Source organism: Thalassospira sp. ABL2_045 (genome assembly GCF_056161285.1).
Map to the genome: position 1 here is coordinate 115,344 of NZ_JBSWYV010000011.1, position 55,968 is coordinate 171,311.

General features: G+C 55.4%; 54 protein-coding genes and 1 tRNA gene (1 of these 55 cut by a window edge). 25 read left to right on the forward strand and 30 right to left on the reverse strand.

The window, feature by feature from the left end; genetic code table 11:
* Window positions 1-643 carry the 3' portion of an SDR family NAD(P)-dependent oxidoreductase gene (locus ACXAIA_RS15665; RefSeq protein ID WP_475350148.1) on the forward strand. It extends 71 nt beyond the left edge of the window, so 643 of the gene's 714 nt are visible here — the last part of the coding sequence; its start codon lies off the left edge, out of view; the stop codon is at window positions 641-643.
* A gap of 172 nt (window positions 644-815) precedes the next feature.
* A complete protein-coding gene (locus tag ACXAIA_RS15670) occupies window positions 816-1,295 on the forward strand; it encodes a c-type cytochrome (protein ID WP_475350149.1) in 480 nt (159 codons plus the stop codon).
* An 84-nt stretch (window positions 1,296-1,379) separates the two neighbouring features.
* On the opposite strand, the gene der is transcribed toward ACXAIA_RS15670, so the two are convergent.
* From der to ACXAIA_RS15685, 3 genes are all read right to left on the reverse strand, one after another.
* On the reverse strand, window positions 1,380-2,891 hold the full coding sequence (gene der / locus ACXAIA_RS15675) for a ribosome biogenesis GTPase Der (protein ID WP_475345516.1): 1,512 nt from the start codon (window positions 2,889-2,891) through the stop codon (window positions 1,380-1,382).
* Window positions 2,892-3,006: 115 nt separating this feature from the next.
* Window positions 3,007-4,341: a PQQ-like beta-propeller repeat protein gene (locus tag ACXAIA_RS15680; protein ID WP_475350150.1), complete on the reverse strand. Its 1,335-nt coding sequence runs from the start codon at window positions 4,339-4,341 to the stop codon at window positions 3,007-3,009.
* A gap of 69 nt (window positions 4,342-4,410) precedes the next feature.
* On the reverse strand, window positions 4,411-5,061 hold the full coding sequence (locus ACXAIA_RS15685; RefSeq protein ID WP_475350151.1) for a tetratricopeptide repeat protein: 651 nt from the start codon (window positions 5,059-5,061) through the stop codon (window positions 4,411-4,413).
* 497 nt (window positions 5,062-5,558) lie between these two features.
* Between ACXAIA_RS15685 and ACXAIA_RS15690 the strand changes: the two genes are divergently transcribed.
* The 3 genes from ACXAIA_RS15690 to ACXAIA_RS15700 all read left to right on the forward strand — a co-directional run bounded on the left by ACXAIA_RS15690 (window position 5,559) and on the right by ACXAIA_RS15700 (window position 7,256).
* Window positions 5,559-5,984: a hypothetical protein gene (locus tag ACXAIA_RS15690; protein WP_475345513.1), complete on the forward strand. Its 426-nt coding sequence runs from the start codon at window positions 5,559-5,561 to the stop codon at window positions 5,982-5,984.
* Between the two features lie 135 nt (window positions 5,985-6,119).
* Window positions 6,120-6,476: a DUF2794 domain-containing protein gene (locus ACXAIA_RS15695; RefSeq protein WP_475350152.1), complete on the forward strand. Its 357-nt coding sequence runs from the start codon at window positions 6,120-6,122 to the stop codon at window positions 6,474-6,476.
* A 12-nt stretch (window positions 6,477-6,488) separates the two neighbouring features.
* Complete coding sequence (locus ACXAIA_RS15700; protein WP_475350153.1) at window positions 6,489-7,256, forward strand: tetratricopeptide repeat protein; 768 nt, start codon at window positions 6,489-6,491, stop codon at window positions 7,254-7,256.
* Window positions 7,257-7,293: 37 nt separating this feature from the next.
* Here ACXAIA_RS15700 and fliN read toward each other — a convergent pair whose 3' ends face one another.
* Window positions 7,294-7,596: a flagellar motor switch protein FliN gene (gene fliN, locus ACXAIA_RS15705; RefSeq protein ID WP_040823589.1), complete on the reverse strand. Its 303-nt coding sequence runs from the start codon at window positions 7,594-7,596 to the stop codon at window positions 7,294-7,296.
* A 261-nt stretch (window positions 7,597-7,857) separates the two neighbouring features.
* Here fliN and ACXAIA_RS15710 point away from each other — a divergent pair, with 261 nt between their 5' ends.
* On the forward strand, window positions 7,858-8,970 hold the full coding sequence (locus ACXAIA_RS15710; RefSeq protein ID WP_475350154.1) for a PLP-dependent cysteine synthase family protein: 1,113 nt from the start codon (window positions 7,858-7,860) through the stop codon (window positions 8,968-8,970).
* Window positions 8,971-9,072: 102 nt separating this feature from the next.
* Here ACXAIA_RS15710 and ACXAIA_RS15715 read toward each other — a convergent pair whose 3' ends face one another.
* Entirely contained in the window at window positions 9,073-9,576 is a 504-nt protein-coding gene (locus ACXAIA_RS15715; RefSeq protein WP_475350155.1) for an Hsp20/alpha crystallin family protein, read from the reverse strand.
* Window positions 9,577-9,874: 298 nt separating this feature from the next.
* Between ACXAIA_RS15715 and ACXAIA_RS15720 the strand changes: the two genes are divergently transcribed.
* The 3 genes from ACXAIA_RS15720 (at window position 9,875) to ACXAIA_RS15730 (ending at window position 13,999) form a co-directional block, all read left to right on the forward strand.
* Window positions 9,875-10,969 (forward strand): NADH:flavin oxidoreductase/NADH oxidase, encoded by a 1,095-nt coding sequence (locus ACXAIA_RS15720; protein WP_475350156.1) that lies wholly within the window; start codon window positions 9,875-9,877, stop codon window positions 10,967-10,969.
* A gap of 172 nt (window positions 10,970-11,141) precedes the next feature.
* A complete protein-coding gene (gene dctP / locus ACXAIA_RS15725) occupies window positions 11,142-12,125 on the forward strand; it encodes a TRAP transporter substrate-binding protein DctP (protein ID WP_475350157.1) in 984 nt (327 codons plus the stop codon).
* Between the two features lie 2 nt (window positions 12,126-12,127).
* A complete protein-coding gene (locus ACXAIA_RS15730; RefSeq protein ID WP_475350158.1) occupies window positions 12,128-13,999 on the forward strand; it encodes a sensor domain-containing diguanylate cyclase in 1,872 nt (623 codons plus the stop codon).
* A gap of 100 nt (window positions 14,000-14,099) precedes the next feature.
* Here ACXAIA_RS15730 and groL read toward each other — a convergent pair whose 3' ends face one another.
* On the reverse strand, window positions 14,100-15,758 hold the full coding sequence (gene groL, locus ACXAIA_RS15735; RefSeq protein ID WP_475350159.1) for a chaperonin GroEL: 1,659 nt from the start codon (window positions 15,756-15,758) through the stop codon (window positions 14,100-14,102).
* A gap of 60 nt (window positions 15,759-15,818) precedes the next feature.
* Window positions 15,819-16,106, reverse strand: coding sequence for a co-chaperone GroES (gene groES, locus ACXAIA_RS15740; protein ID WP_044827408.1), 288 nt, complete (start codon window positions 16,104-16,106; stop codon window positions 15,819-15,821).
* 431 nt (window positions 16,107-16,537) lie between these two features.
* Between groES and ACXAIA_RS15745 the strand changes: the two genes are divergently transcribed.
* Window positions 16,538-17,266, forward strand: a complete 729-nt coding sequence (locus ACXAIA_RS15745; RefSeq protein ID WP_475350160.1) for a hypothetical protein — start codon at window positions 16,538-16,540, stop codon at window positions 17,264-17,266.
* 9 nt (window positions 17,267-17,275) lie between these two features.
* Here the strand turns inward: ACXAIA_RS15745 and ACXAIA_RS15750 are convergent, their stop codons facing one another.
* The 5 genes from ACXAIA_RS15750 to ACXAIA_RS15770 form a co-directional block, all read right to left on the reverse strand.
* Window positions 17,276-17,854, reverse strand: coding sequence for a nucleotidyltransferase family protein (locus ACXAIA_RS15750; protein WP_475350161.1), 579 nt, complete (start codon window positions 17,852-17,854; stop codon window positions 17,276-17,278).
* Window positions 17,851-18,849 (reverse strand): XdhC family protein, encoded by a 999-nt coding sequence (locus tag ACXAIA_RS15755; RefSeq protein ID WP_475350162.1) that lies wholly within the window; start codon window positions 18,847-18,849, stop codon window positions 17,851-17,853. The genes ACXAIA_RS15750 and ACXAIA_RS15755 overlap by 4 nt, the downstream gene beginning before the upstream one ends.
* 54 nt (window positions 18,850-18,903) lie before the next feature.
* Window positions 18,904-20,250 carry a c-type cytochrome gene (locus tag ACXAIA_RS15760; protein WP_475350163.1) on the reverse strand — a complete coding sequence of 449 codons (1,347 nt, stop codon included), beginning with the start codon at window positions 20,248-20,250 and terminating at the stop codon, window positions 18,904-18,906.
* A gap of 120 nt (window positions 20,251-20,370) precedes the next feature.
* Window positions 20,371-22,629 (reverse strand): xanthine dehydrogenase family protein molybdopterin-binding subunit, encoded by a 2,259-nt coding sequence (locus ACXAIA_RS15765; RefSeq protein ID WP_475350164.1) that lies wholly within the window; start codon window positions 22,627-22,629, stop codon window positions 20,371-20,373.
* Window positions 22,626-23,081, reverse strand: a complete 456-nt coding sequence (locus ACXAIA_RS15770) for a (2Fe-2S)-binding protein (RefSeq protein ID WP_475345499.1) — start codon at window positions 23,079-23,081, stop codon at window positions 22,626-22,628. The genes ACXAIA_RS15765 and ACXAIA_RS15770 overlap by 4 nt, the downstream gene beginning before the upstream one ends.
* Window positions 23,082-23,486: 405 nt before the next feature.
* On the opposite strand from ACXAIA_RS15770, the gene ACXAIA_RS15775 reads away from it, so the two are divergent.
* Together ACXAIA_RS15775 and rfbC are read left to right on the forward strand one after the other, a co-directional pair.
* The gene (locus ACXAIA_RS15775; RefSeq protein ID WP_475350165.1) at window positions 23,487-24,290 is read left to right on the forward strand and encodes a hypothetical protein; all 804 of its coding nucleotides are present in this window, start codon (window positions 23,487-23,489) and stop codon (window positions 24,288-24,290) included.
* A gap of 91 nt (window positions 24,291-24,381) precedes the next feature.
* Entirely contained in the window at window positions 24,382-24,939 is a 558-nt protein-coding gene (gene rfbC, locus ACXAIA_RS15780) for a dTDP-4-dehydrorhamnose 3,5-epimerase (protein ID WP_475350166.1), read from the forward strand.
* Window positions 24,940-24,945: 6 nt separating this feature from the next.
* On the opposite strand, the gene rfbA is transcribed toward rfbC, so the two are convergent.
* The 7 genes from rfbA to glmU form a co-directional block, all read right to left on the reverse strand.
* Entirely contained in the window at window positions 24,946-25,827 is an 882-nt protein-coding gene (gene rfbA, locus ACXAIA_RS15785) for a glucose-1-phosphate thymidylyltransferase RfbA (protein WP_475350167.1), read from the reverse strand.
* Window positions 25,820-26,731, reverse strand: coding sequence for a dTDP-4-dehydrorhamnose reductase (rfbD, locus tag ACXAIA_RS15790; RefSeq protein ID WP_475350168.1), 912 nt, complete (start codon window positions 26,729-26,731; stop codon window positions 25,820-25,822). The genes rfbA and rfbD overlap by 8 nt, the downstream gene beginning before the upstream one ends.
* A complete protein-coding gene (gene rfbB / locus ACXAIA_RS15795) occupies window positions 26,724-27,794 on the reverse strand; it encodes a dTDP-glucose 4,6-dehydratase (RefSeq protein ID WP_475350169.1) in 1,071 nt (356 codons plus the stop codon). Before rfbB ends, rfbD begins: the two co-directional genes overlap by 8 nt.
* A gap of 56 nt (window positions 27,795-27,850) precedes the next feature.
* Window positions 27,851-28,249: a hypothetical protein gene (locus ACXAIA_RS15800; protein ID WP_475350170.1), complete on the reverse strand. Its 399-nt coding sequence runs from the start codon at window positions 28,247-28,249 to the stop codon at window positions 27,851-27,853.
* Between the two features lie 2 nt (window positions 28,250-28,251).
* Window positions 28,252-29,187: a ParA family protein gene (locus ACXAIA_RS15805; RefSeq protein WP_044827401.1), complete on the reverse strand. Its 936-nt coding sequence runs from the start codon at window positions 29,185-29,187 to the stop codon at window positions 28,252-28,254.
* Window positions 29,188-29,329: 142 nt separating this feature from the next.
* Window positions 29,330-31,153 (reverse strand): glutamine--fructose-6-phosphate transaminase (isomerizing), encoded by a 1,824-nt coding sequence (glmS, locus tag ACXAIA_RS15810; protein WP_475350171.1) that lies wholly within the window; start codon window positions 31,151-31,153, stop codon window positions 29,330-29,332.
* Between the two features lie 80 nt (window positions 31,154-31,233).
* Window positions 31,234-32,580: a bifunctional UDP-N-acetylglucosamine diphosphorylase/glucosamine-1-phosphate N-acetyltransferase GlmU gene (glmU, locus tag ACXAIA_RS15815; protein ID WP_475350172.1), complete on the reverse strand. Its 1,347-nt coding sequence runs from the start codon at window positions 32,578-32,580 to the stop codon at window positions 31,234-31,236.
* A 257-nt stretch (window positions 32,581-32,837) separates the two neighbouring features.
* On the opposite strand from glmU, the gene ACXAIA_RS15820 reads away from it, so the two are divergent.
* Window positions 32,838-33,509, forward strand: coding sequence for an HAD family hydrolase (locus ACXAIA_RS15820; RefSeq protein ID WP_475350173.1), 672 nt, complete (start codon window positions 32,838-32,840; stop codon window positions 33,507-33,509).
* Window positions 33,510-33,594: 85 nt separating this feature from the next.
* Here ACXAIA_RS15820 and araD read toward each other — a convergent pair whose 3' ends face one another.
* The 4 genes from araD to chvE form a co-directional block, all read right to left on the reverse strand.
* Window positions 33,595-35,343: an L-arabinonate dehydratase gene (gene araD, locus ACXAIA_RS15825; protein WP_475345488.1), complete on the reverse strand. Its 1,749-nt coding sequence runs from the start codon at window positions 35,341-35,343 to the stop codon at window positions 33,595-33,597.
* Window positions 35,344-35,496: 153 nt separating this feature from the next.
* Complete coding sequence (gene mmsB, locus ACXAIA_RS15830; RefSeq protein ID WP_475350174.1) at window positions 35,497-36,681, reverse strand: multiple monosaccharide ABC transporter permease; 1,185 nt, start codon at window positions 36,679-36,681, stop codon at window positions 35,497-35,499.
* 10 nt (window positions 36,682-36,691) lie between these two features.
* A complete protein-coding gene (mmsA, locus tag ACXAIA_RS15835; RefSeq protein ID WP_475350175.1) occupies window positions 36,692-38,215 on the reverse strand; it encodes a multiple monosaccharide ABC transporter ATP-binding protein in 1,524 nt (507 codons plus the stop codon).
* A gap of 122 nt (window positions 38,216-38,337) precedes the next feature.
* A complete protein-coding gene (gene chvE, locus ACXAIA_RS15840; RefSeq protein ID WP_475345485.1) occupies window positions 38,338-39,417 on the reverse strand; it encodes a multiple monosaccharide ABC transporter substrate-binding protein in 1,080 nt (359 codons plus the stop codon).
* A gap of 233 nt (window positions 39,418-39,650) precedes the next feature.
* On the opposite strand from chvE, the gene ACXAIA_RS15845 reads away from it, so the two are divergent.
* The 4 genes from ACXAIA_RS15845 to msrB all read left to right on the forward strand — a co-directional run bounded on the left by ACXAIA_RS15845 (window position 39,651) and on the right by msrB (window position 42,412).
* Window positions 39,651-40,637, forward strand: a complete 987-nt coding sequence (locus ACXAIA_RS15845) for a LysR family transcriptional regulator (protein WP_475350176.1) — start codon at window positions 39,651-39,653, stop codon at window positions 40,635-40,637.
* Window positions 40,638-40,801: 164 nt separating this feature from the next.
* The gene (locus ACXAIA_RS15850) at window positions 40,802-41,356 is read left to right on the forward strand and encodes an AAA family ATPase (protein ID WP_475350177.1); all 555 of its coding nucleotides are present in this window, start codon (window positions 40,802-40,804) and stop codon (window positions 41,354-41,356) included.
* 11 nt (window positions 41,357-41,367) lie between these two features.
* Complete coding sequence (locus ACXAIA_RS15855) at window positions 41,368-41,844, forward strand: thermonuclease family protein (RefSeq protein ID WP_475350178.1); 477 nt, start codon at window positions 41,368-41,370, stop codon at window positions 41,842-41,844.
* 127 nt (window positions 41,845-41,971) lie between these two features.
* A complete protein-coding gene (gene msrB, locus ACXAIA_RS15860; RefSeq protein ID WP_475350179.1) occupies window positions 41,972-42,412 on the forward strand; it encodes a peptide-methionine (R)-S-oxide reductase MsrB in 441 nt (146 codons plus the stop codon).
* Window positions 42,413-42,487: 75 nt separating this feature from the next.
* On the opposite strand, the gene ACXAIA_RS15865 is transcribed toward msrB, so the two are convergent.
* From ACXAIA_RS15865 to ACXAIA_RS15890, 6 genes are read right to left on the reverse strand one after another with little or no spacing between them, the layout of a single operon-like run.
* A complete protein-coding gene (locus tag ACXAIA_RS15865; protein ID WP_475350180.1) occupies window positions 42,488-42,973 on the reverse strand; it encodes a phosphatase domain-containing protein in 486 nt (161 codons plus the stop codon).
* Window positions 42,970-43,560: a histidine phosphatase family protein gene (locus ACXAIA_RS15870; protein WP_475345477.1), complete on the reverse strand. Its 591-nt coding sequence runs from the start codon at window positions 43,558-43,560 to the stop codon at window positions 42,970-42,972. The genes ACXAIA_RS15865 and ACXAIA_RS15870 overlap by 4 nt, the downstream gene beginning before the upstream one ends.
* A gap of 34 nt (window positions 43,561-43,594) precedes the next feature.
* Window positions 43,595-44,683, reverse strand: a complete 1,089-nt coding sequence (locus ACXAIA_RS15875) for an MBL fold metallo-hydrolase (protein ID WP_475350181.1) — start codon at window positions 44,681-44,683, stop codon at window positions 43,595-43,597.
* Window positions 44,683-45,765: an ABC transporter ATP-binding protein gene (locus ACXAIA_RS15880; RefSeq protein WP_475350182.1), complete on the reverse strand. Its 1,083-nt coding sequence runs from the start codon at window positions 45,763-45,765 to the stop codon at window positions 44,683-44,685. Before ACXAIA_RS15880 ends, ACXAIA_RS15875 begins: the two co-directional genes overlap by 1 nt.
* Entirely contained in the window at window positions 45,753-47,489 is a 1,737-nt protein-coding gene (locus tag ACXAIA_RS15885) for an ABC transporter permease (protein WP_475350183.1), read from the reverse strand. Before ACXAIA_RS15885 ends, ACXAIA_RS15880 begins: the two co-directional genes overlap by 13 nt.
* Window positions 47,489-48,466, reverse strand: a complete 978-nt coding sequence (locus ACXAIA_RS15890) for an ABC transporter substrate-binding protein (protein ID WP_475350184.1) — start codon at window positions 48,464-48,466, stop codon at window positions 47,489-47,491. The genes ACXAIA_RS15885 and ACXAIA_RS15890 overlap by 1 nt, the downstream gene beginning before the upstream one ends.
* Before the next feature lie 200 nt (window positions 48,467-48,666).
* Between ACXAIA_RS15890 and ACXAIA_RS15895 the strand changes: the two genes are divergently transcribed.
* Window positions 48,667-49,449 carry a DeoR/GlpR family DNA-binding transcription regulator gene (locus ACXAIA_RS15895; RefSeq protein ID WP_475350185.1) on the forward strand — a complete coding sequence of 261 codons (783 nt, stop codon included), beginning with the start codon at window positions 48,667-48,669 and terminating at the stop codon, window positions 49,447-49,449.
* Here the strand turns inward: ACXAIA_RS15895 and ACXAIA_RS15900 are convergent, their stop codons facing one another.
* Entirely contained in the window at window positions 49,450-50,223 is a 774-nt protein-coding gene (locus tag ACXAIA_RS15900; RefSeq protein WP_475350186.1) for a class II glutamine amidotransferase, read from the reverse strand.
* Window positions 50,224-50,418: 195 nt separating this feature from the next.
* Between ACXAIA_RS15900 and ACXAIA_RS15905 the strand changes: the two genes are divergently transcribed.
* The 7 genes from ACXAIA_RS15905 (at window position 50,419) to ACXAIA_RS15935 (ending at window position 55,828) form a co-directional block, all read left to right on the forward strand.
* Window positions 50,419-50,494 (forward strand) — tRNA-Thr (locus tag ACXAIA_RS15905).
* Between the two features lie 217 nt (window positions 50,495-50,711).
* On the forward strand, window positions 50,712-52,226 hold the full coding sequence (locus tag ACXAIA_RS15910) for a hypothetical protein (protein WP_475350187.1): 1,515 nt from the start codon (window positions 50,712-50,714) through the stop codon (window positions 52,224-52,226).
* Window positions 52,226-52,750 carry a hypothetical protein gene (locus ACXAIA_RS15915; protein WP_475350188.1) on the forward strand — a complete coding sequence of 175 codons (525 nt, stop codon included), beginning with the start codon at window positions 52,226-52,228 and terminating at the stop codon, window positions 52,748-52,750. Before ACXAIA_RS15910 ends, ACXAIA_RS15915 begins: the two co-directional genes overlap by 1 nt.
* A gap of 241 nt (window positions 52,751-52,991) precedes the next feature.
* On the forward strand, window positions 52,992-54,239 hold the full coding sequence (locus tag ACXAIA_RS15920) for an RNA polymerase sigma factor (RefSeq protein ID WP_475350189.1): 1,248 nt from the start codon (window positions 52,992-52,994) through the stop codon (window positions 54,237-54,239).
* Window positions 54,240-54,404: 165 nt separating this feature from the next.
* Window positions 54,405-54,728 carry a RebB family R body protein gene (locus tag ACXAIA_RS15925; protein WP_008890488.1) on the forward strand — a complete coding sequence of 108 codons (324 nt, stop codon included), beginning with the start codon at window positions 54,405-54,407 and terminating at the stop codon, window positions 54,726-54,728.
* Between the two features lie 237 nt (window positions 54,729-54,965).
* Entirely contained in the window at window positions 54,966-55,289 is a 324-nt protein-coding gene (locus tag ACXAIA_RS15930; protein ID WP_475350190.1) for a RebB family R body protein, read from the forward strand.
* 203 nt (window positions 55,290-55,492) lie between these two features.
* A complete protein-coding gene (locus tag ACXAIA_RS15935; protein WP_044827380.1) occupies window positions 55,493-55,828 on the forward strand; it encodes a RebB family R body protein in 336 nt (111 codons plus the stop codon).
* Window positions 55,829-55,968: the final 140 nt, after the last annotated feature.

Sequence of the window (55,968 nt, forward strand, 5' to 3'; positions counted from 1 at the left end):
AGTTGCCAAACGCTTTGCTGCCGAGGGCGCGCATGTGATTGCCGTTGGCCGCAATGTCGGCGCGCTCGAAGAACTGAGCGACGACGTCACCGATGCTGGCGGCAAGATCACCCTGCTGCCGCTGGATCTGACCATGTTTGACAAGATCGACATCCTCGGCCCGACGATCTATGAGCGGTTCGGCAAGCTTGACATCGTGGTGGGCAATGCCGGTCTCCTGGGCGAAATCGCCCCGGTGGGTCACATTGATACGCAGGTATTCCAGAACACCTATGCCACCAACGTCACGGCAAACTTCCACCTGATCCGCACGACCGACAAGCTTTTGCAGCTTTCTGATGCCGGTCGGGCAATCTTCGTGACCTCGAACGCTTCCTCCAAGGGACGTGCCTTCTGGGGGCTTTATGCCTCGACCAAGGCGGCACTTGAAAGCCTTGTTCTGTCCTATGCGCAGGAACTCGAAGAAACCAAGGTCAAGGTCAACCTGGTCAATCCAGGCCGCATCCGTACCAAAATGCGCGCCGAAGCCTATCCGGGCGAAGACCCCGAAACGCTTCCGACACCCGAAAGCATCACCGATGTCTTCGTCGATCTGGCAGAAGCGTCCTGCACCAAACATGGTGAAGTGGTCAACGCATCCTGATCACGAACAAGTACCTCAAAATCAAGGGCCCCGAGCGGGCCCTTTTTCATACCTAACCACAGCCCATCGAAATTGGACATAAAAAGCGGATCAAGGCATTGCCATAACTGGTGTTTGCCCGATAGCATGGGCTAAATACCATCCCGCCACCGGCATCGGAGCACGGCACTTTATGAATTCGGCCTGTCTTTCCAGATTTACCCGCCCAATGGGCGTCGTTGCCATGCTTGTCACCCTTGGCGGCGCCACAACCATCACAAGCGCCACAGCGGCAGAAAACGATACCTCACCCGTTGCCCTTCCCAAGATGGATGCCGAACGCGGCAAAACCCTATTTGCCGAGCGCGGTTGTGTGATTTGTCATTCGGTCAACAATGTCGGCAGCAACACCGCGACCAGCCTTGATGCCTCAAACATGAATATCGCGCGTGAGCCATTTGAGTTCTTTGCGCGCATGTGGCGCGGCGCACATCAGATGCTGGCACTCCAGCAGGCTGATCTGGGCTATCAGATCGATTTTTCCGGTCAGGACATCGCCGATATTTTTGCCTTTGTGCAGAACGGCGAAATTCAGGAAGGCTTCACCGAAGACGACCTGCCTGACCATATCAAGGAAATCATCGATAACGGCCCGTCTGCCGCGATCAAGTAAATCCCGCAAAACGTATTCACCGCACGAAAAAGCCGCCCATCGTCTCCGAGGGCGGCTTTGTTCTGTTTGGCAAGAAGTTCGAAACTAGCGTTTCTTTTTCTTGTTGGCGAACGGGTTGTCGCTGCTGCGCAGATAGATGCGGATCGGAACACCCGGCATGTCGAAATCTTCGCGCAGGCCATTGATCAGATAGCGCGTATAGCTTTCGGGCAGTTCAGCTGCCTTGGAGCAGTTGATAAAGAAGCTTGGCGGACGCGATTTCGCCTGGGTCATATAGCGCAGGCGAATACGACGCCCGGAAATGACCGGCGGCAGATGGCGTTCGGTGGTCGCTTCAAGCCAGCGGTTAAGCTGCGATGTCGAGATACGCCGGCTCCAGATATCGTGGATATCAAGGACCGTGGGCATTAGGCGATCGGTGCCGCGCCCGGTCAGCGCGGAGAAGGTCAGGACCGGAATGCCCTTGGCCTGCGCAAAGGACACATCAAGCTTGTCACGCAGTTCCTGCATGACGCCCGCCTTGTCCTTGATCGCATCCCACTTGTTGACCGCAATGATCAGCGCGCGGCCCTCTTCAAGCACCATGCGTGCAATCGTCAGATCCTGCTTATCAAGCGTATTGGTCGCATCGATCATCAGAACCACGACCTGCGCATAGCGGATCACGCGCAGCGTATCGGCAACCGACAGCTTTTCAACGCGGTCATCGATCTTCTTCTTACGCCGCATACCCGCCGTATCGACCAAACGGATCGGCCGTCCGTCATAAGACCAGTCAACCGCAATGGAATCACGGGTCAGCCCGGCCTGCGGGCCGGTCATCACACGGTTTTCACCGAGAAGCTGGTTGAGAAGCGTTGATTTACCGGCATTCGGACGCCCGACGATGGCGAGCTGGATTTTCGAATTGTCACGCGGACCTTCGTCGATCAGTTCACCGTCTTCATCTTCGTCATCTTCGCTGAATTCGATCTCATAGGACGGGAAGACTTCGCCTTCGTCCTCGGCAAAACCATCTTCATCGTCGAAATCATCTTCGATGGCGGCTTCTTCCTCGGCCTCACGGGCATGCTGTTTGGCAACCCGTTCGCGGTCTTTCCATTCTTTCCAGTGCGGCTCCAGCATGTCATAGAGCAGCTCGATGCCCAGGCCATGCTCGGCCGAGATCGGTGCAACATCACCAAGGCCAAGACCATATGCCTCATACAGGCCGGGATCCTGGTCCTTGCCTTCGTGTTTGTTGGCAATGACATAAACCGGCTTGTGGCGTTTGCGCAGCCAATCGGCAAAGTGGTTATCAAGCGGCGTCAGACCGGCACGGGCATCAATCAGGAACAGCGCAACGTCGCATTCCTCAAACGCCATTTCACTTTGCTGGCGCATCATGCCTTCGACGGAATTATCAAACGCTTCTTCCAGACCGGCGGTGTCGATAATGTCAAACGACATATCGCCAAGGCGCGCCTTGCCGTAACGGCGGTCACGGGTCACGCCGGGCTGATCGTCCACAAGTGCCAGCTTTTTGCCGACCAGACGGTTAAACAAGGTCGACTTCCCGACATTGGGGCGACCGATAATGGCAACTTTCAGCGACATCTGATTTTCAGACTCTCGTTATAAAAGGCGTTATGCGCCGCGGGCATTCGGGCCCACGGCGCATCGCAAAAACCTGCAAGGAAACCTTGCGAAAACTGTGTTCGTTCCTGACCGATCAGCGATATGCGATTAGATCGGCATCCGCAGTCAGGAAGTAAAGGCTGTCACCGGCAACAGATGGCGGCAATGTGATCGGGCCGGATACTTCATCCTGACCGAGGATATCACCGCTATAAGGGGAAACAGTCATTACTTCGCCCTGCTCGTTACCAACGATCAACCTGTCACCGGCCAGAACCGGCCCTGTCCAGACAATCGGGCCTTCCTGATCCTCGGGATCGGTATAACGGGGCAGAACGGTGACCCATTTAACCTGTCCGGTCTTCCGACGCAAGGCAATCAAGTCATTTGTATTGGTTAGCAGGTATACATATTCGCCGGCCACCCATGGCGACTGAATGCCACCGGCCTCCAATTCCCAAACGCGATAACCGGTACGCAGGTCAATCGCAGTGGTCAGGCCAGAGTTACTTGTCGCGATCACCAGATCATTATCAATCACCGGCAGGCCGCGAATATCGGCAATCGCCGACACCGCATCGGTACGACCAGCAGCCGCGAGCGCATCCGACCAGATCACCTGACCGTTTTCCACGCGAAGGGCATAAAGCTCACCCGTCGAATAGGCCGAAATGACCACACCCTGATCAACCGCCGGGCTGGCACCACCAATGAAGGATGCGCCTTCGGCTGCACCACGGTGGTTCCAGAGGTTTTCACCCGTGCGCGCATTCAGCGCAACAGTCTGGTTATCAATGGTAATGGCAAAGACACGGCCACCGCGCACCGTCGGTGCGGAACGCATCGGTGCGCTGACCTGCTGACGCCACAGAACCGTGGCACTCGGCGCATCAATGGCAATGATTTCAGCAAAGCCCGTCGTGGCATAGATGACACCGGCTTCATAGGCCAGGCCACCGCCCAGAAGGGTGCTGTCTTCTTCGTCCTCAGGGGCCAGTTCAAGCGACCAGATTTCCTTGCCCGAGGTTGCGGCATAGGCGCGGACTTCGGCCGCCGCATCAATGGTAAAGATCACACCGCGTGCGACAATCGCCTGATTGAGCAGAAGGTTGTCATCCATCGACCCTTCGCCGATATCAATCGACCAGTCCTGTTCGAGAACTTCGTTATCAAGACCGACGTGATGAAGGGCGTGGCTCGGATAGCCGCCATTCTGCGGCCAGTCGATCATCGGTTCGGGTTCGGGCAGGATCACGCGCTGATCGCTGAGCGCCACATCGGGCTGAACCGTGCTTTGCAGGGCAAGGACGGAAATACGCTCGCCCGGAAGCGGCGGGTCTTCTGCCTCGCCAAGCCAGCTTGAACACCCTGCCAAAAGGCCTGTCATGCCGATTACGCACAGAAGTGACTTAATACCGCGTGTGGTCAAAACCGTTTCCCCTGAAAGAACTCACGTCATATGGAGCGATCATCACGCCCCATTGCTGCCCGGGTGATGTCAGGCACCAACAGCCTTGAGAATTTCACTTGCCCGTGCGCGCATGCCCTGCGGCGCACTGTTATCGTCTGCGATCTCGGTCAGAAGCGGCTTGGCGGCCTCTACCTCGCCACCGGCGATGTGCAGGAGCGCAATCATTTCACGTGCCGAGTAGTACCAGGCATTTTCCGGCACCGCGATCGGCTCCAGACGCGCAATCAGGTCCTGCGCATTGCTGGCACTCGCGCTGTTCATCGCAATCTGAACCACGGCAAGATCACGGTAAACCTGATCAATGTCGGAATTACCGGCAACGGCTTCGAGTTCTTTCACCGCCGACGGAACCGCATCGGCGCGCAGATAAACCGCCGCCTTCTGGAAATGGCCAAGCGCGACAAAGTCGGCATTGCCATCGGCAATGATCGCATCAAGGGCAGCCAGTGCGGCGTCCTGATCGGTTGCGCTGTCCTGTGCCAGCTCGACAGCATTGGCAAGACGGGTACCGTTTTCGATGCTGGTGCTGGTTTCATAGGTTTTCCAGCCTTCACGACCGGCAACACCCAGAACGATGGCCGCGGCAACGCCGATCACGTATTTCCCGTATTTGCGCCACAGCTCTTCGCTGCGTTCACGCTTCAGGTCTTCTTCGACTTCCTGGAAAATATCAACCACGAAAACGGCTCCAATCCGGTCACAATAAAGCGGGCAACCTGCCCGCTTATCTGAAAAAATTCTGGCAAGGATTTAACGCGCCAGCGGGTACAGGGTCAAGTCTGCTCGACACCAATCGGGTCTTTCCTATGATTATTTTCACCCGTCACTGACATAAGCGGGGTGACAACATCACAAATGTCGTTGCTATCAGGCCGATATGGCCCAATTCGGGCAGAGATATCAGGGCGGGAAAGAATTGCCTGCCCGTTACAAAAATGCCCTCTGAGATTAATGCTTTTAAACCGCTTTGAAAGCTTTGCCGGGCAGCATCACAAACACCCTGGCGGGCGTTGATATTGCCAAAACCGGCTGAAAACGCGGCGATGGAATGCCATATGGCCTTTTATGCACGGCTTACATTCGGTTCGGCACAGGGCTTGCTTATACATCTGGCAAGGGAACAGATTTGAACTTGTCATCGGTCATAATTGCCCGGTGCGCGGACGGAGACCACAATGAAACGTCGCGAGATTGCACATACAAAGGCCTCAAAACGGCGCATTATCCGACAGCGTATTCTTGCCGGGCTGTTTGCCGCCGTCATGGGATCGACCGTTTCGGGTTGCAGCACGACGATGTCTGACATTGTCGGCACCAGCATTTTTACCGGCGGTGAGTGGTATCTGGCCTTTGATGTGATCAGCATTGTGAATTCCGACAAGACCCTGATTGACCATGCGGTGTCGCTTTCGACCGGTCAGGATTGCTCGACCATCCGCAAGATTGATGGCAAATCCTATTGCAAAAAGGATCCGGTCCCGGAAACACCGCTTTATTGCTATCGTTCGTTGGCTGCGGTCAGCTGCTATCGTACGCCCGATCCCTATAACACCGGGGCACAGACCGTTGACTGGCCCCCGACCCGTTCGCGCAGCCTGTAAGCACGCTTACTGTTTGCTGTGCATTTCATCCATTGAAACTTGAGGCATCGGTCAATCCGCGCTACCGTGTCACATGGTTGTCATCACGCCTTGGGGCCGGATGATAACCACGGACACACGCTGGCGGAGTAACCCATGGGAACATTGTTCGATTTGGCAAAGTACCGCAAAGCCAAGAGCTTTGTGCATTTTGACCGGACTGAACTGATGAAACTCATGAACACCTATTCAAGACAGGTTGCCAGCGGTGCCTGGAAGGATTATGCCATCGATCATCTTGACGGGATGGCAATGTTTTCCATTTTCCGCTCCACCCACGAAACCCCGCTTTTCACGGTCATCAAATTGGGCAGCGAACATAAAAACGCCGGACAGTTTGTCGCTCTGCACAGTGGTGAACGCATCAAACAAAGCTCAGACATCATCAATGTGCTTGAAGCCATCGAAAAACGCGCCCGCAAGGTCGTGCCGCTCTTTAAAACAAATTCCTGATGGTTCCGTAACGTGACGCGCTCTCCTTCGGCCCGCCATTCCGGCCGACGCCCCCTTCTCATCCTTGCCCTGCTTGCCTGTGTGCTGCTTCCAACAAGCAGCCACGCCGTTGGCATGAGCAAGGAATACCAGACCGGGTATTATGCCTATCAGGCCGGTGACTTTCTGCGCGCGCAATCATATTGGCGACTGGCGGCCAAGGAAGACGATCCCTATGCCCAATATGCCCTGGGTCTGATGTATTTTCGCGGCGATCTTGGCAAACCGGAATATGGCATGGCCGCCGACTGGTTCACCAAGGCGGCCGCGGCCAATCATGGCGGGGCGGTCTATTACCTTGGGCTGCTGCATTTCAATGGCTATGGCCTGCACTATGATCATTTTCGCGCCACGAAATATTTCATGCGTGCGCTTGAGATCGATCCGCATAACGGCAATGCGGCCTATATGATTGGCACGCAGTATTTTCATGGTCGTGGTGTGCGTCAGAACTTTGTCGAGGCAGCCCATCACTTTGAAATTGCCGCAAAGGAAAACATGCATGCCGGGCAGTTCATGTATGGGGCATTGCTTGAACGCGGCTGGGGTCTGAAACAGAATTACGCTGATGCCTATTACTGGCTGCGGCGTGCGGCAAGCGGCACCATTACCTTCCCGACAGGTGCTGGCGAGGAAGAACCACTTGATCCACATGCGGCCATTGCCGCACTCGAACCGCGCCTGCGTCCCGAAGAAATCGCACGCGTCGACAAACGCTTAGCTGCCGAAAGCCTGCTTTAGGCTGGCAAACGCTTCGTGATCTTCAAGTTTTGAAAGATTAGTGGTGGGTCTCGATAACCATGCCGCTTTTGACAACTTCGGTGATGGTCACACCAAGGTTTTCATCCACCACCACCAGTTCACCACGGGCGACCAGCCGGTTATTGACATAGATATCGACCGGCTCACCGACACGGCGGTCCAGTTCGAGCACTGCACCACGGGTCAGGCGCATCAATTGCGCGACCTGAATCTGGCTTTTGCCAATCACCGTTGATACGCGCACGGGCACATCATAAGCCGCCCCGATGTCCGAGGCACCCATGCGTACGCTAAACGGATCCTTATCGTCGTCAGCCATGATTTGCGAGCCATCCAGTCAAATCGAAGAATCGAGAACCTTGTACAATAAAGGTTAGCTTTGAAAAAAGTGTTAGCAAGCCCAATCTGTTGAAAATCGATGTAAGCAGACCGGCCGCACCAACCTGCACTGAATGTATCGACACAATTTTACTGTCGTTTTTTGTATTATTTTGACCTAAACAGATCGCAATTCCGGGTCAGGCCCGCTCCCTGCCCCAACCATGCCCCAAAAGTGATCCAACCAGAGTCAGGATGTTTCATGCCCTATGACCGCCAATGGGTGGCAGATGCCATCAGCACGATTGAAGCCGATTTCAACCGGTCTGCCGACACCCATCTGATCCGCCTTGATCTGCCAAAGCTTGGCGATATCGGTCTGTATCTGAAAGATGAGTCGACCCATCCATCCGGCAGCCTCAAGCATCGTCTGGCACGCTCGCTGTTTTTGTATGGGCTGTGTAATGGCTGGATTACCAAGGACACTCCGATCATCGAAGCATCCAGTGGCTCGACCGCCGTGTCGGAAGCCTATTTTGCCAAACTTCTGGGACTGCGCTTTATCGCAGTGATGCCCAAATCGACATCGCAGCAGAAAATCGATCAGATCGCCTTTTATGGCGGCGAAAGCCATCTGGTTGACCATAGCGGCGAGATTTACGCAGAATCCCAACGCCTGGCACGTGAACTGGGCGGCCATTACATGGACCAGTTCACCTATGCCGAACGCGCGACCGACTGGCGCGGCAATAACAACATTGCCGAAAGCATCTTTGATCAGCTCAAACGCGAAACCCACCCGATCCCGCGCTGGGTCGTGGTCGGTGCCGGGACCGGTGGCACGTCATCAACAGTCGGGCGCTATATCCGTTACGGCCGAAGCTTGGGTCAGGGCTGCGAGCTGTGCGTTGCCGATCCGGAAAACTCGGTCTTTTATGATGGCTATGAAACCGGCGACTGTTCGGTCACCAACAGCATGGGTTCGCGCGTTGAAGGCATTGGCCGCCCCCGCGTTGAGCCAAGCTTCAACCCAACCGTCGTTGATCGCATGTATCGCATCCCCGATGCGGCAAGCTTTGCGGCCCTTTATTATCTTGAAAAGCATCTTGGACGGCGCTGTGGCGGTTCGACCGGCACCAACCTGATTGCCACCCTGTCGCTGATCTCGGAAATGAAAACCGCCGGGCAGACTGGGTCGGTCGTGACCTTGCTGTGTGATGGCGGGGATCGCTATTGCGACACCTATTACAATGCCGATTGGCTCAAAGCCCAGAAGATCGACTTGGCCCCCTGGACTGCGGCACTTGAACGGTTTGATGAAAACGGCCTGTTTGACATGCCCCTTGATCAGTGCAGCGGATATGCGGGCCGATAGCGCCAAACCCGCAACATCGCTTACAGAAACAAAAAAAGACGGGCGGTAAAACCGCCCGTCAGTCTATCAGGGGAGAAGTTCACGAGGGAGGAGAGACAATCCTTAGCCGGAAACCGCAATCTTGCGCGGTGCAGGCTTCTGTTCTGCTACCTTCGGGAGAGTGAGCACCAGAACACCGTTTTTGAAAGATGCGGAAATATTGTCGGCATCAATGGTATCATTCAGACGGAAGGACCGCTTGAAGCTGCCATAGCTGCGTTCAACAACATGCGCACCATCGGTGCTTTCACGGCTGAATTTCTTTTCACCGGTGATGGTCAGAACACCGTCGAGCACTTCGACATCGACATCATCCTGATCCACGCCGGGAAGTTCGGCGAAAAGCTCAAAATGATCATCGCCGTCATATATATCGATCTTGGGGTTCAGCACAGCCTTGGCTGCATCTGCGCCTTCTGCTGGTGCCTTGGCCGAAGCAGCAGTACGGTCGCCAAAGATCGAACCGATCATGCGGTCGACATCACGGGAAAGTAGGGTGAAAGGATCACCATAGGTCGGTGCCGAAGACAGACGACGGGATCCATTAAGAGTCTGAAGACCAGTCATTATAGTACCCTCCATTACAGACGAGTAATCTTGCGCCATCAGTCCAGACCAGGCTGCAACCTTGACGCGTATCGGGGCACCATGCCCCGTTCCAACCTTGAGATAGATCGGGTGAAAAATTCCGCAAGTATCGTCATGCATTTTTTTGAATTTTTCCGTCGATTTTTCTCAAGCCACAACCAACCCCTTCCAATCACTGAAATAATTTGGTTTCGCACTGGCGAATGATGCCCCTGCGCGATAGCTTCATGTCATTGTCATGCGCACAGCCGCATCCCCCGAATAAAGGACGAATGTCATGAGCACACTATTTACCCCCCTGAAACTGGGGTCGCTTGAACTCGACAACCGCATTGTTATCGCCCCGATGTGTCAGTATTCCGCAGTAGATGGCAAAACAGCCCCGTGGCATGACATGCATCTGGGCAACCTGGCGCAATCCGGTGCCGGGCTTCTGATCATCGAAGCAACCGCGGTTGAGGCTGCCGGCCGTATTACCTATGGCGATGTTGGCCTGTGGGATGATGAAACCGAAGCCGCCCTTGCCGGTACGCTTTCGGCAGTGCGCAGCCATTCCGACATGCCGATTGCCGTTCAATTGGCCCATGCCGGGCGCAAGGCATCGTGCGAAAAACCATGGCTGGGTGCCCATGCCCTGTCCCCGGATCATGAAAATGGCTGGCAGGTCGTGGCCCCGTCCGCCGTCCCGTTCAAGGATGGCGATCCGGTTCCCGAAAGCCTCACCAAGGCAGGGATTGCCGAAATCGTTGCGGCCTTTGGTGAAAGTGCGAAACGCTCTGTTCGTCTTGGCTTTGACGCCATCGAAATTCATGGCGCACATGGCTACCTGTTACATCAATTCATGTCGCCACATGCCAATAAGCGCGACGATGAGTATGGCGGATCGTTTGAAAACCGCACCCGCCTGGCTTTGGAAGTTTATGACGCCATCCGTGCGGCCGTCGGGGACGACTATCCGGTCGGCATCCGGATTTCGGCAACCGACTGGGTTGAGGATGGCTGGGATCTGGACCAAAGCGTGGCGCTTGCCAAATTGCTTGAAGAACGCGGGTGTGACTTTATCCACGTGTCTTCTGGCGGCCTGCATATCGATCAGAAAATCCCGCTCGGCCCGAATTATCAGGTGCCTTTTGCTGCGCGCATCAAGTCGGAGGTCTCGATGCCGACAATCGCAGTTGGCCTGATCACCGAAGCCGAACAGGCCGAGGCCATCACCTTTACCGGGCAGGCCGACGCCATCGCACTGGCGCGTGGTATTTTGTATGATCCGCGCGGGCCGTGGCATGCCGCTGCAACCCTTGGCGCAGAGGTCAAAGCCGCCCCGCAATATTTGCGGTGCCAGCCGCGTCACCTGAAAAAGCTTTTCGGTTAAACGGGTTAAGGTCATCCAACCGGAAAACTAGACAAAAGGATAGGTGCTTTGACTTGCGTCAAGGCACCTCCCTGACACCAAAGGTAGTTTCGCCCCAAGAAAGAATGATTCTAAATCTGCCCGGCCCTCCCCGGTCTGGCGCTGCATGGCGAGTTACCACAAAATGCCCGGAATGATTTTAACAGTCCTGGCGGCCCTGTTGTTTTGGGGCGCGCCGACCAAGGCTGCGGATATCCAGATTTCGACTGAAAACACGACGTCGCATTTTCAGACGATCTTTTTGCTGAACTATGCCGAGGCACTTAACGCCGAAATCCCCGAACATCATTTCGAAGTCATTCATTCTGCCAAGGCATTTAGTGACCGCGATGTCGCCGAGGCCGTTTCCAGCGCCCGCGTTGCCATTGCCGCCCCCGGCGTCTGGCATCTGGGGCAATATAGCAGCGACCTGAACGCGCTGCTGCTGCCGAGCTTTATGGGACTTGGCGCTAAAGACGTCCGGAAACTGGTTGACGGTCCGGTTGGTCAGGCCCTTGATCATTCGCTGCAAGCACAGCTGAACGTCAAGGTGATTGGCAAATGGCTTGACCTTGGCTCGGCCCATATTTTCACCCGCAACAAACGCATTGGCAGCTTTGAGGACCTCAAGGGACTTCGCATTCGCTATGCCGGCGGCGAAGCAAACGCGCTGCGTCTTGCAACCCTGGGTGCCGAACCGGTGCTGATCCCCTGGCCCAACGTCCCGGAGGCACTTGATCGTGGTGAAATTGACGGCCTTTTGACGACAAGCAGCACCGTTGTCAGTGCGTCCCTTTGGGAATATGGCATTCGGCATGCGTTCCTCAGCCATTCCTACTATCCGTTCTATGTGCCGATCATCTCCGGTGACATCTGGAAACGCCTCGACGATGTCCAACGACGCGTCATCACCAATGTCTGGGACGGGATGATTTCGGCTGGCCGCGATCTTGCTGTGCGCCATCAGGAAAAATCAATGGACATGCTGCGTGACAATGGCGTTGTCGTCACAACGCCAAGCGATGCCGAACGAGATAGCGTACGTCGGGCACTCGCCGGGCACCAGCGCGAAATGGCCGAGAAGATCGGCATCTCCGAGCAGACCTTTGATATTCTTACGCAACACGGGGATGACTGACTGTGGGTGTCGCGCGTCGCAAACACCATGACTGGCGCCAGGTCCTTGGCGAAGAATTCCTCAACATCTTCCTGTCGATCGGGTTGCTGGTGGGGGTTCTGTTCATGCTTGCCCATCAGACGGTGACAGAACATCGCATCGCGTCCCAAAAGGCGGTTGATACCGCTGCATTTGGCATTTCGACCTATGCTGACAGCTTATCAAGCATTCTGACAAAGGCAGATGGCGTTGCCCTTATTGCGGCACGCAGACTGGCAGAAACGGACACCATGCCCGATCCGCTTGTCCGGCAGATGACCGCCATTGTTCAGGATGACAGCGACATCAGCGGCTTCATTCACATAACTGAAGATGGCAAAATCGCCGACAGTTTTGTTTTTCAGAACATCTCCGAGCGGATGCTGAAAACCGATGTAATACTTACGCGCCATCGTGATGCCTGGGTGGAACCGGCTTTCCTGCAATCGGGTGACCTTGGCCTGAAAACCAGTGAAATCGCAACCGAACGCGGCATCTGGCGCGAAGATGGCAGCTTTGCCGGCGTGGTCATCGTTTTGGTTTCTGTGGGCAGCCCCTATGAAAACACCTCGCTTGAGAAATTCCTGACCGAGGCAAAAATTCGCGTTGCCAGTGCCGCCAGCGAGAACATCCTGACCAATCAGTATGCCCTGGCCCAAACCGTCACCGATTGGCTGAGCGTGACCGAAGAAACCAGCTACTGGTACAGCTATCATGGCGAAGCGTCCCTTCACGCCAATATAGCACGTATTGAAGACAACCTCGTGCTGTCGCACAGCAACCTGCCCGGCTTGCCGCTAACGGTTTATCTGCAGATCTCGACCGACCGGTTCTTTGAGACCTATTATTCGACCCGACAAAACGCGATCATTGCTTCTATTGTCATTGTTGGCGTTGCAGCGGTGTTTCTGTTGCGGATCAAACTCGACCGGCAAGCCAAACGCACAAGCGAGCAGAAAAGACAGGCACTCGATCAGCGCCTGCAATTTGCCCTCGACACGGCGGGTCAGGGTCTTTGGGACTGGAACATTCCCGAGAAGCGCGGCTATTTCTCTGACAGCTTCTATCGCCTGCTTGATATCGAAAATGACGATGAGAAGCTCAATGTCGAAGACTTGCGTCAGCGCATCCATTCAGACGACCGTCACGCGTTCAACCTGGCGCTTAATGCCCATCTTGCCGGGCATACTCCGTACTTTGAGGTCGATGCGCGCATCCAGATCGGTGACACGGATCGTTGGGAATGGTTTAGCCATGCGGGCTCTGTGACGGAACGAGACAGGTTCAACAACCCGGTCCGGGTCATCGGCCTGCTCAAGAACATTCATCATCAGAAGCTGCATAACCTGAACCTTGAATTCGAGGCGTTCCACGACCCGCTGACCGGCCTGTTAAACCGTGCAGCTTTCGAAGACCGCATCGCACGCATCCATGCCAAAAGCAGCCGTACTGGCACGCCATATGCGCTGGTGATGATCGATATCGATCACTTCAAGCATGTGAATGATACCTATGGCCACAATACCGGTGAGATTGTGCTTCAGCATGTCACCAGCACAGCGTCCAACACGCTGCGGTTTGAAGAGGAAAAGCTGTTCTTCCGTCTTGGCGGCGAGGAATTTGTTGTCCTGCTGCCCGACACGGACGGGGAAGCTGCCCGGTTTGTCGCCGAACGCATCCGTGAACGGATCGAAATATCCCCCACGACGGTCGGTGATACGGATATCCTGGTAACCGTGAGTGCGGGTATCGCCTGCTATCAACGCGGCGAGAGCCCCGAGGACGTGCTTGTGCGTGCTGACCATGCGCTTTATCAGGCCAAGGAAAACGGCCGTAATCAAAGCTGCCTTGAATAGGCACTTGTGCTTAGCACTTCCGGACCGCTGAACACCCAAAGCAAAAAGGGCTCCGCAATTGCGGAGCCCTTCTCGTAGTGCTTGGTCGGTTGGGTGAGGCTTAGAAGCCCATGCCACCCATGCCGCCCATACCACCCATGCCGCCCATGTCAGGCGCGCCGCCAGCAGCCGGGCTATCGTCCGGCTTCTCAGCGATCATGCATTCGGTGGTGATCAGCAGACCTGCGACCGATGCTGCGTCCTGCAGGGCAGTACGAACAACTTTGGCCGGGTCGATGATGCCAGCTTTGACGAGGTTGGTGTATTCGCCTTTCTGGGCGTCGTAACCGAACTCAACGTCGTCCTGCTCAAGCAGTTTGCCAGCAACAACCGCGCCGTCTACGCCGGCGTTTTCAGCGATCTGGCGAACCGGTGCCTGCAGGGCACGGCGAACGATGTCAACACCGATGGTCTGGTCATGGTTTTCACCTTCAAGACCTTCGAGTGCCTTGACCGAGTACAGCAGAGCCGTACCACCACCAGCAACAATGCCTTCTTCGACAGCTGCGCGGGTTGCGTGCAGAGCATCGTCAACGCGGTCTTTACGTTCTTTCACTTCGACTTCCGAAGCGCCACCGATTTTGATCACGGCAACACCGCCTGCGAGTTTCGCAAGACGTTCCTGCAGTTTTTCACGATCGTAATCAGAGGTGGTTTCTTCGATCTGGGCGCGGATCTGACCAACGCGTGCTTCGATCTGTGCTTTCTCACCAGCACCATCAACGATGGTGGTTTCTTCTTTGGTGATGGTAACCGATTTCGCGGTACCGAGCATGTCGAGGGTAACGTTCTCCAGCTTGATGCCGAGATCTTCGGAGACAACCTGACCACCGGTGAGGATGGCGATGTCTTCGAGCATGGCTTTACGACGGTCGCCGAAGCCCGGTGCTTTAACAGCAGCGATTTTCAGACCACCGCGCAGCTTGTTGACAACCAGGGTTGCCAGAGCTTCGCCTTCGATGTCTTCAGCAATGATCAGAAGCGGCTTGCCGGACTGAACGACCGACTCAAGCAGCGGAAGGATCGGCTGAAGCGAGGAGATTTTCTTGTCGAACAGCAGGATGTACGGAGCATCCATTTCTGCGACCATTTTCTCCGGGTTGGTTACGAAGTACGGCGACAGGTAACCACGGTCGAACTGCATGCCTTCGACAACGTCGAGTTCAGTGTGCAAGCCTTTGGCTTCCTCAACGGTGATAACACCTTCGTTGCCAACTTTTTCCATGGCTTCAGCGATCATGTCGCCGACTTCACGGTCACCGTTAGCGGAGATGTTACCAACCTGTGCGATCTCGTCGCGACCGGCAACTTTACGTGCACGGCTCGAAATCGATTCGATGACTTTGGAAGTCGCAAGGTCGATACCGCGCTTCAGGTCCATCGGGTTCATGCCGGCAGCAACGGACTTGTTGCCTTCACGAACGATCGACTGTGCCAGAACGGTTGCGGTCGTGGTGCCGTCACCTGCCAGATCGGCAGTTTTCGACGCGACTTCGCGAACCATCTGTGCGCCCATGTTTTCGAACTTGTCGGTCAGTTCGATTTCTTTGGCGACCGAAACACCGTCCTTGGTCACACGCGGTGCGCCGAAGGATTTTTCGATAACAACGTTACGGCCTTTCGGGCCAAGCGTTACCTTGACAGCGTCTGCCAGGATATCGACGCCACGCAGCATTTTAGCGCGTGCATCGGTGGAAAATTTTACGTCTTTAGCAGCCATAATATTCTTTCCTCTCTATGAGACGGATGAACGTGGACTTAAGTCACCCAAAGGGCTGACTTATTCCATGATGCCCATGATGTCGGATTCTTTCATGATCAACAGCTCTTCGCCGTCAACCTTGACTTCGGTGCCCGACCATTTGCCAAACAGGACTTTGTCACCTGCTTTGACGTCGAGGGCTGCAACCGAGCCATCGTCTTTGCGAACGCCAGAACCAACAGCGACGACTTCGCCTTCCTGCGGTTTTTCTTTGGCGGTATCCGGAATAATGATGCCACCGGCAGTCTTGGTGTCGGACTCGACACGACGTACCAGGACGCGATCATGCAGCGGACGGAACTTCATTTTAGACAACTCCGTGTTTAAGCTAAGGCTCGTTAATAACTAAGACTAACCGGGATGAGCCCGTATTAGCACTCACCCCCGGCGAGTGCTAACAGCATTTATTGGAGTGCCTGTCCAAAGTCAATAGGGAGATCAAAAAAGACGCGGAAATGTCACGATTTTTGCCCTTTGGCACCTGTGCGGCGCAGCAAAAATTTGCCCTGTTTTCAAGGCGGCGCGATCAGAACATTTTAAAGCCCCCAACGCAACCCCGGAGGATCTGGCCCACACGCCGACATCCTGCATTTCAATTCCCTAGGAAAGAATCGCGTTCACCGTTAAGGTGCAAACAGAAAGCGCAGCTCAACCCACACCAATGACTGCGCAAGTATCACCGGATTGCACCGATGTCGTGCCGTAAAACTCCGCCTAACCCGACTTTCGGGCATTTCATGAAAAGCCGCCATCAAGCAGTGCGGTATGTGTCGCGCGTTGCACTTGCCTTTGTCACCCTCCTGCCTGCGATCAGCTCAAGCGCCTTGGCCGATGAGGCGGACTACAAGTGTCCCGAAAAAATTGCCTATATCGAAAACGAACCGATGTCGCAAAAGGCGATTGTGATCCTGCAAAAAATATATGCCGATCTGGGCTGCCCGCTTCAGGTGGTCAAACTACCCGGGCGCCGTGGCCCGCTACATTTCAACGAAGGTCTGGTGGATGGGGAGTTGCTGCGCGCCATTCCCGCAGAAAAGACCTACTCACGTGCGTTTGTCCGCTCATCCGTGCCCTTGCGCGAGATATCAAACCGGCTGTGGCGCAATCCGAATGACCATGATCCGCAAACGCCGATTGCCTTTACGCTGGGTGTGATCTGGCAAGAAAAGTTCGCCAAAACTAAAACCGCCAAGACCGGTATCCCGAACAAGCCGATGATGTTTAACACCGAACTGCATGACGCCTATGCAAATGGCCGCGTCACGCGCTTCCTCGCAGCGGATACCAATAACGACGACATGATCGCAAAAGGCATTCTGGGCGACACCCCGGCACCGGTGATCGAGGAAACCATTTCCGTCCTGCCGCTCTATCACTATCTCGGCGCGGAACACGCACCGTTCATGAAGAAGTTTTCCGAACTGGTCGCCAAGACCGACCCGTTTCATACAGCACAGGACCAATGATCAGCGCGATCAGGCGATTGCTGCCGCAAGGTCGTCCTTGGTGTCGACATCGATCAGGGCGCCGGGCAAATCCACCGCTTTGACATGCTGTCCTTCGCGATTGATCATTTCCTTTGCCCCCCTGGGACCATCAAGTTCTGAAAGTTCTTCCCAGCAGTTTCTGGGAAAGATGGCCGGCACGCCCAAGCCATGGGGATACTGTGTTGCGAAGATCGCCGTGCCGTCAAAGGCATCAATCAGTTTCTGATAGTCTTCTGCTTGCAGTCGGACCTGATCACAAACCGCAATCAGCACACCGTCGCAATAAGCTGCCTGCTCCATCACGGCGCGGATGCCAGCGGCAATCGAATTGCCCATACCGCGCGCCCAGTCAGGATTGCGAACCACATGCCCGCGACCAGTGACCTCGCCAACGATATCTTCGTGATAGGCGCCCAGAACAACGAAAGGCGCGCTTTCGCAGGTTCCTGCAATCAGATCAAGCGTATGACGCAAAAGCGACTTTCCCCCGACCTCGGCCAGTTGCTTGCGCCCACCGAACCGCTCACTGGCCCCGGCAGCCAGAATAAGCCCTGCAAGTTTCGTCATTCTGCGACCTTCGCCATATGCAGGTTGCTTTCCCTGTAAAGAACCCGATGGATCCCCGAGAGGATCGACAAAGCAATGCTTTCGGGAAGCTGCCCCCCAATATCAAGCCCGGCAGGACTGGAAACCGCGAATGGCAGTTCGTGTTCCTTGAGCCCGGCATGATCAAGCACATTGGCAAAGCGATGACGCGGCCCCAGCGCCGAAACATGCCGGATGGTTGAGGCACCCAATGCCTGCAGGGCATCGCCATCAATCGATACGCTGTGTGCCATCAGGACGGCGGCATCCACACGGTGCTGATCGGCAAAAGCGCCAAGTGATGCGATATCACGCACAATCGCGCTGACATTCGGAAAATGGTCCGCACGGGCATTTGCCGGACGCGGATCGGCAAGGCTGACCTGCCAGCCCATTTCACGGGCGATATTGGCAACGGGGCGGGCATCAAGACCACCGCCGACAATCAGGATATGCGGTTCCGGCCGAATGGGTGTGACCAACCAGTCATCGCCACGCTCATCGGGCTTGATCGTTGCGATCTGGTGGCCGGGCAGAACCCGTGGATCAAGGTCAAACCAGGCTTCGGCCGCACCGATTTTCTGATGGAAATAGCCGCTCTCACGTTCTTTCAGGGCATGGCGCAAGTCGCCAAGGCCAAGGTCATTTGTGGCACTCAGGGGCTGCAGCATGATGTACACCTTTCCCCCGCAGCCGACACCCAGCTTGAAGAAAACGTCATCTTCATCATTGCCGTCATATTCAAGCATGACGACCTTGTCCGTGACCATCGCCCGGCGGGCATTGCGGATGATGTCTGCTTCAAGACAACCACCGCTCAGCAAACCATGTTGGCTGCCATGCCCGTCGATCAGCATCATAGCCCCGGCCTTGCGATAGGCGGAACCTTCGGTCCGGTACACGGTACCCAGAACCCATTCCGTCTGATCACGACCGTCCCACCAGACATCCAGCATCTCAGAGAGTTGATGGCTCATATCAGGCTTCCTTCATGACAATGATGCTGATCGCGTTTTGCATGGCATATCCAATCAGCGCATCTGCAAGATGATCACATCGATGCTGGCCGGATCGGTATGGCTACGAACGGCAGCCACTTCTTCCGCACTGACAGCATCACCATGGTTGCCCCAGCTTGATCGGACATAAGTCAGCACCTCGGCCATCTGGGCATCCGAAAGATGCTCACGATAGGGTGGCATGCGGTACGTGTCCGGCACACCATTCGCGATGACACGCGGTGATCCGTTCAGCGTTACATTGATCGCAGACTCTGCCTCGGGGGCGAGCATGGACGACACACCGGCAAGCGGCGGGATCCATTCATTCTGACCCAGACCATCACGACCATGACAAAACGCGCAGTTCGTCGCATAGGTCCGCGCACCGGACACCTTGTCGGCAACATCGCGCGACAGATCGTCTGCGGTCGCTTCATCATATGCCCAGACCGGTCCATCGTAATCCGGGTCTGCCGGCAATGATTTCAGGTAATGGGCTATCGACATCAGATCATCATCGGTCATGAACTGGGTCGAGTTGTTGAACGCCTCGACCATCGATCCGAACACGACGCCATGCTCATTACGGCCATCTTTGAGATAGGCGTAAATGTCTTCTTCGCTCCAACGGCCAAGACCGATATTGGGGTCATTACGCAGGCTCGGCGCGTACCAGCCATCGAGCAGCGCACCGGACAGATATTCCGGGCTGCTTTCATCAAGGGCGACTTCGTTCATCGCCGGACCACGTGGGGTATGGCAACTGCCACAATGCCCCGGCCCCTGCACCAGATAGGCACCCCGGTTCCACATGTCGTCTTCGGATGCCTTGGCCTGATAGACCTCACCCTCGGTAAACGCGACATTCCAAAGTGCCAGCGGCCAGCGCATATTGAGCGGCTCTTCGATTTCGGTCGGCTTGTTGGCCTGTTTGACCGGTTCGACGCCTTCCATGAAATAGGCATAAAGCGCTTCGATGTCCTCATCGGGCATCTTTTCATAGGACGGATATGGCATTGCCGGATACAGACGATGACCATCCGCCGCCACGCCATGGCGAAGCGCGCGGTCAAAATCGGCAAGGCTGTAATTGCCAATTCCGGTTTCCGGATCCGGGGTAATATTTGTGGTGAAGATCGAGCCAAGCGGCGTGCCCATTTCAAGCCCACCGGCAAAGGCCTTGCCGTCCGGGGTGGTATGGCAAGCAACACAGTCCCCAAGGCGGGCAACATATTCACCGCGCGCGATCAGGTCGTCTGATGGCGCAGAGGCGTTTACATCATCAAAGGGCGAAGACGGCGTATGTGTCGCGATCCAGGCAGTGCCGACCGCGCCAACAACAACGACGCCCAAGACAGTCAGAAACAACTTTTTCAACGGAATCCCCGTTTTTGTTTGGTTTGGTTTTAACGCGAAATCCAAACGCAGATCAGCACGATGCGGGAGCTGGGCGGTCACAGAAAATCTGTGACCGCCGCTGTATCTGCGTTAAGGGGCCTAGCTTTCAAAGCGCAGGTTGCTAAGCGGCATGTCCCGCACGCGCTGACCGGTAAGGGTCGAAACCGCGTTGGCAACTGCCGGCAGAACCGGCGGAAGCCCCGGCTCACCAATACCGCCCATAGGCGCACCGCTTTCGACGATACGGACATGGACGTTGGGCATCTGATCGGGCCGCAGGATCGGATACAGGTCATAGTTCCGCGCGGTCGGTTCGCCATTTTCGTAGATGGCTTCTTCCATCAGAATTTCCGACAAACCAAGTGCGGTTGCGGAATTGACCTGTGCCTCGATGATTGCCGGGTTGACGATGCTGCCCGGATCAATTGCTTCCCAGACATCATGGACAACGACCTGTCCGTTTTGCATGGAAACCTCGGCAATGGCTGCGGATTCACTGCCAAACGGCGATGCCATACCGACACCACGTGCGCGCTGGCTGCCATCTGCTGCGGTGAACGGACCGCGTTTCCAGCCACCGGACAAATCGCCAACCGCCTTAAGCAAGTTGGTCAGTCGTTCATTGTCCTTAAGCAGAGCCAGGCGCAGTTCATAAGGATCCTGCCCGCCCTGATCAGCCATTTCATCAAGGAACGTTTCATAGAAGAAATCATTCATTGAATGGCCAACCGAGCGCCAATAAGCCAGCATCGCCGGCGTTTCGACATAAACCTGGGCAATCCGGCGATTGGCAATGGCGTATTTCTTGCCCGTCAGACCTTCAAGTGCGGTCGGGTCCATGGAATCCGGATTGTGACCATAAATGCCCTCGGTCGGGCCTTCGGTCGCACTGATGGCTTCAAGACCAACCGGCATACCATCCGCATCCAGACCACCGCGGAACTTCACGGCCGCCATCGGACGCAGCGGATCGCGCAGGAATTCTTCCTCACGCGTCCAGATCAGCTTGACCGGACGCCCGACCTCCTTGGCCAATTGAATGGCCTGCGGATACGGGTTGGCTTCCGGATACAGGAAGTGACGGCCAAAGAACCCACCCAGCATCGGCGAATGGATATTGATCTGGGATGCATCAAGGCCGGTGATGCCGGCAATCTGCGACTGGAACTGCTCCGGTGCCTGGTTTGGCATCCAGATATCAAGGGTTCCGTCATCGTTAAACCGTGCAAGGGTTGATGGCGGCTCAAGCTGCCCATGATGGACGAACTGGCTGCGATAGGTTGCCTCAACCGTGGTGGTCGCATTCGACAATGCCGAACTGACATCACCTTCCTCTTCGCCAGCCTTGCCAGCACCGGTTTCATTGGCCAGACGTTCAGAAAATGCCGCGGTCGAGAAATCTTCGGGCATGTGGCGGATTTTCGAACCATCCGCATCGCGTGTGACCCATTCAACCTGAAGCGCCTCTGCCGCGACCTTGGCATTCCACCAACGTTCCGCAACGACCGCAACAGCACCGGCCAGGCGATGGATCGACATCACGCCTTTCATCGCGCTGACTTCAGCTTCGTTGACGATAGTGCCAACCCCAAGACCAAGACGCGGTGCGTGCTGAACAGCGGCATGAACCATGCCGTCAACTTTAACGTCGATGGCAAACACGGCCTTGCCAGTTGCCTTGTCATGGATATCAAGACGATCCATCGGTTTCCCGATCCAGCGGAAGGTCGACGGATCGCGAAGCTCGATCCCCTCGGGATCGGGGACGGCAAGATCAAGCGCGTCTTCGGCCAGATCACCATACGGGATCTTGTTGCCGGTATTGCTGTTTACGACATAACCGGGCTCGGTCGTCAGCTGTGCAACCGGAACGCCCATGCGGTTGGATGCCGCCTGCAGCAACATCTGGCGCGCAGACGCCCCCAGTTTGCGCATGGTCGAATAGCTCGTACGCACTGACATACTGCCGCCGGTGATGCGCATCTGGTTGTTGATCACCAGATAGTCGGGGCCGGCCGGCGCACTTTCGACGACAAAGCTTTTGGGATCGGCATCCAGTTCTTCGCCAACGATCTGGGCCATGGCGGTAAAGATGCCCTGCCCGCCTTCAACGAACGGGCTTTGCAAACGCACACTATTGTCAGGACGGATTTCAAGGAAAGCCGGCACACGGGTGCCCGGTGTCACCTCGCCACCACTTTGGGCGCGGGCCTTACCCACGGGCAGCCCGAAACCAAGGACGAGTGCGCCGGTTGTCGCACCGGCGGCACCAAGCAGGAACCGGCGGCGTGAAATATTGACCGGTTCACCGGTCGGGAATTTTTCTTGCTCTGATGCAGAAGGTTTCAGCTGTTTCATGACGCATCTCCTTCCGCAAGGTCTTTGACCGCGGCGTGGATTGCGTTGTAAGTGCCGCAACGGCACAGATTGACCATCGCCGCAGCAACGTCATCTTCGGTCGGATTTTCGACTTCTTTGAGCAACGCGGTTGCCGCCATCACCTGACCGGACTGGCAGTAGCCGCACTGGGGAACCTGATGTTCGACCCATTTTTCGACCACGCGTTTGCCGACCGGATCACTTTCGATGGCCTCAATGGTGGTAATTTCCTGTCCTTCGACAGCATCAATCGGCGTGACACAGGAACGGGTCACAACACCATCGACCATCACAGAGCATGCACCACACTGTGCAAGTCCGCAGCCAAACTTGGTGCCGGTCATGCCAAGATTATCACGGATGACCCATAGCAGCGGTGTGTCACCCTCTGCGTCGACATCATAGGTCTCATTGTTGATTGTCAGTTTCATGGCGCTCTCTCTTAGTTCGGTTCTGCGACGGGACCGGATTTTTGGCGTGCCATTCGCCCGTCGATCTCTCGGGCCTGTCTAATGTGCGTCCGGGTTTTTGGACGTGTTTTTGATTGCTTCCAGTCTGCCCAAAAAAATTAATCGCGCTACGGCATTCTTTTAATAGTTCTTATGAGCCAGACAGATAAATCGCCGTTATGGACGGGATGGCTTGGGGATGTTGGCTTCTGGCTTGCAGACTTCCTGATATGTGGGGACCAACCATGCCCGGCACAACCAAAGCTGGTTCAGCACAAGCGCGTGGCAAGATCAGGCCAGATCGGGAAAGACAACAGTTCAAAAGCCGTCATGAATTTGCTTAACGCAGGCCCGCGACCAAAGTTCCAATCACCAATTTAAAAACAGATGACAAAAAGCGTTTGCTCTCCCCTTGAGCAAAGGTCTCTGCGTCCCAATCTATTTCGGTACAAGCATCTGATTTGGCTCCTGAAAGTAGTGCAGCAGACAATGAAGCCCGGACCACGAATATCCCTGATCCTGTTCGTGTTGGTACTGTTAGTGCCTGTCATCGGACATGCGCAGGACGCAAATGACTGCCCAAAACAGCTGAGCAGTGTCAGCAATGACCGGCTGGCTGGCGCGGTCACGAAAGTGATGGTTGATATTTATGAGCAGCTAGGCTGCGAGGTTCAGGTCGTAAGCCTGCCGGGGCGCCGTGGCTTTGTCGCCTTCAATGAAGGACAGGTTGACGGGGAAATGTTCCGCTTCCCCCTGGCGACCAAACGTTATTCGCGATCCTTCGTGCAATCAGACGTTCCGCTGCTTGAAATTTCAAACAGTCTTTGGGCCGCACCCGGCAGCAAATTGCACTCTGACGGTCCCGTCGGATTTGTGATTGGCCTGGCGTGGCAGGAACAGTATTTGTCCGAAGACCCAACCCAGCCGACAAGCGGTCATCGTGACGTGGATGACATCATATCGCACTACAATCTTGGAACCTTTGATCGCTTCCTTGCCGAAGACGAAACCATTCGTCTCGCCATCCGCGAAGGCGCCTTTGCCCCCGGGAAAGAACCGGTCTTGATCGAAACGATTAAGGTGGGATCGCTCTTTCATTTTCTTGGCGCAGAGTACCAACCGTTCATGAAGCGGCTTTCTGAGTACATCGCCAAACATGAACCATTTCGACATGCCAGCTCGATGCAATGACCTTGAGCCGCGAATACGCAAATGCAATAAGCTGTTTCATCTGCTATTCATTAGCTCATTGAAATCGCTTCACCTGCGCAAGGCGGCACAGATGCACATTGAATCCCTGGAAATCCCGGATATCAAGATGATCTTCCCAAAGAAATTTGGCGATGAACGGGGATTTTTCTCGGAAATCTACAATATGGAAGCCTTTGCCAAGGCAGGCATTGATCATCAATTTGTGCAGGACAACCATTCACTGTCGCAAAATGTTGGCGTGCTGCGCGGGCTTCATTTCCAGTGCCCGCCTTATGCCCAGCATAAGCTGATCAGGGTTCCGAAAGGACGCATTCTTGATATTGCCGTTGATATTCGGAAGAACTCTGAAACCTTCGGGAAATCGGTATCTGCCGAAGTAAGTGCAGAGGAATGGAACCAGATGTTTGTGCCTGCTGGCTTCGCGCACGGCTTTGTCACGTTGGAACCGGATACAGAAGTCGTCTACAAAGTGTCCTCCCGCTACGCCCCGGAAAGCGAACGCGCAATCATGTGGAATGACCCCGACCTTGCCATCGACTGGCCGTTTAGCGAAGCCGAGGTCACTGTTTCCAAGAAAGACGCAACCGCGATGAGCTTTGCAAGCTATTGCGAAAATCCGGTGTTCTAGCCCTACTCACATAAGGTCATAGGTCCGAAGAACCGTCTGCAGATACGCCTTGTAGGAACTTGCGCCAAATTCGTTCATGAGCTTTTCAAACTGCGCGACCGAGATCAGGCCTTTTCGAAGTGCGATTTCTTCCGGGCAGGCGATCTTGAGGCTTTGGCGGCTTTCCACGGTACGCACGAAATTCGCCGCATCAAGCATGGCGGCATGGGTGCCGGTATCAAGCCAGGCATAACCACGGCCCATTCTTTCGACCTTAAGCGTGCCGCGGGCAAGATAGGCTTTGTTCACATCGGTGATTTCAAGCTCACCGCGCTTTGACGGCTTGATCGATTTGGCGATTTCGACCACGTCTGAATCATAGAAATACAATCCGGTGACCGCGAAGTTCGATTTGGGATGTTCGGGTTTTTCCTCGATATCGAGCGCCACACCATTACGGTCAAACTCAACCACGCCGTACCGTTCGGGATCCTGAACATAGTAGGCAAATACCGTGGCGCCATCGGGTTGCGCCATGGCACTTCGCAACAGATCGGTCAGGTTATGACCAAAATAGATATTGTCGCCCAAAATCAAACAGCATGGGTCATTTCCGATAAAGTCCGCGCCAACAATAAATGCATCTGCAAGACCACGTGGCTCAGGCTGCACAGCGTATTCAAGCTTAATCCCCCATTTGGAACCATCACCCAACAAGTCCTTGAATAGCGGCACATCGCGTGGTGTGCTGATGATCAGGATATCCTTGATCCCCGCCAGCATCAGTGTCGTTAGCGGATAGTAAATCATCGGCTTGTCATAGACAGGCTGCAGCTGCTTGGAGACAACCAGTGTTGATGGGTGCAAACGCGATCCGGTCCCGCCTGCCAGTATGATCCCCTTACGCATCTGACGTCTCCCCTGGAAGATTCTCAATAACCGCGTTCAAGCTTTCTTCGACGGTTGGCAACTGTATCGCGAATGTCTCGGTAAAGCGCTGGCTCGACATCACGGAATATTCGGGACGCTTCGCAACGGTCGGATATTCCGAAGACGGCACAGGCGTGATCTGACAGTTCTTGCCTTTCCAACCGCGCCCCCAAACCTGCACAGCCACTTTGTGGATGCGGTTGGCAAATTCAAACCATGTTTGTGGCTGATCGGATGACAGATGATAGGTACCGAACTTGTCAAAATCCCTCGCAACCGACTCTTCGCAAAGCTTGAGAATAGCCCGCGCCAAGTCATGGGCGCTGGTCGGGCATCCGGTCTGGTCATTGACGACACGAATTTCATCTCGTTGTGCCATTAGATTGAGCATCGTCTTGACGAAGTTTTTCCCGAATGAGCTGAAAACCCACGATGTGCGAATAATCAGGTGCTTTTCCAATGTCTCTCTGACCGCTTCCTCACCGGCAAACTTGCTCTCACCATACACGCCCAACGGCGAGACCGGGTCTTGCTCGGTATAGGGTTTTGATGCCTGCCCATCGAAAACGTAATCGGTTGAAACATGGATCAGGGGCACGGAGCGTTTGACAAGCGCCTCTGCCATCGCACGCACAGCATCGCGATTGACCTTGAATGCGATATCCGCCTGTTCCTCGGCCAGATCAACTGCGGTATATGCCGCAGCATTCACCACGATATCCGGCTGCACACGGTTGATAACCGGCTCTATCTGGCGGGCATCCTCAAGATTACATTCATCCCTGCCGACGAAAACCAGCTCGGCATTGGGAAATTCATCCCCGCACATGGCAAGGCAACTTGCGAGTTGACCGTTTTTCCCAAACACGAGGATTTTAGGCATCGGCTTGCCCCTTGGCACTGCCCAGACGCTCACCGGCATATTTGGTTTTCAAAATCGGCTCCCACCATGCGCGATTGTTCACATACCACGCAACGGTCTGGCGCAGGCCGGTTTCGAAATCATATTTTGGTTTCCAGCCCAACTCGGTCTGTATTTTGGTTGGATCGATGGCATATCGCCAGTCATGCCCCGGACGGTCTTTCACATATGTCACCGCGTCATCGAAGCTCTTAAACGTGATGTCCGGCACGATGTCACGCACCGTCTCGAAAATCCTTTTGGCGACGTCGATATTGGTCAGCTCGTTACAGCCCCCGACATTGTATTTCTCCCCCAACCGGCCTTCCGTCAGGATTTTGACCAAGGCGTCTGCATGATCTTCGACATGCAGCCAGTCACGGGTATTCAGCCCCTCGCCATAGACCGGAAGCTGCTTGCCATGGAGCAGGTTTAGCGACATCAGTGGAATAAGCTTTTCGGGGAACTGGAACGGGCCATAATTGTTCGAGCAATTGCTGATCACAACGGGCAGCCCATAGGTGTGATACCACGCCAGAACCAAATGATCTGAACTCGCCTTGCTTGCTGAATAAGGTGACGTCGGCGCATACGCCGTTTCTTCGGTGAACAGCCCGTCGCTGCCCAGCGATCCGTACACCTCATCGGTCGAAATGTGATGGAAGCGGAACTTGGATTTCCTGTCGGCTGGCAGCTTATCGAAATAGCCACGCGCGACCTCAAGCAAGGTGAACGTGCCCACCACATTGGTCTGAATAAAATCACCCGGCCCGTCGATAGAGCGGTCAACATGGCTTTCAGCGGCCAGATGCATCACCGCGTCGGGCTGAAACGCATCAAACAGCTCGATAATGGCATCGCGGTTGCAGATATCCTGATGGGCAAAATGGTAGTTGTCTTGCGCGGAAATCGACGCCAATGTCCGCAGATCGCCAGCATATGTCAGCTTGTCGATATTGAGGACCTCATAGCCCTTCAACCCGGTCATAAGCCGACAAACAGCAGATCCGATAAACCCTGCACCGCCCGTCACGATAACTTTCATTCTGCTCTCATCGAAAATTGGTGACGTTGGTTCAAAGCCACAATTAGGGTACTTCGCTAAATTTTCGACTGCATGGCCCCACGGACAGCGTTTGACCTCAACCTCGCGCCCACCGTTGACTCAACAATCTTTTCTTTTATTCTTCCAATATTATCTGATTTTGAAACGTAAATACTTTGTATTTTTGCCATTCGTGTAAGTTGATTTTTATTCAATTTGCTTTTTTCGAGTATATCCATACCTACGTCTCTATTGGGCGCGGAAATAACCCTATTAAGTATTGCACCTAAATCATCTGATGCATTCTCGTTTTTCAAAGTTTTCCTTGAACGAATTTCTTTTCCAGGTTTTAGCTTTGGAATTTTAGCCAAAAATTCCTTCAACTGAGCTTCGTCCGCTTCCTCGATAAGAGTCGCAATCCGCCGTAAAATCTCCGCTGCGAGATCGGGTTTCAAAATTACTCTCCTAACTTTTCGAGAAATTCTGTAGCCACGGCCTCTAAACCATCCACTACACTTTGGTGACTCACGTTAGAGTAGCTGTTCAATACAACGGGCACTCCATAAACTGGAGACTCAGCGAAAACGGTGTCGTTCCTTTTGATATAAGAATCAAATATCGCGAGGTCGCTTTCCGTTTGCAATTTCTTTATGTACGTTTTTTGCGCGGACATTGGCTCACCCGCATATTCTTGGACCATAGTAAATACAACCCCGACAACTATCGGCGATATCTCGTCAAAATCTTTACTATCATTAGAAACGACCTTAACGTAATCGTTATAGTCCTTAAGCAGCTCTCCAATACTTCTCATCAAGTAATCAATACCCAAAGTTGAAAGCTCATCAGGACGAGTGGGTACAAGTATATAGTCGCTTGCTATAATTGCAGTTTTCGTAACAATATTGAAGTTAGGAGGACAGTCAATCAAAACGATATCGTAAAGACCTGTTGCTCGGATATCATCCAGACCATCAGCCAACATCCTATGTACACTAATAAAATTTTTCTTAGACTGAGAAAGGTTTGCTCCGCCTAATCTTGTTGCAAGCTCAAGATCAACATTAATCAAACCAAGATGAGAGGGAATGATGTCTAAGGTCGAATCATGTGGAAGAGCTGAATTTACCCTCTCAGGCTTGTGACAGAGATCCTTTAATGAGATTTGAGCCCCGCCATCACTCTCGTCAAACCAAGTTTTGATCGTTTTTGAACTTGCAAAACTATTCTGCCATTCATCTGGCTTGATAAATGAAAATGTCAAACTCGCTTGCGCATCCAAATCCATTACCAGAATACGTTTCCCTCGAAATGCGAGTTCTGCAGCAAGATTAGCGGTCAAAGACGTTTTTCCGACACCGCCCTTATAATTGATTACTGAGACTACTTTCACGACTACCCCCGTTGAATCTTGCTACCAACAACTCACCGCTTAATCAGTGGATATATGCTATCCTGACGACGCACTCTATCCAACAACTTTAGCATTATGGACATCAGGAACATTGCTAGCAAACAAGGCTTCTTGGGTACCTCTATTCAACCGTCACTGATTTTGCAAGGTTACGTGGCTGATCGACATCGGTGCCTTTATGAACGGCAACATGATAGGCCAGCATCTGAACCGGGATTGTGTACAGGATCGGTGCGACGAAGTCGGCGACCTTGGGAAGCTCGACCGTGGCTGAAGCCATATCGCCCAGTTTGGCAAGCCCCGGTGCGTCGGAGATAAAGATCACGCGTCCGCCACGTGCCGCCGCTTCCTGCATGTTCGAGGCCGTTTTTTCAAACAGCTCGTCAGACGGCGCAATGACAATAATCGGTACTGATTGGTCAATCAGGGCAATCGGCCCGTGCTTCATTTCGCCCGCTGCATAGCCTTCGGCATGGATATAGGAGATTTCCTTGAGCTTGAGCGCCCCTTCCATCGCGATCGGATAACCAAGACCACGACCAAGATAGAGCACATCGCGCGCATCGGCGACATCAAGGGCGAGCTGCTTGAGTGCATCGTCATGATGCAGGACCTCGGCGGCGTGTTTTGGCACCTCGGTGAGTGCTGTTACGATCGCTGCTTCCTCGTCTTTGGCAAGGGTGCCGTTGTCACGCCCGATGGTCACGGCAAGGCAGGCCAGAACTGTCAACTGTGTGGTAAATGCCTTGGTCGAAGCCACCCCGATTTCCGGTCCGGCATAGGTCAGAAGCACCACGTCACTTTCGCGCGCAATCGTGCTTTCGGGCACGTTGACGATGGAAACGATCTTCTGGCCCTTGGATTTGGCATATCGCAGGGCTGCAAGGGTATCAAGCGTCTCTCCCGACTGTGAGATAAACAGGGCAACACCACCCTTTGGCAGCGGCGGGCAGCGATAGCGGAATTCGGATGCCACATCAACATCAACACCAAGACCGGCATAGCGTTCCACCCAATGCTTTGCCACCAGACCGGCGTAATAAGACGTCCCGCAGGCCACAATCGTCAGGCGCGATGCATCGGCAAAGGAAAACGGCATATCGGGCAGTTTGATCGTCTGGGTCGCCGGATTGATGAAGGCATGCAGGGTATCGCCAATCACGGCTGGCTGTTCGAAGATTTCCTTCTGCATGAAGTGATTGTAGTTGCCCTTGCCCATCATGGCACCGGAAACGGCCGACAGCTTGGTTTCACGGGTGACGTCTTCGTCATTTTCGTCGCGCACCTGAACATGATCGCGGGTCATTTCGACCCAGTCACCTTCTTCAAGGTAAATCAGCTTGTTGGTCAGGTGCGACAGCGCCATGGCGTCCGAGCCAAGATACATCTCACCTTCACCCAGACCAACGGCCAGCGGCGTGCCGCGACGCGCGCCAAAGATGACGTCATGCTGACCGGCAATCATGATCACCAGCGCAAAGGCACCTTCGATACGATGTAGGGTAGCCGCCACCGCATCACGCGGGCTTTTGCCCTGATCCAGGAAATCGGACACCAGATGGACCACCACCTCGGTATCGGTTTCGGTGGCAAATTCACGGCCCTTGGCAGAAAGCTCCGCCTTGATTTCCTGGAAGTTTTCGATGATGCCGTTATGAACAACAGCGACCTTGCCATCTGTATGCGGATGGGCATTGTTTTCGGTCGGCACACCGTGGGTCGCCCAACGGGTATGACCAATACCAACGTCACCGGCAAGCGGCTCGTCATCCAAGCGATTGGCAAGATTGATCAGCTTGCCTTCTGCGCGGCGACGTTCGATATGGCCATTGACCAGGGTTGCAATCCCGGCACTGTCATAACCGCGATATTCAAGGCGTTTGAGGCCTTCAAGAATGCGATCGCTGACGCTGTCTTTGCCAATAATCCCGATAATGCCGCACATGTTGGTTTTCTTCCTGCTTTATATCGCGTGTCGTCCAGCCACCCGAATGTGGGCAGCCATTTGATAATCTTTGGTTTGGGCTATTTCTTGCCGGTCAGTTCGCGCATTTTTTCGCGAAACTTGGCAGCCCAGCCTTTTTTCTCGATCCGTTCGGCCCGGGTCAGGGTTAGGGCATCCGCCTCAACCTTGCCGGTCACCGTACTGCCCGCTCCGACAATCGCCCTATCGCCAATTTCCACCGGTGCGACGAGTGATGAGTTCGAGCCGATAAAGGCGCCGGCCCCGATGTCGGTATGCTGCTTGCGGAAACCGTCATAGTTACACGTGATCGTCCCGGCCCCGATATTGGCCTTGGTGCCGACACGGGCATCGCCGATATAGCTCAGATGATTGACCTTGGCCCCGTCCTCGACGACGGCCTTCTTGATCTCGACAAAGTTACCAACGCGTGCACCGGCACCAATTTCCGCCCCCGGCCGCAAACGAGCATAAGGGCCGATATCGGCACCCTCGCCAACCACACAGCTTTCAAGATGGCTGAATGCCTTGATCACGACATTGTCGCCCACCGTGACACCCGGTCCGAAAACCACATTCGGTTCAACAATCACGTCACGGCCAAGCTTGGTATCAGCACTCAAAAATACTGACGCTGGATCAACCAGGGTCGCGCCCTCTGCCATTGCTGCTTCGCGCAGGCGGTTTTGAACGATGGCCTCGGCAACGGCGAGCTGGGTACGGGAATTGACACCAAGTGTCTCTGCCTCATCGACCTCGACCGCGGCACAGCTTTGGCCATTCTTCTGCGCAACTTCGACCGCGTCGGTCAGGTAATACTCACCATTGGCATTGGCGTTATCAATCGCCTCAAGGGTTGTAATCATATCTTCGGCCTTGAAACACATCACCCCGGAATTGCAGAAATTGATCAGGCGTTGGGTATCATCGCATTCCTTGTCCTCGACGATTGCGGTCAAGGTACCGGTCTTGTCATCGGTGACAAGGCGGCCATACCCAGTGGGGTCGTCCGGGCGGAAGCCCAAAACCGCGACGGCATGATCATTTTCTTCGCGTGCGGCGACAAGGCGCGCCAGCGTTTCTGCGGTGAAAAGCGGGCTGTCGGCATACAGCACCAGGACATTGCCGCGCAGCCCCGAAAGGCCGTCACGCGCGGCCAGAACGGCGTGCGCGGTTCCAAGGCGATCGGTTTGCTCAAAAGTCGGATGCGGGGAAACGGTCTTGATCAGATCGGGCATATCCGGACCGACAACGACCATGGTTTTTGTCGCATTCAGGTGGGCAGCAGTATCAATGACATGACTGACCATCGGCTTGCCGGCGACCTTGTGCATGACTTTGGGCAGTGCACTTTTCATGCGTGTGCCCATCCCGGCGGCCAAAACAACAACACTTAGCTCAAGCGACATTTATTACCCTGATGGCTGCGATTGCGCAGCATCCCCTTTGAAAGTGTCATCACGACGATGTGTGATGCAAATAATCCAATTCGCAGCAAGTCTTAAAACATATTCTTTTCAAGCAAAAGCCCATAAAGAATCACGTTTTGTTACTGGCTGTTAGCAGATGTTACCGATTGTTAATGGCACGATATCGGTTAAGTTCCTATAAACCACACCGCCCCCGTCACCTTTGTCGCCCATTCATCCCAAAGGAGCCCCACCCGATGGCAAAATTCATCCTGTTCGACCTTGATGGCACCCTGATTGACGGGGTCGATGACATCCTGTTTGCGATGAATGATTTGCTGGCCGCCCACGGGCATGAACCGCTTGTGCGCCATGATATCGAGGCGATGCTGGGCGATGGCACTTGGATGCTGACCAAGCGCGCCTTTTCTGCGCGCGGTGAAACACCAACTGATGCGATGCTCGATGAGCTCAATATCGATTTCAATGCTCGCTACGTCGAAACCGACTATGCCTACACCCGTCTGTTTGAAAATGCCGAAACCGTCTTACGCGAACTAAAGTCAGACGGCTGGACGATTGCGCTGGCCTCCAACAAACCTGAGGCGCCCTGCAAGGCAATCCTTACCAAACTCGGGGTCGCGGGTCTGTTTGGCGTCATCGCTGGCGGCAACAGTTTTGAGGTCAAAAAGCCCGATGGTCGCTTTCTTGAGTTTGTGCTGGATAGGCTTGGTTTTGATAAATCAACCGACACTGCCATCATGGTCGGCGATCATGCCAATGATGTAAACGCCGCCCGCGCAGCCGGCATCCATGCTATTGCCGTAGCCATGGAAGTCGATGATACACGCGCCAAGTCGCTTGGCGCGGATGCGGTTGTGACCGCCTATCATGATATGCCAGCAGCGATCCGGCAGATTGCCGAATAATCCCAAAGCCTCAGGAACGAAGAAACCGGCTGGCACATCTGCACCAGCCGGTTTTTGTTTGTTGTCGGGATATCGCCCTCGGCCCCTAGTGACTATCCTTCGGGATTTCCTTGCCGCGATGGCCGACGAGGAAGTCGAAGTCGGCTCCGCGATCGGCTCCGATGACCGACTTGTAATAGAGCGATGCATAACCGCTGGTGGGGACCGGAACGGTGGTTTTCCAATCTGCCAGGCGCTGAGCAAGTTCTGCGTCGCTGATATCGAGATGCAGGCGACGGTTGGGGACATCGAGTTCGATCATGTCGCCATTCTGCACCACGGCCAGCGGGCCACCGGCGGCGGCTTCGGGTGATGTGTGCAGGACGACTGTGCCGTATGCCGTGCCGCTCATCCGCGCATCTGAAATGCGGACCATGTCGGTGATGCCCTTGCGCAGCACCTTGGGCGGCAGGCCCATATTGCCGACTTCTGCCATGCCCGGATAACCTTTCGGACCGCAGTTCTTCAGAACCATGATGCAGGTTTCATCGATATCAAGGTTATCGTCATAGATCTTGGCCTTGTAATCATCAATATCTTCAAACACCACAGCCCGCCCACGATGGGTCAGCAGCTCCGGCGTTGCCGCGGATGGTTTGATCACCGCCCCATTGGGGGCGAGGTTGCCTTTGACCACCGCAATGCCGCCACTGGCGGTCAGGGCCTTTTCGAACGGGCGAATGACGTCTTCGTTCCAGTTGCGCACATCCTTGACCTGATCCCACATGGTGTCGCCCGACACGGTCAGGGCGTCATTGTGAAGCTTGCCCGCCTCGCCCAATGCCTTGATCACCACAGGCAGACCACCGGAATAGAAGAATTCCTCCATCAGGTAGTCGCCAGATGGCTGCAGGTTGACAATGGTCGGGATGTCCTTGCCCAAGCGGTCCCAGTCATCAAGCGACAGGTCAATGCCAACACGCCCGGCAATCGCTAGAAGATGGATCACCGCATTGGTCGATCCGCCAATCGCACCATTGACACGGATGGCGTTTTCAAACGCTTCCTTGGTCATGACGTCAGAGGGCTTAAGGTCATCCTTGACCATCTGAACGATACGCCGCCCCGTGACATGCGCCATCACACGACGGCGGCTGTCAACGGCGGGAATGGCGGCATTACCCGAAAGCGCCATGCCAAGCGCCTCGGCCATGCTGGCCATGGTCGATGCCGTACCCATGGTGTTGCATGATCCAGGCGAGCGTGACATGGCGATTTCGGCTTCAAGGAAATCTTCGGTGCTGATCTTGCCAGCCTTGCGCGCCTCAGCCAATTGCCAGAGCGAGGTACCCGATCCGATATCCTCACCGCGCCACTTGCCATTAAGCATCGGACCGCCGGTGACGACGATGGCCGGGATATCAACGCTGGCCGCCCCCATCAAAAGTGATGGCGTGGTTTTATCGCACCCGACCATCAGGACAACGCCATCCAGCGGTGTCCCGCGCAGCATTTCCTCAACATCCATCGAGGCAAGGTTACGGAACATCATTGCGGTCGGGCGGAGCGTACTTTCACCGGTCGAAAACACCGGGAATTCAAGCGGCAGGCCACCGGCTTCGTAAATGCCGTGTTTGACCCGCTCGGCCAGATCACGCAGATGGGCATTACATGGGGTCAGTTCCGACCAGGTGTTACAAATGCCAATCACCGGACGACCATCAAACAGATCCGATGGCAAGCCCTGGTTCTTCATCCAGCTGCGGTGATAAATATTGTCCTTGCTGGTTCCGCCGAACCAACCTTCTTGTGACCGCAAGGTGCGTGGCCAAGGTGCCGGTTTGAACTTCGTCATGCCCGTTTTCCTTTTTTACTTATTGTGGTGACGGACCCGCAGGATTGCAGCCGCAACGACTGCAAAGGGGGGACTGAGAACGGGCCATCATGGCAACCAACTGGCGCTGTTGATTGTGATGTCCATGACGGCACCGTTCCGCGTCAGTTAGTGTTACGCCTTGTTTTTGTTGTAGACGTCGAAGATCACGGCAGCCAAAAGCACAAGGCCCTTGATCACCTGTTGCCAGTCAATCCCGACACCGATAATCGACATCCCGTTATTCATGACACCCATGATCAGCGCACCAACCACAGCACCGATCACCTTGCCAACCCCGCCCGACATTGATGCACCACCGATGAAGACAGCGGCAATCACATCAAGCTCGAACGCAAGACCGGCCTTGGGCGTTGCCGTATTCAAACGCGCAGCAAACACCAGCCCGGCAAGGGCGGCCAGCATGCCCATATTGGCAAATGTCAGGAAGGTCAGGCGTTTGGTATTGATGCCCGAAAGTTTGGCGGCCTTTTCATTACCGCCCAGCGCATAGATACGACGACCCAGCGTCGTTGAGTTGGTGACAAAGGTAAAGATCGCGATCAGAAGCGCCATGATCACCAGAATGTTTGGCAACCCGCGATAGGTCGACAGCAGATAGGTCACAAACAGGATCGCAAGACCCGCCACCGCATGCTTGGTAACAAACACTGCCATCGGTTCTTCGACGGCTGCGAACTTCGCCTGTTTGGCGCGTGCGCGCAGCCCCAGGATCGGCAGGATCGCGGCCAGGGCCACACCCAGCGACATGGAAAACAGGTTAAAGCGCCCTTCGATCAAGCCGCCAAAGAAATCCGGGATAAAGCCCGAAGACATCGCCTGGAAGCCATCCGGGAACGGTCCGACCGATGCCCCGCCCAGAAGGGCAAGCGTCAGGCCCTTAAAGACCAGCATACCGGCCAGCGTTACGATAAAGGATGGAATTCGCCAATAAGCCACCCAGTACCCTTGCGCCGCGCCAATGATCGCACCGGCAATCAGGCAGACCGGGATGACAAGGGCTGTCGGCAAATCCCAGTTAACAATCATCACCGCAGCCAAAGCGCCGATAAAGCCAACGACAGAGCCGACCGACAGGTCGATATTGCCGCCAACAATCACCAGCAGCATGCCAACGGCCATGATGATGATATAGCTGTTTTGCAGGAACAGGTTGGTCAGGTTGACCGGCTTGAGCATGATGCCGTCGGTCAGGACCTGGAAGAAGGCCAGAATGGCGACCAGCGCAACAACCATGCCGTATTCCCGGATATGGGTGCGCAGATAGTAGCCGATTGATTTGGTATCAGTATCCGTCATTGTCCGTTCCTCACGCCTTCAGGATCATGCGCATGATTGCTTCCTGGCTTGCGTCCTTTGCCGCAAGCTGCCCTTTGATCTCGCCCTCGTTCATGACGTAGATGCGATCGCACATGCCCAGAAGCTCCGGCATTTCCGACGAGATCATGATGACCCCCTTACCGTCGGCTGCCAGTTGGTTGATAATCGTATAAATTTCGTATTTCGCCCCGACATCAATGCCGCGCGTCGGCTCATCGAGAATGAGCACTTCGGGGGCGGCAAAAAGCCATTTCGACAAAACGACTTTCTGCTGATTGCCACCCGAAAGGTTCATGACCTTTTGCGCCACATTGGGGGTGCGGATGTTGATTTTGCTGCGGTATTCCTCGGCAACAGATCGCTCTGCCCCTTCGTTCAGAACACCGTTTTCCGCAACCCCGCCCAGATTGGCGAGCGTGATGTTGGTCGTGATACTTTCTTCAAGGATCAGCCCCATTTCCTTGCGGTCTTCGGTGACATAGGCAAGCCCTGATGCAATCGCCTTTTCCACGGTCGATACATCAATCGGCTGCCCCCGCAGCAACACCTCGCCGGAAATATCGGTGCCATAGGACTGGCCAAAGATGCTCATGGCAAGTTCGGTGCGCCCCGCCCCCATCAACCCGGCAATGCCGACAACCTCGCCAGCGGCAACGTCGATATTGACGTTATCAACAACCTTGCGTTCGGGATGCAGCGGGTGGGTGGCCGACCAGTTGCGGACTTCCATCAGCTTTTCGGCACCGATATTGGGCGTGCGATCCGGATAGCGGTGCGCCATATCGCGCCCGACCATGTCCTTGACGATGTCGTCTTCGGTGATCGTGCCGCCACGGGCATCCAGGGTCGAAATCGCCTGACCATCGCGAATGATGGTGATGCGGTCCGCAACCCGGTTGATCTCATTCAGCTTGTGCGAAATCAGGATCGAGGTAATGCCCTGCGCCTTGAATTCCAGCAACAGGTCGAGCAGTTTCTGACTGTCATTTTCCTGAAGACTTGCTGTCGGCTCATCAAGGATCAGAAGCTTCACCTTTTTCGAAAGCGCCTTGGCAATCTCGACAAGCTGCTGTTTGCCAACCCCGATATTGGTGACAAGCGTCGCCGGGTTTTCTTTCAAACCGACTTTTTGAAGCAACTCACCGGTGCGCGCAAAGGTCGCCGGCCAGTTCACAACCCCGTTTTCACTGACTTCATTGCCCAGAAAGATGTTCTCGGCAATCGAGAGAAGCGGCACCAGGGCCAGCTCCTGATGAATGATGATGATCCCGCGATCTTCGCTGTCGCGGATATCCTTGAATTCCTGTACCCCGCCGTCATAAAGGATGTCACCTTCATAGGTTCCATGCGGGTAAACCCCGCTTAACACCTTCATCAGCGTGGATTTTCCGGCACCGTTTTCGCCACAAAGTGCATGGATTTCACCACGTTCCACTTTCAGGCTGACATCATCCAGCGCCTTCACACCCGGAAAGGTCTTGGTGATGTTCTTCATTTCCAGGATGGTATCCATCCGGTCCTCCCACTGCCGCTGGCGAGCCAGCCGCGCCTTGATCTGCTTTGGTCTTTGTTTTCCGAAAGCCACTCGGAAACGCGACCCCGGCAAGTGCGCCGGGGCCGTCTAAGCCGTTGTGCTTACTGCACGTCGTCTTTACTGTAATAGCCGGACCCGACCAGGATTTCTTCCCAATTGGATTTGTCGACCATGATCGGCTCAAGCAGATAGGAAGGAACAACTTTGACACCGTTGTTATAGGTGCTGGTGTCGTTAATGGTCGGCTTTTCGCCTGCAAGAACGCTGTCAACCATCGAAACGGTGACACGGGCCAGTTCGCGGGTGTCCTTGAAGATGGTGGAATACTGTTCGTCAGCAAGGATCGACTTGACCGACGGCAGCTCAGCATCCTGACCAGTCACAACCGGCATTTTCATATCGCCGGAGCCATAGCCGACACCCTTAAGCGAAGACAGGATACCAATCGACAGACCATCATACGGCGAAAGGACACCATCAACTTCTTCGTCGGTGTAATGTGCCGACAGCAGGTTATCCATACGCGCCTGTGCAACCGCACCATCCCAACGAAGCGTCCCAACGGTGTCCATGCCCATCTGGCCGGATTTGATCACGATAGTTCCTTCGTCGATCAGCGGCTGCAGGATCGACATTGCGCCATTATAGAAGAAATACGCGTTGTTATCGTCCGGCGACCCGCCAAAAAGTTCGACGTTATAGGGCGGCTCACCCGATGCAATAAGGCCATCAACCAGCGAGGTTGCCTGCTGTACGCCAACCTTGAAGTTATCAAAGGTGGAATAGTAATCGACATTCGGGCTTTCGACGATCAGGCGGTCATAGGCAAACACCTTGATGCCTGCTGCGGCTGCGTTTTCCAGCGCATTCGAAAGCGTCGTACCGTCAATCGCTGCGATCACCAGAACATCGACGCCTTTAACGATCATGTTCTCGATCTGGGACAGCTGGTTCGGAATATCGTCTTCGGCATATTGAAGGTCGGTTTCATAACCCGCAGCTTCGAACTGCTCGACCATGGAATTACCATCGGAAATCCAACGCGACGAAGATTTGGTCGGCATTGCGATCCCGACATAGCCTTTGTCGGCGGCATGGGCGTAACCACCCGAAAGCATCGGACTCATCATTGCGGCCGCGCCAAAGGCGACCCCTGCCATTACGGCACTGAGACGTTTCATAGCTATCCTCCCTAAAAGACACGGCATACCAGCCATTTTTCTTTAAGCCCGACTTTTACAGGCATGTGTGGCCTGCATGCGTCGTGTCTTTGTTTTCAATTGATGCTGTATCCCCTTTCCCAAAGGACACGGCGCCATTATTCCGACGGGTTACATAACAATCAAATAAACAATTTCGAAACTTGCATATCAAAAATGATATATTAAACTCGGCTCCTGCGGGAGGAAACCACATGGTAAAATCAACAAACCAGCAACCGCTCAGTTCGGCGAAATCCCTGCTTTTCCGGTCGGGAAACCTGTTTCAGCGCGGGCTCAAGCTCAGTCACCTGCGCATGATTGTTGCGATGGAAGAAACCGGTCAGATCAGTCTGGCCGCTGACATGCTCAAGACATCGCAACCGGCCGCCTCTAGACTATTGTCTGAGATGGAAAACATCCTCGAGGCCAGATTATGCGTGCGCAGCCCGCGCGGGATCGAGATGACCAATGCCGGCCGCGCCCTTGCCCGGCGTGCACGCAGCATGTTGATTGAAATCCGCGAAGCCGAACGCGAGATCGAGGATATCAAACATGGCGGCGGTACTGTTTTTGTCGGCGCGGTGACGGCTGCCGCGGTCGATCTTGTCGTCCCTGCCATTCGCAGTGTTCAGGCCGTGAACTCGTTGCTCGAAGCGCATGTCGGGGTCGGGCCATCGCATTTGCTAATCAAGGATTTGCTGGCGGGCGACCACGACTTTGTCATTGGCCGCGTGCCCGAGGATATGGACCCCCGTCTGTTTAACATCCGCGAAATTCGAAGCGAGAAAATCCGCCTGATGGTGCGCACTGGCCATCCACTGTTGGAGGGCAACACGCCGATCACGCTGGCACGGCTGGCACAGTTCGAATGGATTTTACCGCCGCCAGGCAACCTGATGCGCCGCACGATCGAGGATGTGTTTATTTCGCGCCACCTGCCCCTGCCCCATTCCAGCTTGAATTCGGCATCCCTTCTGGTGACGCTGGCAACCCTTGCCGATACCAATGCCATCGCGCCGATGGCCGAGGAAGTCACAACCCTTCTGACCAGTGGCGGGCTGATTACCGAACTGCCCTTTGATGGCGCGATTGAAATCAAACCCTATAGCCTGATTACCGCGCGCGGCCATCGGCTTTCGCCATCGGCGCAACTGGTGTCGGATCATATCCTCGCACGTATCGAAAAACCGGCAAGTTAACGCCAGTCAGACATCCGTCGCGTTTGCCGTTGACTTGCCGGGTGAAGCCGTTAAAAAACGCCACTCGCGCGGATCGCGCCCCTACCCAAAACCAACAACAATATTGCCATCCCCTTGCCGCAAAGCCCGACCAGAACGGCGTGCTTGCGGAGACACGAACACGAATGCAAACACCCATAACGTCCAACCTTGTTGTCCTGACCGGCGGCCCCGGTACGGGCAAAACCACAATGATCAATCATCTTGATGACCGGGGCTTTGACACCAGCCCCGAGGTGGCGCGTGCCATCATCGAAGAACAGATGGAACGCGGCGGTACCGCCCTGCCATGGGCGGATAATGATGCCTATGCCGGTCTGATGTATCGCCGGTCCATTCGCGCCTGGCAGGAAGGCATTCAAAACCATCCGCGCACGGTTTTCTGTGATCGCGGCCTGCCCGACACGCTCGCCCATCGCAGGCTAAGCGGCCTTTCCGAAAATCCCGATCTAATGCGCGCCATCAGAACCTATCGCTACCACAAGATCGCGTTTGTCCTGCCGCCCTGGTCGGAAATCTACAAAAACGATGCGGCGCGAACACAAAGCTTCTCCGAATCCGTCAGAACATATGTCGTGCTGTGCCAGACTTATCGCGAATGCGGTTATGAGCTGGTCGAAATTCGCAAAGGCCCGGTCGAACAGCGCGCGGCCCAGATCCTTGCCCGTCTCAAACTCTAAGAAACAGCCCCATGATGACGTCGAACCATCCCTCATCCCGCTTTTCCAAACGTGCCCTCATGGCATGCACAGCTGCCGTAACACTGCTGACCAGCCTTCCGGCCGTTGCCGCCTGCTATGACTGGCCGCTGCGCGAATATCGCGGCAATTATGCCTATGACGGCGATACGATCTATGTCGCCATCCCCGGCCTGCCCGAAGAAATCGCCAATATGTCGGTGCGGGTGCGCGGGGTCGACACCCCGGAAATCCGCGGCAAATGCGAAAGCGAAAAGCAACTTGCGCAAAAGGCCCGCGACTATGCCCGAAGCAGGCTGAAGGCCGCGACATCCGTACAGTTCTGCGAACCGGAATGGGGCCGCTATGGCGGGCGCGTGGTGGCGTCTGTCAGGATCGATGACAGCCCGCTTGATCTTGAGCTCATCGCAAACGGCCTTGCCCGCCCCTATGATGGCAAAACCAAGCGCCAGCCTTGGTGTCAGGGGTGATCACGCCCACATCCAAAGTCACTTCGATGTGAAGCCACTGGACAAGTGCGATAATCCGACCATCTTTGGGGACAAAGAACCACTGGCCCGAAGATTTAAAAGGCCCCAAAAGGCGGAGTGACGAAATATGAGCAAATATCAAAAAGACCCGGATGCCATCCGCGAATTGTCGCCCGAACAGTATCATGTGACGCAGGAAAGCGGCACCGAACCGCCGTTCCGCAATGATTTCTGGGACCACAAGGAAGACGGGCTTTATGTTGATATCGTCTCGGGCGAGCCGCTTTTTACCTCACGCGACAAGTTCGATAGCGGCTGTGGCTGGCCAAGCTTTGTAAAGCCGGTCGAAACCGATCATATCGTTGCCAAGGAAGACAACACGCACGGCATGCGCCGGATCGAAGTCCGATCCAAACACGGCGACAGCCATCTGGGTCACGTCTTCCCAGATGGCCCGCAGGATCGCGGCGGGTTGCGTTATTGCATCAACTCGGCATCGCTGCGCTTCATCCCGATTGAGGATCTGGAAGCCGAAGGGTATGGCGACTATCGCCAGCTGTTCGAATAATCAGACCAAAAAGACCGGCGCAAGACCGGTCTTTTTATTTGTGTGATGATTAAAACGCACACTCAAAAATCATGATCAAAATTCACCGGGCGCACACTGCAAACAGGTCAGGCCCATATCGCGCCATTTATCGACCACCCGCCTGCGATCATCGACCACAAGCCACGGGTTGAAACCATCTGCGATGATCTTGGCCAGCAGGTCTTCCTTGACCTCTTCATCGGTGCGGTGATCGGCATCTTCGGGGCGCAGATACATGCCATCAAAGGGAATATCATGGGCACGCAGCCAGGATTCTGATCGATGCTGCCAGCCCGCCGGGCGACCCGAACAGATCAGGATCGCATGCCCAGACGCATGCAGGATGCGCAGCAGTTTTTCGATATTTTCAATCGGTTTGGCGTGGTCCATGGCGTCAAAGAACGCACCCCACTGTTTTTCCACACCATGAACCAGATGCCCCAAAGCATCGGCATCAAAATGCGCCAGTGTGCCATCCATATCAAATACCACAGCGTCCTTGGCAGCATCACGCGCATCACGGGCTTTGGGTTCAGTCACGCAGAAATCTCCTTGATCAGGTTTTCGGTCAGATTTTCATAGCCCCAACCATCCTTGGTCGGGCGAAACAGGATCGGGGTGGCGTTGGGCACACGCGGACCATCGGCCTCAAACCCGGTCATATACAGAATGCAGCGCGCCACACCGGAATGAGCGACAATCACGGTCAGGTCATCGCTGACCTCGGCCAAGGCCTGTTGCATGGCAAAGGATACGCGCTGACACATGGCATCAAAGCCTTCGCCATTTGGCGGCGTGTCAAAGCGCGGACAGATTTCGGATATCGGACGGCCTTCCAGGTCGCCCCAATGCCGTTCGCGCAGCCCATCAAGTACCTTGGCCTCATAATCGGGCAGCACGAGGTTCGCCGTCGTCCGTGCCCGGTCCTGCGGACTGACATAGACCGCATGCCATCTTGCCATCGCCATCAGTGGCGCAATCGCAACCGCCTGTGCGCGACCGGTTTCATTGAGTGGCGGTTCGTTTGACCCGGCAATGATACCCGCCCGGTTGGCATCGGTTTCCCCGTGCCGGATGAAGACAAACGGCAGCTTGGGAAATTCGAACTTTTCAGCGGCATAGATCATGACCGGGAAACACCTTTGTTGGAAAACGCATGCATTACAAATAGAACCGATCAGCAAGCTGTAGCCGCCCGTCAAACCCGTCGACAAGCCCAAAATCCTCTGGCCGGCTGGTGAAAAGCGGCACGACCTGCATGGCGTGGCACTGATTGGCAAGCTCAATCACATGGTTTGCCAGCGGATGCACGTTCCAGCGCCTGAAATGCGCATGGCCCTTTTCGACCATCTTGCGGGCCTCAACCGGCATGAAACCGGTAAAGATCACATGCGCGCTTGATCCCATGCGACCAGATTCCTGCCACTGATCAATCAGTTCGCGCGCCTTGCCAAACGTCGCGCATGGTGCATGACACAACAGCAACCGCGCATCGGGATTGAAATGCTTTGCCTTGTCCTTTAGCGCGCGCAATTGGCGGATGGCATCACCGGCGACGTAGTCCGATCCACGGGCATCAAGCACCTGTTTGACTTGCCCATAACACCGGTCATCCATCGACCAGTCGGTCAGGCCATGACGTTCAAACAGCACAGCCATTTCCGCCGCCCGGCCGCTTGGCGGGACTGGAAACAGGATCTGTCCATCCAGCTTGGTCATGGTGGTCAGCAACGCATCAATGCGGACCTGCTGGGTCAGTTGCTCCATGCCATAGGACGCATCGAGCAACACGGTCGCAGCATCCGGCGGCGCGTCATACAGGAAATAATCTGATTCCTGGCAAAAATCGCCGGAATAGAGCACCCCACCGCCCAGTTCGAAATGCAGCCACACCCCGCCAAAGGAATGGCCGGTGCGCCCGGTGGTCACCGTCACGCCATCAACCTGAATTTCCCCGCACGGCGGCAAGGGCACGACATTCGCCCCCTTGGGCAGCGACCGCGCAGTGACTTCGGTGCAATAGATCGGCAAACCGGCATCAACGATTTCGCCCGCCGCCCCGATATGATCGATATGGTCGTGGGTAATGAAAACAGCGTTAACTTTATTGAGCCACGCAGGATCAAACCCCTGATCACTTTCCGGCCCCACCCCGCAATCAAGCAGCCAGCGCCGGTTAAAGAATTCCAGTCGCAAACAGGCCGGGCCTTTTTCACCAAGTCCCGAAAGAACACGCATACGGGCTGACATCAGGCGGCCTCACCTGCCATGCGGTCAAACACCCAGCCGTCCGATACTTTTAATCCGACCTGCTCCCCGATCCGCGCCCGGCGGTTGGCATAGACCGGTACGCTGTGATCTTCGCCAATCCGCACTGACAGTTTGAACCGCCCGCCAAGATAGACGCAATCATCAACCTGCCCGCGCAACGGCGCTTCATCACTAACCCAGACGTCTTCGGGTCGCAGGCAAAGACCGGCATTGGCAACTGCAATGCCATCGGCCAGTTTCGGGCAGATGCGGGCGGTAATGTTGCTGTCGCCCAGTTGAACCGAACAAGTCCCGCTATCGCCAAGCGCAATGTTGTTCACTGGCAACACCGCCCCCGCCCCGACAAAGCCCGCGACCATCAGATCGGCGGGTTCCCGGTACAGTGTTTCGGGGGCTGCCATCTGGCGAATATGGCCCTTGTCCATCACCGCAATCCGGTCGGCCATCGCCATGGCCTCCGCCTGATCATGGGTGACGTAAATCATCGTCGCCCCGGTGCGGCGATGGAAATCAAGAAACGCCTGCTGCATCGTTTCGCGCAAATGCACATCAAGGTTTGCCAGCGGTTCATCAAGCAGCACCGCCTTTGGCTCCATGACAAGACAGCGTGCCAATGCAACACGCTGACGCTGTCCACCGGAAAGCTCGGCCGGGCTGCGATTGGCATAGGGACCAAGGGCGACGATATCGAGTGCCTCGGCAATCTTGCGATCCTGATCGGCGCGGCTTAGACCGCGCACTTCAAGCGGATAGCCGACATTGCGCGCAACCGACATATGTGGCCAAAGCGCATAGGACTGAAACACAATGCCAAGATTGCGGTCCTCGGGACTGATCATGATGTTGTTTTCCGGGCTTGCCATGATCTGACCGCCCAGTGATACCTGCCCCTGATCGGGTTCCTCGAACCCGGCGAGCAGGCGCAAAAGCGTTGTCTTGCCACAGCCCGACGGGCCCAACAGGGCAACGAATTCACCATCAGCAATATCAAGCGAGATCTGATTGACCGCCCGATAGTCGCCAAAGCATTTGGTAATGCGCGAAAGATTTATGTCTGCCACGGTACAACTCCTTTGGGCAAACGGCGCGCGGCAAGCTGAAAACAGCTCATCAGCGCGATCACCACAAGAACGACCAGAACCGCCACGGCCGAGGCCAGAACGGTGTCGCCACTGTCATCAAGATTGAAAATCAGAACACCCAACGTCTCGTTCCCCGCCGACCACAAAAGCGCCGATACCGTGAGTTCGTTAAAGGCGGTCAGGAACACCAAAAGCGCACCGGCTGCTGCCGAGGGGGCGGCAAGCGGCAGCAGGATATCGCGCAGGCGGCGCGACAGCCCGGCACCACAGGCCTGGGCGGCTTCTTCAAGGGCCGGATCAAGCTGGGTAAAGCTGTTCATCACCGGACGCAGCGCAATCACAAGGAAACGCGCAAGGTAGGCGACAAAAATGATCGCAAGCGTGCCATACAGACTGACATCAATCAGCGGAATGCGGATGAACAACAAGATGCAGGCAATCGCCAGAACCACGCCGGGAAGCGCGTAGGGTACCTCGACCAGAAGATTGATCAGCTTGGTCAGGTTCGAGGACCGCCGCACCATCACATAGGCCAGCGGCAAACACAGCAAAACAAGCGTCACCGCCGCCCCCACCGACAGCACAAAGCTGTTCTGGAATGCCCGGATGGTCGATGGCTGCACGAACATGACTTCGCGGAACGCTTCGAACGTGGCATTGGCAAAGGTCAGCTTGACGCCAAAGGCCGGCACCAGCGCGGTCGTAAACAGGGCCAGAAGCGGAATGACCAGAATAGCCACCAACACCGCCCAAAGGACGGTTTCAACCGCACCCCGGCGTGCGCCAAGCTTCACATCAAGCGGCCGCCCGACCATCCCCATCAAGCGATAGTCACGTTTGGACAGCAAACGGTGATGGAGTGCGACCCCGCAAATGGCAATTGCCCCGATCAACATGGCAAGCACGGAAACCTCGCCCAGAACCGATGGGCCAAATCCGGCAAGCTTTTGATAAATCAATGTCGGCAGGGTCTGGTAGCCCGCCGGAATGCCCAGCATCGCCGGAATGCCGAAATTGCCAAGAGCGGTAACAAATGCCATCGCAGTGCCGGCAATCAGGCCCGGACTGGTCAGCGGTAAAATGATCTGCCACCACAAACGCCCGCCGCGTGCACCAGCCAGCCGGGCGGCTTCGATCTGTTCACGCGGCAACATGCGCAAATTGGCGCGCAGCGTCAGAAACACGATGGAGGCATGCTGAATACCCAGCAAAAGGGCAATGCCCTCTGCGGAATAAAGCGGCTGGGGCGAACCCATGGGTGGGGCCATGCCAATGGCGTTTAAAAGCGCGCTGCTGGGTCCGGTCAGCTGCACCCAGCTAAGGGCCGTGATCTGCGGCGGGATCATCATCGGAATCATGAAACAGAACACGAGTGCGGCCTTGGCGCGTATATCGGTCAGCGCGACCAAAAAGGCAAAGGCACCGCCAATCAAAAGGGAAATAATCGTTCCCAGACCCGCCGTATAAAGACTGTTTGCAGTGGCCCGCCAGGTCGATGAATTGCCCAGCACGTCACGAAAATAATCAAACGAAGGCACACCACCGACCATGACGCCCTCAAACCCAAGGCGCAAGATCGGCAAAATCGAAATAATAAATACCGGCACCACCAACCAATAGAGCAACCGGTCCGAAGACCGGTTGCCATTTGGTTTGGCGCTTATGCCAGGCAGAACGCCGCGAAGGCGACCTGTAGCCTGCATTATTCAGCCCCGAAGATGTCTGCGAATTTTTCTTTGTTGGCTTCGGCCTGCTCAAGCGCGATGGCCGGATTGAAGTCCATCAGCTTGATGTCGCTGCGTGCCGGGAAACCGGCCGGAAGATCCATACCGTTACGTGCCGGGATGTAGCCCATATCAAGAACCAGTTCCTGACCAGCTTCGGACAGAACGAAGTCAACGAACTTGTGCGCGGCATCAACGTTCTTGGCTTCTTTCATGATTGCGACCGGCTCGGTCACGTAAGTCACACCTTCTTCCGGGAAGACGAAATCAACCGGCGAGCCATTTGCCTTGCCGCGGATTGCCAGGAAGTCAACAACCACACCGTACGGCTTCTCGCCCGATGCAACGGCCTTGAAGGTGCCACCGTTACCACCCTTGGCACGGGCGTCGTTGGCTGCCAGTGCCTGATAGTAATCCCAGCCAAGATCCTTGTTCTCGGTCAGGGTGGACAGATGAATAAGGGCCGCACCGGAATAAAGCGGGCTTGGCATTGCGATCTGGTTTTTCACCGCCGGATCAACAAGGTCTTTCCACGATTTCGGCGCCTTGACACCGGTGTTGTAAACGATGCCGCTGGTGATCAGCTTGGTCGAATAGTAATAGCCGTCACCGTCATAAAGACCGTCTTCATAGGCGCTCGCCTCATCAGATTTATAAGCCTGAAGCTGACCTTCCTGCTTGAGACCTTCGAGCGTGACGGTATCAGCAATCAGAAGAACATCCGGGCGCGGGTCGCCAGCGGCAATTTCTGCACGCAGCTTGGCCATCAGTTTGGTGGTGCCGTCACGGACCCACTCAACCTCAACATCCGGATTGGCAGCCATGAAGGCATCAACAGTGGTCTGGGCATCCTTGTTCGGCTGGCTGGTATAAAGAACCAGTTTCTCAGCAGCCTGGCCCACAACCGGCAGCATCATCGCGGCAGAGGCAACCGCAGCAAGAAGAACGTTACGCATGATCGGCATCCCTATAGATCGGAAAGAAGGTTTCGTTCGAAAATCTGTCGACCCGGACGCTATATGGATTTCGATTTCAGTTGTGTGACAACACGAAGAATTAAATGTTTCAACAGGAAAACCGGGCTATGCAGCGGCGTTTGAGGCTGTTTATAAATATGCTATAAGCGAAATCACAACTTTCGAACGAAAGAAAACTCGTGTCCAACACCCCTGATCCAGTGCCCCTTGACCGCCGACGCGATCGCATCGTCGCCCTTGTCAAATCGACAGGCTTTATGGCGGTCGAGGAACTGGCACGCCGATTTAACGTCTCGGTCCAGACAATCCGTACCGATCTGCGCGATCTACATGAACAGGGGCGCGTGTTTCGCCGTCATGGTCTGGCTGGCCCAGCACCCGATCCGGATAACTCGGCCTATGAAAAACGCGAAGACTGGAACCGTACCGGAAAAACGGCGATTGCCGCCAAGGTCGCCGACCTAATCCCCGAGGGCTGCACGATTGCGATTGGCACCGGCACCACCGCCGAACTCGCCGCCCAGCATCTGGCATCGCATCGCAACTTAACGGTTCTCACAAACAACCTGCATGTGGTGATGGCGCTGCAAAATGCACCCAATGTCACGCTCCGCCTTGCCGGCGGCACCGTGCGCACCCGTGACCTCGACATCATTGGTGCGGACAGCGCGGACTTTTTCGGCAGCATGCGTGCCGATTTCGGGATTGTCAGTGTCGGCGGGATGAGTGACGACGGCGATTTACTCGACTTCAACATGGACGAAGTCCGTGCCAGGCGGGCACTGGTATCCTGCTGCGACCACGCCATCCTGATGATCGACGAGAAAAAAGTCGGCCGCAAAGCGCTTTGCCGCGACGGCCATGCCAGCGATTTTCAAACTGTGTTGCTGAATGCCGCCCCGGGCGATGCCCTGCAACGCGCCTTGGTTAAGGCACGTAGTCAGATTGTTGTTGTCTCTTAATCAGCAGGCGAGAGTGGCTTCTTCGCTGATGGTCAGATCACCCTCGACATGCAGGGTGTGGTTGGGGGCCACGGCCTTCCAGCTTTCGCTTTCGGTATCAAGCGGTTCTGAAACGACAATCACGTGATCGTCGCGTTTACGCCAATACAGTGATGGCGGCTTGTCGTCGCTGGCGTGGCGGATGGCACAGATGCTTTTGCCGTTTGACAGGCAGGCGGTGAAACGGAACGGGGCGATTGCGCCGCGTTGTTTCATTTCATTTTCGACAACCTCGATCGTGCGGCGGATGGCGCGGTGCGGGTCTTCGCGCAAGCCAAGCGTCAGCATCAGGCAAAAGATCAGCTCGCTATCGGTGGAGCCCTGCCGGCCTTCATAGAATTCGTCTTCGATCATCATTTCAAGTGATCGGCGCACCAGTGGATAATCACCAATCTGGCCGTTATGCATAAACAGATACTGGTCATGGGAAAACGGGTGGCAGTTGGTGCGGCTGGTGTGGGTTCCGGTCGAGGCGCGGACATGGGCAAAGAAAAGGCCCGAGCGGATATGATGGGCCAATGACCGCAGGTTCGGGTCATTCCAGGCCGGCAGGATCTCACGATAAAGGCCCGGTGTCGGGCGTTCGTCATACCAGCCAAGGCCAAACCCGTCCCCATTGGTCGGCGTTTTGGCCTGTTCGGCATGCAGGCTTTGCTCGACCAGCGAATGGCGCGGTTCAAAGACCAGCTTTTCCAGATAAACCGGATCGCCGATATAGCTTAGCCAACGACACATGTTTTGCCCTCGTACATTGAATTCAAGCGCGCACATCTAAGCCGGATAATTACAGCCTGGTCAATGTGATATTGTGTGTTAGCGCTCTGATTTCAGGGCATGGTTGAAAGTCCGGCATTTCTTGGCAAAAAGAACAACAAACCTCTTGCCAAGGCGGGTGTTTGTCCGTATTTTCCGCGCCACAAAATGAATCGTGCTGGCGTAGCTCAGCTGGTAGAGCAACGCATTCGTAATGCGTAGGTCGTAGGTTCAAATCCTATCGCCAGCACCATTTTGATTTACAAAACCCCGCCGGGTCAGCCCTGGCGGGGTTTTGTGTTTCTGTGGTCGCTCCGAGGCCTTTGCACCCGCCATTTGATGGCAAAACATTTCACATCTCCGGGCGAGACGCGTCTGTTTGCAAGGAACCGTTATAACTTCTTGCAGATCACGGGCGGCACGATGGCGGCCCTTTTATGCGCTGCAAGGCACCATTGGGGAGTGCAGGCATGACCGATAGTGACGCGCCCAAACCAGCCAAGGCTTCAAGAAAAACCACTGAAAAATCCGCCAGCGGATCAAACCCGTCCGAGGACGGCCCGGCAGAGGCGGAAAACAATCTGCAGGAACCAAGTGAAAATCCCGACGCCGGCAGCGCGGAGCAAGCCGCCATGGACATGATGTCCGCCTTGTGTCGTGATTTTGGTATGCCGGGCTTTCCCCCGACGCAAAGCAGGGAGCAAAGCGCGCAGCCCCAACCGATGGAAACGGCATTTCAGATCATCCAACGCTATCTGCTTGATGGCGATAGTGATGCACCTGCCCCGACCCCCAATCTGGCGACGGGGGGATATTCCGAAGGGTTTGGTGGACCCGATCACAGCCACATGCCGACGTCACACCGCGAAACAGAAAGCCCGCACAATGCGGCTGCGGCAAGCAGCAGCGACGCCCAATGGGGGGTTAGCACCACCCATGGCGATGGCAGTACAACCGATATGAGCGGCCCGGTCATTGGTGATGACATGTTTCGTACCGCCATGCCGTCGCTAACCGGCAAGCCGGAAGGTAAAACCGATACCCCCGACTGGTCGATCAGCATGGAGCAGGGTTATCCCCTGTCGCCGACCAAGACCAACGCGCAAACGGCCATTGCGGCAAAAATGCTGGCACCCGATGTGCCAACATCCTTGCGCAAATGGTCGCTACATGTCGGTGCATCACCAGATGCACAGTCCAGCCTTTCGGTCACCGTACCAGATGCTGTGCCGTCGCTGATGCGGGTCCTTTTGTTTGATACGGCAGATGCCGATAATGCGGTTCCCCAGCTGTCGGAAGTTCCGATTTATGGCGGGGAGCAACATGCGCTTCATCTTGAACAAAATGTCGGCACCAGCAGCAGCGAGGCAACACCGGACCTGGCACTGATCCGGCTAATCTTTGCCGATCATGCACCTGTACCAATCCATCTGGAATATATTGGCAGCCTGCCCAGCCCGATTGTTGCCGGGACCGTTGTGATTGGCCCGCATTGCACCATTCCGTTCTGGGCCCAAATCACCCCGCCCAGCGAAGGTGACAAGGGCGCTGGTCTTGTTGTTCTTGTGCGCTATGAGGCCGAGACCAGCTTTGACGTCACCGCCCAATTGATGACCCAGGCCCGAACCAGCACCCCGACCGCGATCCTGACCTGCAACGCGCAAAGCGATCATTCCGCCTGCCGCGCGGCCAGCATGATCGCCGATAGCCGCGGGCGGCTTGAAACCAGCCTGACCGGCCTGCCCGACGATCCGGATGCAGCGCAGCTGAAAAAATATGGCTTCATCCCGCCGACCTTTATGGAGGATGCGAAGCAAGCCCCGTCCACACCGGTCAAAGCCAGCGCGCAAAAACCCACATCGGATGATGCGAAGGATCCCCCTTCCCCAGCCAAACAAACCACCGCCAAATCCACCAGCCGCGCAAGCAAAGGCAAGAGCGGCAATGCGGGGGACACTGGCAGCAGCACCAAGGGAGGCCACTGATGAGCGGACAGGCGCAAAACGATATTGCTACGGCAAGCGATCGCAAGGATGCGGTCAGAAAGGCGTTTAATCAGGAATATCTGGCCACCCAGCAGGCGATGTCACAGGCTGCCGAGCGAGCACGTGCCCAGGTTCTTGATCAAAAACAGACCATCGCGACCCATACCGAGAACGTGAAATCCGGTGCCCAGGCCCCGCAGCCCCCAATCGGCGGTCAGACGGCAGCACAGACGGCACCCGGTGCAAGGCCACAAGCATCTCAGCAAACACCTCAGGCCGGGGCACCACAAATGGCATCCGATCCAAATGCGCAGAATGGGCAACAGGTCATGTTCGAGATCGCAAACGAGATCCGCAACATCATCGCGCTTGAGATTGATCTCCGTATGCAGGCCTTATCCGAAAAGGTGGAAAGCGCCCTTGCAGAGGCCTTTCCGGCAAAAGCCTCTGACCCCGATCAGGCACAAAAGCCCGGAACGTCCGAGCCAAACGCACAAAAACCGGCCAGCACCAAAAAGACCTAACAGCGGTCCAGCCCCGGTTACACGCAGCACTCCAATAAAAACAACAAGCGCAACAATGCGCGATATCGCGTCCCGATAAGTCCGACAGCCCGCATTGCGACGGCTGTGCCGTCGCACATGTTGATACAACCATAGAGTGTATAATTAATTTTCTTCACATTTTAGTTGCGGATTCGTCATAATGATTACCACAAAACTTAATCAGCCTATGGTTGCAGATAACCAACCGGAGGGGTCCATAGTGCAGAATGAAAAGAACAGTCCGCAGGATGAGACAACCCTGACAGAAGCCGAGATCAGCTTTGCCAAGACCCTGGAGCAAAGCCTCACGCTGGCGTTGGGCGACGATGACAAGGTGACATCAATCTGGTCACGTTTGAAACCGGAACAAAGGGCAAGGATTGCAGAAGACTATCTGGCGAAGCTTGCAAAAGCAGAAGACAGTGATGCGCAGCAAAGCGATATCAACCGGTCAAGATCGCGACCCAACACCACACTGGATGCAAGCGCGATCAGCCAACCCGCAACACCAGCGTCAGAAACAGAACCGCCTGTTACGGCCACGGCCAAGCACCCCGATCATTCGATAGATCCGACACCGCCCGCCACAAATACAGTTGGCCCAGAAACAGTTGGCACGGCGCGCGCGCATTATAGCCCGCCGCCCGGATATCCGGCCGATTTCAACCCGCTGGCGGGTTTTCCCGGCCTTGAGCCATCTCGAACCGGCCCCAGCCCGGAAGACATCATTGCCGGCGCGCTGGGAACACCCGGCGCAACAGCACCCACCGATCCGCTTGATATCTTGCGCGGGCTTGTCCCGGGGGCATCAAACCCGACATTGCGCGAACCGGTGCCGCAAACACCCGTCACACCGACCACACCGGCGTCACCAGATGACGGGCGCGAAACATCGCTACAGCCCGCACCACAAAGCCAACCGCAAGAACAAGCAGATAGCGGTCCCGCCGCACCAAACTTCTGGCCGCTGTGGATTGATCAGCAGGACACGCTTTTGAAACAATGCCTGAAACTGATGTCGGGCAATATGGACGACGCGCAAGACGCATTGTCCGAAGCGATGGTCAAGGCATCGACCAAGTTCGAAGATTCCATGGATGAAATCCGCAACCACCGCGCCTGGCTGTCACGCATTGTCCATAATGCCTGCATTGATTTGCACCGTCAGAACCGGCGCAAGGCGGAATATCGCGAAGAAACCCATGGTGCGGCGGACACGCCCGCCTCCCCTATGACCGCCCCGGTGACACCCAGCCCCGAGGAGTCTTATTTGGCCGGTGAAAAGCTTGATCAGCTTGAAACAGCGCTTTTGGCGATGCAGGAAAAACTGCGCAAACCGCTTTTGATGCGCTGTGTTCAGGACCGCACCTATGACGAGATCGCAAACGCCCTTGGGCTTAGCAATTGCGCGGTGCGCAAGCGGGTTCAGCTTGCGCGTGAACATCTCAGGGCATCGGGCATTCAATAGTCCCGATGGACGATAAAAAATAATCACCGCAGCAAAAAGACGCGTCACAACACCCAACACCCAGCGTCGATAGACTGAAAACGGGACGGCGAAACCCCGACAGAAACACGATAGAAACACAACAGCAAGCAGCATACCGCAAAGCGTAACGAAGGAGAGTTTACAATGGCGATTCCGACCCCGGTAAACGGTCAGATCACTGATGCTGTCACCCAGGCTAACGTGAAGGTTCTGGGCGACGCCCCGGCAATGGCAATGGGCTCGATCTTCCAGTCCCTCGCACATTCCACCGGCATTCTTTATGAAAACGCTGTCAGCGCACAGCAGCAGATCGGCATCACTTCGCAGGCCGCAACCAATCAGGGCGTCATCCAGATCTACTCGGTCGACACGATGGCAGACTCTGTTGCGACCTCCAAGATTGCCAAAAGCGACGTCCCCGACAACATGCTGTCGCTTCTTACTGCCCTTCAGGCAACCAAGGGCTGATTTCCCCAAAAATCTCTGGCGCGCATGCCAGTTTCAAATCGGGCGGTCGCATCCATCTGCGACCGCCCGATTTCTGTTTGGCGGTAATATCTGACGACGCCAAGTTTTAAGCCCGGCCACATCACAGACACCCGAGTTCCCCGTCGAACCTTTGGACGCACTACATGCAAAAGGAGACGGTCAGACCACGGTCATCGTTTTCCTTCTGCATTTCCCCAAGCAATCAGGAGATAAAAAGTGGCTGATAACACTCCGCTCAATGGGCAAATCACCGATGCCGTCACCCAGGCCAATGTGAAAGTTCTGGGCGATGCCCCGGCAATGGCGATGGGCTCGATCTTCCAGTCGCTGGCGCATTCCACCGGCATTCTCTATGAAAACGCCATCAGCGCTCAGCAGCAAGTCGGCGTCACCTCGCAGGCTGCTACCAATCAGGGCGTTATCCAGATCTATTCCGTAGACACGATGGCCGGTGCCGCCGGAACCGCCAAAATCGCCAAAAGCGACGAGCCGGACAATATGCTTTCGCTTCTGACGACACTGCGCGCAACTGCGGGCTAACATTTGGCAGGCGGTTGTGTTGATCCGCAACCGCCTGTTTACGGCCTGGCAAGGCCGTTTGAGCTGGCCCAAGTTTTTGCCAGGCCAGCGTCACAACACCTAACGCCCCCCGTCAAATATTTGACCGCAGGACATGCGGAAAGGGCCGGTTGCAAGCATTGCTTTTGGGATCGGCACTTCTTTAGGCAATCAGGAGATACACAATGGCTGATAACACTCCGGTCAATGGTATGATTACCGACGCTGTCACCCAGGCCAATGTAGAGGTCATGGGTGATGCGCCGGCAATGGCCATGGGCTCGCTTTACCAGTCGCTAGCGCACTCGCACGGCATTCTCTACGAGAACGCCGTCAGCGCTCAGCATCAGGTGGGCATTTCCTCGCAGGCGGCGACCAACCAGGGCGTCATTCAGGTCTACTCTGTTAACACCATGGCAGGGGCTGTTGCGACCTCGAAGCTCGCCGCAAGCGACGTTCCCGACAATATGCTTTCGCTGTTGTCGGCTCTCAAGGCAACGACCGGTACGGCCGTGTCTTAACATCCAAGATGGTTTCGCCGCCAATACCGCCCGGCATGCATGCGCTTGCCGGGCTTATACTTTGAGAGGCAGAAGGATTTGTTATGATCCTTCTGCCTCTTTTGTTTGAACGGGTGGTGGCCACCACCCGTTCACGGTGC

Bases quoted from the DNA above. Each gene is read 5' to 3' on its own strand.
- araD (WP_475345488.1), bottom strand. From the start codon at position 35,343: ATGACGAAGTTCAAACCGGCACCTTGGCCACGCACCTTGCGGTCACAA.
- ACXAIA_RS15715 (WP_475350155.1), bottom strand. From the start codon at position 9,576: ATGACTGGTCTTCAGACTCTTAATGGATCCCGTCGTCTGTCTTCGGCA.
- ACXAIA_RS15900 (WP_475350186.1), bottom strand. From the start codon at position 50,223: ATGTGTCGTTGGCTAAGCTATATCGGCGATCCGGTTTATCTGGAAAAG.
- mmsA (WP_475350175.1), bottom strand. From the start codon at position 38,215: ATGGATACCATCCTGGAAATGAAGAACATCACCAAGACCTTTCCGGGT.
- ACXAIA_RS15695 (WP_475350152.1), top strand. From the start codon at position 6,120: ATGGGAACATTGTTCGATTTGGCAAAGTACCGCAAAGCCAAGAGCTTT.
- ACXAIA_RS15690 (WP_475345513.1), top strand. From the start codon at position 5,559: ATGAAACGTCGCGAGATTGCACATACAAAGGCCTCAAAACGGCGCATT.
- groL (WP_475350159.1), bottom strand. From the start codon at position 15,758: ATGGCTGCTAAAGACGTAAAATTTTCCACCGATGCACGCGCTAAAATG.
- mmsB (WP_475350174.1), bottom strand. From the start codon at position 36,681: ATGACGGATACTGATACCAAATCAATCGGCTACTATCTGCGCACCCAT.
- ACXAIA_RS15875 (WP_475350181.1), bottom strand. From the start codon at position 44,683: ATGTCAGCCCGTATGCGTGTTCTTTCGGGACTTGGTGAAAAAGGCCCG.
- ACXAIA_RS15855 (WP_475350178.1), top strand. From the start codon at position 41,368: ATGATGACGTCGAACCATCCCTCATCCCGCTTTTCCAAACGTGCCCTC.
- ACXAIA_RS15710 (WP_475350154.1), top strand. From the start codon at position 7,858: ATGCCCTATGACCGCCAATGGGTGGCAGATGCCATCAGCACGATTGAA.
- ACXAIA_RS15775 (WP_475350165.1), top strand. From the start codon at position 23,487: ATGACAAAAAGCGTTTGCTCTCCCCTTGAGCAAAGGTCTCTGCGTCCC.
- ACXAIA_RS15745 (WP_475350160.1), top strand. From the start codon at position 16,538: ATGAAAAGCCGCCATCAAGCAGTGCGGTATGTGTCGCGCGTTGCACTT.
- rfbD (WP_475350168.1), bottom strand. From the start codon at position 26,731: ATGCCTAAAATCCTCGTGTTTGGGAAAAACGGTCAACTCGCAAGTTGC.
- rfbC (WP_475350166.1), top strand. From the start codon at position 24,382: ATGCACATTGAATCCCTGGAAATCCCGGATATCAAGATGATCTTCCCA.
- chvE (WP_475345485.1), bottom strand. From the start codon at position 39,417: ATGAAACGTCTCAGTGCCGTAATGGCAGGGGTCGCCTTTGGCGCGGCC.
- ACXAIA_RS15765 (WP_475350164.1), bottom strand. From the start codon at position 22,629: ATGAAACAGCTGAAACCTTCTGCATCAGAGCAAGAAAAATTCCCGACC.
- groES (WP_044827408.1), bottom strand. From the start codon at position 16,106: ATGAAGTTCCGTCCGCTGCATGATCGCGTCCTGGTACGTCGTGTCGAG.
- rfbB (WP_475350169.1), bottom strand. From the start codon at position 27,794: ATGAAAGTTATCGTGACGGGCGGTGCAGGGTTTATCGGATCTGCTGTT.
- ACXAIA_RS15925 (WP_008890488.1), top strand. From the start codon at position 54,405: ATGGCGATTCCGACCCCGGTAAACGGTCAGATCACTGATGCTGTCACC.
- ACXAIA_RS15910 (WP_475350187.1), top strand. From the start codon at position 50,712: ATGACCGATAGTGACGCGCCCAAACCAGCCAAGGCTTCAAGAAAAACC.
- ACXAIA_RS15750 (WP_475350161.1), bottom strand. From the start codon at position 17,854: ATGACGAAACTTGCAGGGCTTATTCTGGCTGCCGGGGCCAGTGAGCGG.
- ACXAIA_RS15915 (WP_475350188.1), top strand. From the start codon at position 52,226: ATGAGCGGACAGGCGCAAAACGATATTGCTACGGCAAGCGATCGCAAG.
- glmU (WP_475350172.1), bottom strand. From the start codon at position 32,580: ATGTCGCTTGAGCTAAGTGTTGTTGTTTTGGCCGCCGGGATGGGCACA.
- ACXAIA_RS15755 (WP_475350162.1), bottom strand. From the start codon at position 18,849: ATGAGCCATCAACTCTCTGAGATGCTGGATGTCTGGTGGGACGGTCGT.
- glmS (WP_475350171.1), bottom strand. From the start codon at position 31,153: ATGTGCGGCATTATCGGGATTATTGGCAAAGACAGCGTCAGCGATCGC.
- ACXAIA_RS15770 (WP_475345499.1), bottom strand. From the start codon at position 23,081: ATGAAACTGACAATCAACAATGAGACCTATGATGTCGACGCAGAGGGT.
- ACXAIA_RS15845 (WP_475350176.1), top strand. From the start codon at position 39,651: ATGGTAAAATCAACAAACCAGCAACCGCTCAGTTCGGCGAAATCCCTG.
- fliN (WP_040823589.1), bottom strand. From the start codon at position 7,596: ATGGCTGACGACGATAAGGATCCGTTTAGCGTACGCATGGGTGCCTCG.
- ACXAIA_RS15885 (WP_475350183.1), bottom strand. From the start codon at position 47,489: ATGCAGGCTACAGGTCGCCTTCGCGGCGTTCTGCCTGGCATAAGCGCC.
- ACXAIA_RS15890 (WP_475350184.1), bottom strand. From the start codon at position 48,466: ATGCGTAACGTTCTTCTTGCTGCGGTTGCCTCTGCCGCGATGATGCTG.
- msrB (WP_475350179.1), top strand. From the start codon at position 41,972: ATGAGCAAATATCAAAAAGACCCGGATGCCATCCGCGAATTGTCGCCC.
- rfbA (WP_475350167.1), bottom strand. From the start codon at position 25,827: ATGCGTAAGGGGATCATACTGGCAGGCGGGACCGGATCGCGTTTGCAC.
- dctP (WP_475350157.1), top strand. From the start codon at position 11,142: ATGATTTTAACAGTCCTGGCGGCCCTGTTGTTTTGGGGCGCGCCGACC.
- ACXAIA_RS15850 (WP_475350177.1), top strand. From the start codon at position 40,802: ATGCAAACACCCATAACGTCCAACCTTGTTGTCCTGACCGGCGGCCCC.
- der (WP_475345516.1), bottom strand. From the start codon at position 2,891: ATGTCGCTGAAAGTTGCCATTATCGGTCGCCCCAATGTCGGGAAGTCG.
- ACXAIA_RS15820 (WP_475350173.1), top strand. From the start codon at position 32,838: ATGGCAAAATTCATCCTGTTCGACCTTGATGGCACCCTGATTGACGGG.
- ACXAIA_RS15870 (WP_475345477.1), bottom strand. From the start codon at position 43,560: ATGATCTATGCCGCTGAAAAGTTCGAATTTCCCAAGCTGCCGTTTGTC.
- ACXAIA_RS15670 (WP_475350149.1), top strand. From the start codon at position 816: ATGAATTCGGCCTGTCTTTCCAGATTTACCCGCCCAATGGGCGTCGTT.
- ACXAIA_RS15720 (WP_475350156.1), top strand. From the start codon at position 9,875: ATGAGCACACTATTTACCCCCCTGAAACTGGGGTCGCTTGAACTCGAC.
- ACXAIA_RS15935 (WP_044827380.1), top strand. From the start codon at position 55,493: ATGGCTGATAACACTCCGGTCAATGGTATGATTACCGACGCTGTCACC.